The following is a 57,671-nucleotide window of genomic DNA, read 5'->3' on the forward strand; positions in this document are numbered from 1 at the left end:
CTAAATCCTCTCCAAAGGAGAGGACTTTACAAGGCTGGCGTTTTAGAACCCTCTCCTCTGGAGAGGGCAGGGTGAGGCTTCTTGGATTTGTGTTTTTATAAGCCTCACCTAAATTCTCTCCAAAGGAGAGGACTTTGAAAAAGAACTAATTAGAACCCTATCCTCTGGAGAGGTTAGGGTGAGGCTTCTAAAACGCTTCCCCCAATCCCACATAAAAACCGCTTTGCCTGCTTTCGCCGGGGCGTTTTTCGCCAACGCCGTAGTCCATGCGTACGCTGAGGCCTTTTTGTACGTCAAAGAAATAGCGCAGGCCGCCGCCATAGTTGGGTTTTAGCTGGCGGGTATCAAAGTCGGTATGGAAAACCTCGCCGGTACCGGCAAAGCCTACAATGCCAAAACGCTCGGTAAAGCGGTAACGCAGTTCAGTTTGCCCGGCCAGATAATTACGGTCGCGAAAACGGCCGTTATAATAACCACGCATCATTTCGTCGCTCCCCAGGGCGGGCAGCAAGTAAAAAGGCGAGGCGCTGCCCGTGAGGTTCTGGCTTTGTATGTTAAAACCTAATACCAGCTTTTTACCCAGGCTAAAGAACTGGGCCAGTTCCATGTTCAGCAGGCCGCCATGGTAGCCGCTGCTGTTGCCAACACCATTCATGTAATTATAGTAGCTGGTAAACAGTGTGCCTTTGGTGGTATAGGTGTTGTTATTACGGTTATCAAATATTAAGGTAGGGCCTACGTAGAGGATATTACCGCCGCTTTTGTCTTGTATGGCAGGGTCGGTGTCAAATATGCCGCCCGGTTCCTTATCTGTAAAGCGGTAGTAGTAGCCGCCGCCCACCAGGCCGGCGTAAATATGGCTGCCCAGTTTCTTTTCGGCGGTAAACGTGATCCGCAGGCGTTTCTGCCCTAGTCGGTCGGCATCGGCTTTGGCGGTGTTGTTGCCAATGCCATAAAAATCAAACGGAAAATTAATGTAATTAATAGCGCCGGTAAAATGGTAGCGGTTGCCGGGTGTCCAGTAGCTGCTGCTCAGGTTTAAGCGGCTTTGGCCTTTGGTAGTAATGGTAGCGTAGGCGAATATGTTAGATACGCGGGTGTACCGGCTGGCCGTATCGGTATAAAACGAGTAGAGGCCCGAGCCGCCTATTTCTAAACCGGTTTCGGGTGCCGAGCTTAGCACGGGCAGCAACACAAAACTGGGGCGGCGGGAGGTATCTCTCTCAAAATACATGCGCCTAATAAATTTGGGTAGCAGGTGGGTTTGAGCGAAGGCCGGGGCAAAAAATAATAGGAAGAGCGCTATAAGGGTAAGATGTTTTTTCATGTGGTATAATGCCAAAGGTAAATGTTAAGGCATTGTTTTACCCGAATTTGTAATTTAAAATTCTGGTGTGCGCAAAATAGCTACTTTTGCAAAATAATTTAGAGCAATAAAAATGAGTACATCAAAAGGCCCTATTTCTCAGTTTATTGAGAAAAACTACCTGCATTTTAACGCAGCAGCTTTGGTTGATGCAGCCAAAGGTTACGAAACCCACCTTACCGAAGGTGGCAAAATGATGGTGACACTTGCGGGTGCCATGAGCACTGCCGAGTTAGGTATTTCGCTTGCCGAAATGATACGCCAGGGCAAAATCGACATTATATCATGCACAGGAGCCAACCTCGAGGAAGATATCATGAACCTGGTGGCGCACTCGCACTACAAACGTGTTCCAAACTACCGCGATTTGAGTCCGCAGGATGAGTGGGATCTGTTAGAGAACCACTACAACCGCGTAACCGATACCTGTATACCCGAAGAAGAAGCTTTTCGCCGTTTGCAAAAGCATATCCATAAAATATGGAAAGATGCTGACGATGCAGGTGAGCGTTATTTCCCGCATGAGTATATGTATAAGATATTGTTGAGCGGCGAACTGGAGCAGTACTACGAGATAGACCCTAAAAACTCATGGATGCTGGCCGCTGCCGAGCGTAACCTGCCAATTGTGGTACCGGGATGGGAAGATTCAACCATGGGTAACATCTTCGCTTCATACGTGATCAAGGGCGAACTTAAAGCTTCGACCATGAAAAGCGGTATCGAATACATGGCATGGCTGGCTGATTGGTATGTGAAAAACTCGGAAGGGAAGGGGATAGGTTTCTTCCAGATAGGCGGTGGTATTGCCGGTGATTTCCCTATTTGCGTAGTACCAATGCTTTACCAGGATATGGAAATGGAGAACATCCCGTTCTGGAGCTATTTCTGCCAGATATCTGATTCAACTACATCTTATGGTTCTTATTCAGGCGCGGTGCCTAATGAGAAAATTACCTGGGGCAAGCTGGATATAGATACCCCTAAATTTATTGTAGAAAGTGATGCTACCATTGTAGCGCCATTGATATTCGCCTGGATATTGGGCCAATAATTAGAACGATTCGTATCTGATACAACAAAGCCCTTAAATTTTAAGGGCTTTGTTGTTTTAAGGCTATCCTATAGATAATATTCAGACGGCTTTTGCGGTGTTCCAAAAGCGTTCCGTTACAGTTTCCAAAAGCGTTCCGCACGGAACGCTTTTGACTTTTAGTTAAGGGCTTATTTATTAGGCGTTTACAGCAGCTACTTGTAGCCGGCCTTACGTTATATGCGCGTTTAGTTGTCTGTTAATTTATTAGTATTCAATATGTTCCGTTTGTCCCATTTTTCTATAGTACTTTAGTGGAACGCCGGTAAGTGCGGGGGATGAATTTGCCTTCGATCATCACAAAAGCTAAAACTAAACAAGGCTTATCAGGTTATTTACCGGGCTTTTGGGTATACCAACAAGGAGCGACCAAATCGCTTTACAGATATTAAAAGAATTATTTATTTAAAAAAATGCTTCTGACCATCATTTTTTTTGTTCTAAATCAATGGAATATCAAAAAAGCCATTTAAGCAAGTTTCAGGCGGTTTTCAGTTCAATTTAGAACGATTATAAATTAGATATTGGTGTCATTATATTGTCAGCGATAGTGTATAAAGTTATACTTTTGTGCCTGAAAAAGTGGCTAAAACATACATCAACACTACGGTTTAACACTTAAAATAAAAACTTATTTAGCATAAATACACTTTATGAGAAATATCTCATTGATTCTTAAACAGTTTTCAAGGTCGGTTTTACTGGTTGCCGGTTTGGCTGTTTGTGGGTTTAGCGCCCATGCACAGGCAGATGCCGCCAAAGGTGAAGCTTTATTCAAGGCCAAATGTACGGCATGTCATAAAATTGATGTGCGTATGACCGGCCCGGCCTTAGGTCCGCAGCTTACTCAGGAAACCGATGACGCTTATCTTACCAAGTGGATTCAGAATAACCAGGCGTTAATCGCTGCAAAAAATCCAAAAGCGTTAAAGATCTACAACGAGTTTAACCAGGCCGGCATGACCGTGTTCTCTGAGTTAAGCGATGCCGATGTAGGTAACATTATTACCTATGTACGCACCGAGTGGAAAAAAATGCAGGATGAGAAAGCGAAAGCTCCTGCCGGTGGTAGCGCAACTACAGAAGATCAGGGCCCAAGCTCGGTGATCATCTGGGGTTTACTGGGTGTTATCGTTATCGCTTTCATCGTTATCCTTGTTTTAAACAAAGTTATCGCAACTCTTGAGCGTTTATTGCTTAACAAAGGCGGTGTAGCTTTAATTGAAGAAAGCGAAGATGATGAAGCGGCTAAAGCAAAAGCTAACCGCGCGGAAGTATTCAAAAAGCTGATCAAGAATAAGAAACTGGTATTCTTTGTAGTGCTTTGCGGTACCATCGCTTTAGGTAGCTGGCAGTGGGTAACCATGTGGAATACCAACGTACACCAGGGTTATCAGCCGGTGCAGCCTATTAAATACTCTCACGAGTTGCACGCTGGTGCCATGAAGATCGAGTGCCAGTATTGCCACGTAGCGGCTTTCAAAGGTAAAAACGCTTCGATCCCGTCATTGAACATCTGTATGAACTGCCACAAATCAGTTAAAACAGAATCGCCTGAGATCCACAAGATCTATGACGCGCTGGGTTATGATCCTAATACAGCTAAATACGATAGCACTAAAGCTAAACCAATACAGTGGGTACGTATACACAACCTGCCGGACCTGGCTTACTTTAACCACTCACAACACGTTAAGGTTGGTGGTATCAAATGCCAAACCTGCCACGGCCAGGTACAGGAGATGAAAGAGGTTTACCAATACTCTCCGCTTACCATGAAGTGGTGTATACAGTGCCACAGACGTACCGAAGTTAACGGTAAAGGTAACGCTTACTATGACAGCATACTTGCCGCTCATGACAAGATCAAGAAAGGCGAAAAAGTTACCGCGGCCGTATTAGGTGGTATCGAGTGCGCTAAGTGCCATTATTAATTCATCAAGAACGTAGCATTACAGTTTATATAACGTAAATGGATAGCAATAAAAAATACTGGAAAGGTTTAGAAGAACTAAACAATACACCAGAATTTGTTGAGAAAAACAGACACGAATTTGCCGAGCCCATTCCTATCGAGGAAGTGCTGAGCGGTGGTGGCTTATCAGCCAAAACCCCTCGCCGCGATTTCCTGAAGGCATTAGGCTTTGGTGTGGGTGCGGTTACTTTAGCGGCTTGCCAAAAAGTACCTGTACACAAATCCATCCCATACTTAATTAAACCAGAAGAGGTAACTCCGGGTGTAGCCAACTACTATACCTCTACTTTTGAAGGTAACGCCATCCTGGTTAAAACACGTGAAGGTCGCCCTATTAAAGTAGAAGGTAACCCGAATGACCTGTTATCAAAAGGCGGTTTGAGCGCCCAGGCACAGGCTTCAGTACTTGACCTTTATGATAATACCCGTGTGCAGGACCCTATGATGGATGGTTCTACAACAGGTTGGGCACAGGTTGATGCTTTTGTAAAAAGCGAGCTTGCAGCTATTGCGGCTGCCGGTAAAACCATCAGCATTGTATCGGCTACCAAATCAAGCCCGTCTACACAGGCTGTTATTGCTGATTTCATTACCAAATACCCTACCGCTAAGCATGTAACTTATGACGCGGTATCTTACACTGGTATCATTAAAGCTAACCAAAACAGCTTTGGTAAAGCGGTATTGCCTCATTACAATTTTGATAAAGCTGACGTGATTGTAAGCTTCGGCGCTGATTTTCTGGGTACCTGGATCTCTGGCGAAGAGTTTACACGCCAATATGTATCTAACAGGAACGGCAAATCTCTTGAAGAGAAAAAAATGTCGCGCCACATACAATTTGAGAGCGGCATGAGCATGACCGGTACTAACGCCGATGCCCGTATCGCTATAAAACCTTCAGAAGAAGGCTTGGCACTGGTTAACCTGTACAACGCTATCAGCGGTACTACTTTACCAGGCTCTAAAAAATTAACTACTCCTAATGCCGATAAGGTAATTACACTTGTAGCAAAAGAATTGCTTGCTGCCAAAGGCCGCGCGTTAGTTGTTTGCGGTTCAAATGATGTAGCTACACAGGTGCTGGTAAATGCTATTAACTCACTGTTAGGCAGCTACGGTACTACTATTGACCTGGATAACCCATCTCGCCAGTACGCTGGTAACGATAGCGATATTGTTGACTTTATTGCTGCAGCAAAACGCGGCGATGTAGGTGCGGCAATATTCCTGGATGCTAACCCGGCTTATGACTACCATTCTGCAGATGCGGTTAAAGAGGCCTTAAAGAAAGTTCGTTTAAAAGTATCTTTCTCAGACCATGCTGATGAAACTGCAGCGCTTTGTAATGTAGTTGCGCCTAATCACCATTACCTGGAATCATGGGGTGATGATAGCGTAATTGAAGGATATTACACCGTAATGCAGCCGGCTATTAACCCGGTATACAATACCCGCCAGGCCGAAACCAGCTTATTGATCTGGAGCGACAACGCGGTTAAAGATTACTACACTTACGTTAGAAATAACTGGAATACTAAATTATTGGCTATCGGCGGCCTTTCTGGCCAGGCTGGTTGGGAAACACTTTTACAAACAGGTTTTGTAAAAGCTGCTCCTAAAACAGCTGGTACCTATAGCTTTAACCTTGACCTGAACGCGGTTGCTCAAACCATTTTGAGCCAAAGCGCTAAACTGGCCGAAGGTGTAAGTGTTGACGGTAAGAAATTTGAATTACAGGTTTACCAGAATAACGCTATGCGCGATGGTAAACGTGCCAATAACCCATGGTTACAGGAGCTTCCTGATCCGGTATCTAAAGTTACCTGGGATAACTTTGTGGCCATGTCTGCCACAGATGTTAAAAAATTAGGTTTGGATGAGTTTGGCGTAGTAAAAGTAACTGCTAATGGTTATACTGTTGAACTGCCTGTACTTTCACAACCGGGTCAGGCACAGGGTACTATATCTATAGCTGTAGGTTACGGCCGTACAGCAGCGGGTAAAGTAGGTAACAACGTAGGGAAAAACGCTTATCCGTTCTACAGCTTCCGTAATGGTACGTTCCAAACTACCGCGCAGGCTGCTTTAGAGGTAACCGGCGATGTGTTCCCGTTATCACAAACACAAACACACCACTCATACGAAGGCCGTAACGTTATCCGCGAAACTTCTTTCGCTGAATACAAAAAGAACCCTGCTTCGGGCAAACACGAAGAAGGCGAACACAAGAAATACGACCTTTGGGAAAATACCAATAACGACCGCATCCACGCGCGCCCTGTTTATGACTGGGTAATGGCTATTGACCTGAATGCTTGTACCGGTTGCGGTGCCTGCGTTGTAGCTTGTAGCGCCGAAAATAACGTGCCTGTTGTTGGTAAAGAAGAAGTAGGCCGCCGTCGTGAGATGCACTGGATACGTATTGACCGCTATTATAGCTTTAATAACGACAGTGTGCATGGTGGTGTAACTAAAGAGAAAGAAATTGACAAGCTGGACAACTATGATAACGTTACTGTTGTTCACCAGCCAATGCTTTGCCAGCACTGCGACCACGCACCTTGCGAAACGGTGTGCCCGGTATTAGCAACTGTACACTCATCAGAAGGCTTAAACCAAATGGCTTATAACCGTTGCGTAGGTACACGTTATTGCGCTAACAACTGCCCATATAAAGTACGCCGCTTTAACTGGTTTAACTACTGGAACGATTCTCGTTTTGATAACTACCTGAACAATGAGCATACTCAATTGGTGTTAAACCCTGATGTTACTACACGTTTCCGTGGGGTAATGGAAAAATGCTCAATGTGCGTACAACGTATACAGGCAGGTAAGCTGAAAGCTAAAATGGAGAAACGTCCGCTGCAGGATGGTGAAATTAAAATGGCTTGCCAGCAAACCTGCTCGGCTAATGCTATCATCTTCGGTAACAGGAATGACAAAAACTCTGAAGTGTACAAAGCACTGCAAAGCGAAAGAACATACTATGTACTTGAAGAGCTTAACGTACAACCGGGTATTGGTTACCAGGTAAAAGTTAGAAACACCGGAACTGAAACAACATTGGCTTAAATTTTACAACGAGATATATCATAACATATGGCTCATCATCATGAATCGATAATCAGGGAACCGTTAATGACAGGCAAGGACATGACCTATGCCCGTATCACTAACGAGATTTTGTTACCTGTAGAGAATAAACCAAACAAAGCCTGGTGGATCGGCTTCGTAGTATCTGCATTAGGCGCTTTGTTATGGGTAGTATCCATCAGCTTAACCTTTTGGTATGGTTTGGGCGAGTGGGGCTTAAACAAAACTGTAGGCTGGGCATGGGACATCACCGGTTTCGTATGGTGGGTAGGTATCGGTCACGCCGGTACGCTTATCTCGGCGGTGTTATTGATCTTCGGCCAAAACTGGCGTAACTCTATTAACCGTTCTGCCGAGGCGATGACCATCTTCGCGGTAATTTGCGCCGCCACATACATTGTAGCGCACATGGGCCGCCCCTGGTTAGCTTACTTTACCTTACCACTGCCAAACCAGTACGGTTCACTTTGGGTAAACTGGAACTCGGCGCTGATGATGGACGTGTTCGCGATCTCAACATACTTCTCCGTATCATTATTATTCTGGTATACTGGTTTGTTGCCTGATATCGCTTCTATCCGCGACCGCGCTAAAGGCTTACGTCGCCGTATATATTCTATACTGTCATTCGGCTGGACAGGTTCATTAAAAACCTGGCAGCGTTTCGAGACCGTGTCATTGATCCTGGCCGGTATCTCTACCCCATTGGTACTTTCGGTACACACCATCGTATCTTTCGACTTTGCTACATCACTGGAACCAGGATGGCACACTACCATCTTCCCTCCATACTTCGTTGCGGGTGCTATCTTCTCAGGTTTCGCTATGGTGCAAACCCTGTTACTGGTAACCCGTAAAGTATTAGGCCTGGAGAACTATATCACCATGTTCCACATCGAATCGATGAATAAGATCATCATGCTTACCGGTTCAATTGTGGGTGTGGCTTACATCACCGAGTTCTTTATTGCATGGTACTCACAGGTTGAGTACGAGCAATACGCTTTCATTAACCGTGCAACCGGTCCGTACTGGTGGGCGTACTGGAGCATGATGAGCTGTAACGTAATTTCTCCTCAGCTTTTCTGGTCAAGCAAGCTGCGCAGAAGCATTCCATTCTCATGGGCGCTTTCAATTGTGGTAAACATCGGTATGTGGTTTGAGCGTTTCGTAATTATCGTAACCTCACTACACCGCGACTATATCCCTTCAAGCTGGGCTATGTTCTATCCAACCTGGGTTGACGTAGGCGTATTCATTGGTTCAATAGGCGTGTTCTTCACCCTGTTCCTGTTGTTCATCCGCGTATTGCCTTCAGTAGCTATCGCCGAGGTGAAACTGTTGCTGAAAACTGCAAGTGAGCAGGCTAAAATGAAACAGATAAAAGAAGGTCACCTGGAACCTGCTGAAGTTCAGTATTACAAAGAGTCGTTAACCAAGTATGACAGCGTTGATATGGCTGACTACGAAAAAGTATAATCATGAGCAAGACTAAATTTATATTGGGCTGTTTTGATGATCCTGACAACATGATGCAGGGCATCACCAACTTACAAAAGAATAGCGTACCTATTTATGACGTTTACACCCCAATGCCTATACATGGTATTGAGGCTAAAATGGGCGTTAAGGATTCACGCTTGGGTTACGCTGCGTTTTGCTTTGGTTGCCTTGGTGCTACCGTAATATTCAGCATTGTGTATTATACCCTGGTGCACGATTGGCCACAAAATATTGGTGGTAAACCAAGCTTTGCCATGCCTGACTTTGTACCATTCACTTTTGAGTGGACCATATTATTCACCGCGTTTGGTATGACGATCACCTTTTTTGCAGCTACGCACCTTTTCCCCGGCCGTGCGCCGCGTGTGATGGACCTGCGTGCTACTGACGACCGCTTTATTATAGCAGTTGACGCGAAAGGTAACATCCCTCATGACGATATTACTAATTTATTAAAAGAAGCAGGAGCTGTAGAAGTTAAGCATAACGAAAGGAAATATGTTAGCTATGAATAAAATTAAAGTATTGGGCACAACAGCTTTTGTTATTGCTGCATCAATAATAATTACATCGTGCAAGGATAAGCGCAGCACAGGTTGGGAGTATGCTCCTAACATGTATGAGCACACCGCTTATGAGTACGACCAACCTAACAATAACTTTAAGGATGGCAAAACCGCGCAGGTGCCGCCTGCAGGTACCATTCCGGTAGGCTTTAAACGCTTTGATTATCCTAATACCAAAGACGGTTATGAACTTGCCGGTACGGAAGTGAAAAATCCGCTGGCCGCAACACAAGGTAACCTGGAAGACGGTAAAAAGCTGTTCACTACCTTTTGCTCGCCTTGCCATGGTATAAACGGCCAGGGTGATGGTTTAGTTGTACAGCACGGATATCCGCCACCGCCATCATACTCTAAGGGGCAATCATCACGCGGTGGTGCTATGAAAGATCTTACTGATGGTAAAATCTATCATACTATAACTTATGGTGTAAACGCAATGGGTTCATACGCATCTCAGGTTGCACCAGAAGAACGCTGGAAAATTGTGATGTATGTACACCATTTACAAACTTTATAAGATTATTGATTAATGAAGACTCATAATAATTTTGACGAACGTTTTGAATTTACAGGCACTGCCAAAACCATTAGTTTGGTGGGTATTGTACTTGGTGTTATTGGCATAGCGTTCGGTTTTATTTCAGGTGGCGACCACATACAGCGCGTTTATAGCAACTTATTGCTGATGGGCTACTTTTTTGTGTGCGTTTGCCTTGCCGGTATATTTTTCAGTGCTTATAATTATGTGGCACAGGCTGGCTGGTCGGCATCGTTAATTCGCATACCGCAGGCATTTGCAAAGGTGTTGCCTATCGCAAGCATCATCCTGATATTAATTATCACTGCTGGTTTACTGCATACACATACGGTTACCGAGAATGGCAAAACCGAAACAGTACCTTACCTGTATGCGCATTGGGCAGCTCACGGTATAACCACACCCGGAAGCGAAAACTTTGATGCCATTATCTATGGTAAAAAAGGTTTCTTAAATATTCCGTTTTTCTATGGTGTATTAATTGTGTTTTTGGGTGTTTACAGCTTTTTAGGTATAAAAATGGCTAAGTTCTCTGAAGCTGAAGACACAGAGGGCGGCATGGCTAACTATGATAAGATCTTCAAATACGCCTGTATATTCCTGGTAATATTTGGTTTCACCTTCCCGATATTCGCTTTTGGTGTGATCATGTCATTAGAAGCACACTGGTTCTCAACCATGTTTGGCTGGTACAATTTAGCTGCTATGCACGTAAGTGGTTTAGCCGTTATTGCCCTGGTGATCATCTACCTTCAAAAACGTGGTTATTTCACATGGTTAAACGAAAATCACCTGCATGATTTAGGTAAGCTGATCTTCGGTTTCTCTATTTTCTGGTGCTACGTTTGGTTCGCGCAGTTCTTCCTAACCTGGTATGCTAACATGCCTGAGGAATCTGTTTACTTCTACAAACGTTGGGAGCCTGAATACAAATGGTGGTTCTGGTTAAACATTGTACTTAACTTCCTTGCTCCGCTGTTGCTGTTAATGTCAAGAGATGCAAAACGTTTAAGCAACCGTGTAATGTGGACCTGTATAGTGCTTATTGCCGGCCACTGGTTAGATTATTACCTGATGATCATGCCGGGTACAGTTGGTGAACACAGGGGATTCTTTATTGAGGAAGTATTTACTTTTGCAGGCTTTGCAGGTTTATTCTTTTACCTGGTTATGGGCAAAATTGCTAAAGCGCCGTCATTGGTTCCTAAAAAGCACCCATTCCTGCAAGAGAGCTTACACCATCACAGATAATAATTGTTAAATTTGCTAACTGGATAAAGCATTTTCAAATAACCAATAAAATGGGATTCAAAAATCTATTTAATACTAAAAAAATACTTTCGCTTATAGCTGTATTTATGCTGTTAGGTACAAGCGTACTTTTCGCCCAGGATGCAGCATCAGCCGGAGCAAGCGCTTCGCCAGCTACTGACGCTGCCGCAAAGGATACCGGCCTGCCTACAGCAGGTTATTATATCCTGATGTTCCTGGTGGTATGCTTTTTCATTGGCATTATAGGTAAAGTATTTCGTGTTTACGACCTTACCCAGCAAATAAGAGGCAAAAAGCCGCTTAACTGGAATAATGTGATGGGTGTAATGTGCATCATATTCCTGGTAGCAGGTTTATACGGCGCATACTGGTCTTTCACGGTACAGGGCAGCATGATATTACCTGCAGCAGCATCTGAGCATGGTGGTATCCTGGATAAGATGTTCTGGACTACTACCGGCATCACCATGACGGTATTTTTCATCACACAGATATTATTGTTCACCTTCCTGTTCAGATACCGTTACAATGCTAAACGTCGCGCGCACTTCCTGCCGCACAACAACACCATTGAAAAGGTTTGGACAATTGCCCCGGCTATCGTATTAACCGTGTTGGTTATCTTCGGTTTCTTTACCTGGAAAAGTATTACCAACAGTGTTGATGCTAAAGGCGAGCCTGCTTCAATTAACATTGATATTACCGGCCACCAGTTTGCATGGGAGTTACGTTATCCTGGTAAAGATGGCCGTTTAGGTAAAACCAGCTATAAACTGGTTAATGGTTCTAATAAGTTGGGTATCAACTTTAAAGATAAATACAGCTACGATGACCTACAGGCTGATACCATGGTTATCCCTGTAAATAAATCTGTAAGGTTAAATATCCATGCGCAGGATGTAATCCATAGTGTGTATATCCCTGCATTCCGTGTGCAGTTGAACGCTGTTCCCGGCCTGCCAACCTTCTTTAAATTCAAGCCGATCATGACTACCGCGCAGATGCGTGCCAAATTGGATAAACCTACATTTGAGTATGAGGTATTATGCAACAAAATTTGCGGTGGTAGCCACTATAACATGAAAAAAGTTGTACGCGTAGTTACCGAGGCCGAATATCAGGCCTGGTTAGCTCAGCAAAAGCCATATCTTACAGATCAGCTTAAGAAAGATCTTAAGTTTGCAACTACTGAAGATAGCAAGCAGGTACAACAAAACAGGTTAGCGTTAAATAATTAATACAAAAAGATTAGCGAGTATGTCAACATTATCAGTTCACGATCATAGCGTAGCACACCACGAGGAAGATCACGGACATCACCACCATAAAGAAACGTTCATATCTAAATATATATTTAGTATGGACCATAAAATGATTGCCAAGCAATTCCTGATCACAGGTATTACTATGGCGGTTATTGCCATGATCTTGTCTATCCTGTTCAGGATCCAGCTGGCTTACCCTGATAAGGCGTTCCCTTTAATGGAAACATTGCTGGGCCGTTTTGCACCGGGTGGCCGTTTGGATTCTAACTTTTACCTGGCGCTGGTTACCATACATGGTACCATCATGGTATTCTTCGTGTTAACAGCCGGTTTGAGCGGTACTTTCAGTAACCTGCTTATTCCATTGCAGTTAGGTGCCCGCGATATGGCATCACCATTTATGAACATGCTTTCTTACTGGTTCTTCTTTTTAGCCAGCGTGATCATGTTATCATCATTTATGGTTCAAAAAGGCCCTGCAAGCGGTGGCTGGACGATCTACCCTCCATTATCTGCTTTACCAAAGGCTATGCCAGGCTCAGGTATGGGTATGACGCTTTGGCTTACCAGTATGGTATTGTTCATCGCTTCATCATTAATGGGTGGTATCAACTATGTAAGTACCGTATTAAACATGCGTACCAAAGGTATGGACCTTTGGAAAATGCCTTTAACTATCTGGGCATTCTTCTTAACCGCTATCCTGGGTATCTTATCATTCCCTGTATTAGTTGCAGGTGTAGTATTGTTAATATTTGACCGTAGTTTTGGTACAAGCTTCTATTTATCAGAAATTGTATTGAACGGTTCACAAGTACAACCTTTTGAAGGTGGTAGCCCAATCCTGTTCCAGCACTTGTTCTGGTTCCTGGGTCACCCTGAGGTATATATCGTAATTATGCCTGCGATGGGTATATCATCAGAGGTAATGTCGGTTAACTCTCGTAAACCTATCTTTGGTTACCATGCAATGGTTTACTCGCTTATCGGTATCACCGTATTATCATTCATTGTATGGGGGCACCACATGTTCGTTACAGGTATGAATCCGTTCCTGGGCGGTGTGTTCATGATCACCACATTGATCATCGCGGTACCTTCAGCGGTAAAAACGTTTAACTGGCTGGCTACCCTTTGGAGAGGTAATATCCGTTTCACAGCGGCCATGTTATTCGCTATCGGTATGGTGTCGTTCTTTATCTCTGGTGGTTTAACCGGTATCTTCCTGGGTAACGCCGCTTTGGATATCAACCTGCACGATACTTACTTCGTAGTAGCTCACTTCCACTTAGTAATGGGTTCGGCGGCTATATTTGGTATGCTTGCCGGTGTTTACCACTGGTTCCCTAAAATGTTCGGCCGCATGATGAACGAGCGTTTAGGTTACCTGCACTTCTGGTTAACATTTATTGGCGCTTACCTGGTATTCTTCCCAATGCACTTCATGGGCTTGGATGGCGTTCCACGTCGTTACTATGCTTTCACCGAGTTTGAGTCAATGAAACAGTGGTTGTCAGTTAATACCTTTATCACTTGGGCAGCTATTATGGCGGCAGTAGCGCAGTGCGCGTTCCTGTTCAACTTTGTTTACTCTATATTCTTCGGTAAAAAAGCCACACAAAACCCTTGGGAAGCTAATACCCTTGAGTGGACTGCTCCAGTTGAACATATCCACGGCAACTGGCCGGGAGAAATTCCGTCAGTATACCGTTGGCCATATGATTACAGCAAACCTGGCGCCGACGAAGACTTTATACAACAAACTGTTCCGCTTTCACAAACCATGAGCTCAAACCTTCCGCATGACTTTGAGGATAATCCTACAGGTCTTGAGGAGCATGCTAAATGGGCAAGTACTCAACAAAGCAACGAGCAGGTTAAGTAATAAAAATACTGATCTCTGATCTTTAGGGTATCTGTTTAAGTCCTAAGTCTTAAGTATAAGTCCTGAGTTGTTAAACAGACTTTCGACTTGAAGCTTTGAACTTTACGACTTTAAATAGATACCCTTGTTTTTTAGGAATAATCTAAATGGGCATAAAAGCATCCGGTAACAATATATTCATTAAGCTCAACCTGATTACTATCATACTCTTATTTGTATTGATATTGGCAGGAGGGGTGGTGCGCAGCACCGGCTCGGGTATGGGTTGCCCTGACTGGCCTAAATGTTTTGGCCGCTATATACCGCCAACCAGCCTCTCAGAATTACCTGCAAATTATAAAGATACCTATGTGCAAAAGCGTATGGACAAAAACCAGCGCTTCGCTAAAATGCTGGATATTTTTGGCTATAGCCAACTGGCTATGCGTATTCGTAATGATAAATCTATACTGGTACCTGAAGAATTTAACACTGCCCGTACCTGGACGGAGTATATCAACCGCTTGATCGGTGCTATATCCGGAGTATTCTTATTGTTATGTGCCGTTTATTCATTTAAATATCGCAAAACCAATAAGCTCATCATCTTTTTAAGCGTGTTCAATTTGTTTCTGGTAGGCTTTCAGGGGTGGTTAGGTTCTATTGTGGTGTCAACCAATTTGGTAGCCTGGATCGTTACGGTACACATGTTACTTGCATTGGCAATATTGGCTATTAGTATAGCTACTTATCATATGGCTAAAGTGCAGGGGCGTTATAAAGTTACCGTGAAGCCGCTGGTGCAGGTGCTTACTTTAATTGTATTAGCGATAAGCGTACTGCAAATAACATTTGGTACAGAAGTGCGTGAAAAAGTAGATGCTGTAGCTACACATTTGGAAGGCAGCTATCGCGATAGCTGGGTGAAGCGTGCCGGCGATATATTTACGCAACATCGCGACATAGCCCTGGTAGTACTGGCGCTTAACCTTATTTTATACGCGCTTATCCGCAAGCAATTTAACAGGCACGCCGTGCAGCAACAACTTATGAGCTTTACGTTTCTCATGATCATGCTGCAAATTATTACCGGCATATCCTTATCGTATTTCGCTTTGCCTCCTTTTGCGCAGGCATCGCACATTGTGCTGGCCAGTTTAATGTTTGGCGCCCAGTTTTATTTATTGTTGAACCTGTTTAAATCAGAAAACGTGCAGGGGGCGGGGCAATGAAAGGCAGCGATTTTTCAAAACTCATCAAGTCGCGTTTAACCTTTTTGGTTACGTTCTCGGCTTCCATATCATTTATTATTGCTGTAAAGGCAAATGGTGGCAATACCTGGGGTTCGCTCTACAGTACTACCATGTGGTTAAACTGGATCAAGCTGGTTATCGGCGGTTTCCTGGTAACTTCAGCAGCCAATTGTTTCAATGAGGTAATTGAGGTAAAGTATGATAAGCTGATGAAACGTACGATGGACAGGCCAATGCCTGCAGGGCGCATGACCACCGGTCAGGGGCTCGTTTTGGGTATGGGCATGGGTATCATTGGCACGTACTTATTAGGGTCGCTTAATCTGCTTACTGGGCTTTTGTCGGTGTTTTCTATACTGCTTTACGCCTTTGCTTACACACCGCTTAAACGTGTCAATGGCATGGCCGCGGTTTTTGTAGGAGCTATACCTGGTGCATTACCCGCGTTGATCGGATATGTTGCAGGGCAACCTCACGGGCGTATTGACGAGATTGCTATAATACTGTTCCTGATACAGTTTGTATGGCAGTTTGTGCATTTCTGGGCGATAGCCTGGGTGCTGGATGATGATTATAAGCTGGCTGGTTTCCGGTTATTGCCTACCGCGAAGCGCGACAAAACCAGCGCCCTTGTTACTTTTTTATTCGCAGTGATACTTGTACCGGTGAGTTTATTACCAACTATTTATGGTTATGGTGGTTACTATGTAGGCGGCGTATCATTGATAATGAGTTTGATATTTCTATATCAGGCGTTTAACCTATTACGCACGCTGGAAATAAAAGCTGCGCGTACACTAATGTTTGGATCTTTTTATTACCTGCCTGTAGTGCAGTTAATGTTTTTGTTTGATTTTATTGTAAAGTAAATGGCCCGGATACAACAAGAAGATAAGTTAAACCTGGCACCCAAAAAGTTCAATATGTGGATATTCATATTCACATCATTTATGTTTTTTGCGGCTTTAACCAGTGGTTTTATCGTTTATGCAGGTGGCGGCAAGCATGGCTTAAATTTTAAAATGCCGCCTATATTTTTATACAGCACCCTTATTATAGCGGTGAGCAGCATTAGTATGTTTCTGGCATCAAACGCGGCCAAGCGCCTGCAGTTTGCCAGGCAGCGCCTGTTCCTGTGGGTAACCATTGCACTTGGTATAGCATTTTTTGTTATACAGGTTTATGCGTGGTTAATACTGCTGCCATCAATGGGGGTATATTTCAGCAACCCCAATGCATCACAGTCATTCGTATACGTATTTATATGGATGCACTTATTACACATTTTAGCAGGCTTATTACTCTTAGTTAATACCCTTATCCGCAGCTACCGTAATGTAGCCCAGGTTAAAAATTTGTTTAGTATGCAGATGTCCTCAATATTTTGGCATTTTGTCGATATTATATGGATTTATCTGTATGTTTTTTTACTTTTGAACCAATATTAAAAACACAATGAGTGCACAAGTATCTTCTATTGATGAATTAAAAACAACGCCGTGGGCGGGTGGTAAATCACCTTTCAATGTTGAGTATGGCAAAATGATGATGTGGTTCTTCCTGTTATCAGATGCATTTACCTTCTCATCATTGCTCATCGCTTATGGCGCTTTACGCTTTAGCTCAAGCACCTGGCCTGCTGCCGACCTGATATTCCAGTCTGTTCCGGGCATGATTGACCACGGGGCACCCCTTGTGTTTGTAGGTTTAATGACCTTTATCCTTATCATGAGTTCTGTAACCATGGTACTGGCTGTTGAGGCAGGTCATCGTATGGCAAAAAAGGAAGTAGTAGGATGGATGATCGCTACCATTATTGGTGGTTTCATGTTCCTGGGTTGCCAGGCATTGGAGTGGACACACCTGCACCACGAAGGTTTTTGGTGGGGTAGCATTCCGCATGAGTTAGGCGAGTATTTCCGTAAAGATGAAGCGGTATCAGTAACCAGTACGCACCAGTTCGCTAACCTGTTCTTTACCATTACCGGTTTCCACGGTTTCCACGTATTCAGCGGTGTGGTGATCAATATCATTATCACTATTAACGTGCTTGCCGGTACTTACGAAAAACGCGGCAGCTACCTGATGGTTGAAAAAGTAGGCCTTTACTGGCACTTTGTAGACCTGGTATGGGTGTTTGTATTTACTTTCTTTTACTTAGTTTAAAAATTTAACCTGATATAACATCATGTCATCAGAAAACGCAGAATTAAACCACGACGAGCACGGCGAACACGAATCAATGTCGCGTGGTAAAATATGGAAGGTATTTGCCATATTATTAGGTATTACCGTAATTGAATTTATTATAGCGTTGTGGCTGGTACCAAAAGGACACATTCCTTTGCACTGGGCAAACCCTATTTACATAGTACTTACATTGTTCAAAGCATTTTACATTGTAGCTTACTTTATGCACTTAAAGTTTGAGCGCATTGGTTTAATGATCTCTATTATAGTACCTATACTCTTTATTATTGGTTTAATACTGGTACTAACAAACGAAAGCCATTACTGGACTGAACTAAGATAGAAATGCGTAAAGCTTCTATTGCCAAAAAAATAATGATCCTGGTAGCCATATTAGCGCTACCGGGATTTTTATATTATTTACTAACCGCAAAAGGGAAAAACCGCTATAAGCCACTTCCTTTTTACGGCCCTAAGCAGGTGGCTGCTACCGGGCATAAATTTCATGGTAAGTATATACCCGATACCATCTATCATAAATTAAGCGACTTTAAATTAACCGACCAGAACGGCAAAGAAGTATCGTTTAAAAACTTTGATAAAAAGATATTCATTGCTAACTTTTTTTATACCGGTTGTCCCACTGTTTGCAGCGCGGTAAATAAGAACGTGAGCGAACTGGTTTACGCTTACCGGAAAAACCCTATGGTATATTTCCTTACCATAACTGTTAACCCGGATAAGGATAAGCCCGCTGTGCTGAAACAATACGCGCGACAGTTTGAAGCTACCAATAAGTGGCTGTTTCTTACTGGCGATAACACAGCTATATATAACTTAGCCCGTAAAGGCTTTTTGGTTGATGCCCTGAAGGTACCGGGTAAGGATGAGTTTATTTACAGTGATAAACTGATACTAATAGACGCTGAAAAGCGCATACGCGGTTACTATGCAGGTGCCAGCAATGCCGACATTACCAAGCTTAACGACGAGATAAAGGTGCAGATCGCCGAAGAGCTGCGCAAGGTGGATAAAGCGCTATATTAGAGCCAAGATATTAGAATCAAGAGGCAAGACAAAGCTTCGATATTTATTATAGAATCTTGATTCTTGTATCTTGATTCTTGAATCTACAATAACATGACTGATAAATTCATATTCCGATTTGTTGCCGGCATAACCATATTTGTTATTGCCGTGGTAATTGTACTTAACCGTCATTTAATACCGGGCCCGGCCACGCCGCCAGCCTTTACGCCATATTTGCCCTTGCTCAATGCCATTTTAAATGGTACATGCAGTGTGCTGTTAATGGTATCGCTGTATTACATTAAGCAGGGAAATATTACTATGCACAAGCGCATTAATATTCTTACGTTCTGCTTGTCTTCGTTATTCCTGGTATCGTACATCCTGTTCCATTATTTAATGCGTAACGATACACTTTACGGAGATGCCAATGGCGATGGCGTATTGAACGAGGCTGAAAGGGCTATCGCAGGTACATCACGCAAGGTATACCTGGCAATATTGGTTCCGCACATTGTATTAGCGGCAGGTGTGTTGCCTTTAATATTGCTGAGTTTCTACCGCGGTTTACAAATGCAGGTAGAAAAACATAAGAAATTAGTTAGATGGACGTTTCCTTTATGGTTATTCGTCACAATATCTGGTGTCATCGTATATTTGATGATCAAACCGTATTACCACTTTTAACAGGTTGAAGAAAATGAAAAAGAGCCTTAGATTTTTATACCTGCTGTTAGCCTTCGGGTTAATGGTAACCTCAACTGTAAACGTAAAAGCCCAATGCGCGGCATGTACGGCAGCAGTAGAAACCAATGCCAAAAGTGGCGATGGCGCTACTCATGGTTTAAATAATGGCATTATGTATTTGCTTGCTGCACCGTATCTTGCTGTGGCTGTGCTGGGCGTGATCTGGTACAAAAAGTACCGCCGTAAAAATGTAGACCTTAATATGCGCGGCGAGAAGTTTAATTTAAATTAAGCAGTACACACATCATCTGCCATGCTACAATCACAAACACTCGCTTTTTTAAAAGACCTTGCTGACAATAACAACCGTGATTGGTTTCAGGCCAATAAGGACCGTTACGATCAGTCGCGTGAAGATGTGCTGGCATTTACTTCAAAAGTGATAGCCGGCCTACACAGTATTGACCCGGCCATCAGCCCGGACCTTGACCCTAAAAAGTGTGTGATGCGTATTTACCGCGATATACGTTTCAGCAAAAATAAACTGCCCTATAAAAATAACTTTGGCGTAAGCCTGCCTACCCAGGGCAACAAGAATGGCGGTGTGGAGTATTACCTGCATATACAGCCGGGCAAGTCGTTCATTGCCGGGGGCTACTGGATGCCTGAGGCAGACCACCTCAAGGCTATCCGCCAGGAGATCGACTATAACGCTGCAGACCTTAAGAAGATCATTGATGATAAAGAGTTTGTTAAGCTATTTGGTGATTTCAGGGGGCAGGAACAACTAAAAACCAATCCCAAGGGCTACGATGCCGATAACGAGAATATCGACTTACTGAAATTAAAAAGCTTTATAGCCTGGCATAACTTAACCGATAAAGAAATTACCGGGAAAAACGCTGTAAAAGAAATAACAGATGTTTGCAGTAAAATATATCCTTTAAATGTTTTCCTGCTTAACGCGCTGGCATAACACCTTAACTTTTAAACTATGAAATTCAGACATGTATTTTTCGCCGTTGTGCTTGTTGCCGCGGCACTGCAATCGTGCGTGGTAATGTCGCCCAAAAAGCATAAGGCCCTGCTGGCCGAGCGTGATTCACTATCAGCCCGTACAGCAACGCTGGAGAACCAGGTGGCAGGCCTTGTGGCTGATACCGCGCGTATACGCCGGGAATTGGCTCAGCTAAGATCTAACTACGCCTCGCTTAACAGTAATTACAATGCAAGCTCGTCAAAAGTAACTCAGCTATCCAGCGATCTGCAAAAGCGCGAAGCTCGTTTAAAGGAAGTGGAAGAAATACTGCGCAAACGTGATGAGGCCACTAACGCGCTAAAGGAAAAACTGCAGAAAGCGCTGCTGGGTTTCCAGCAAAGCGGTTTAACGGTTGATATTCGTAACGGCAAAGTATACGTTTCGCTTACGGATAAATTGCTTTTCCCATCAGGTAGTATTGTTATTGACGAAAAGGGTAAGCAGGCGCTTAAACAACTGGCAGCGGTCTTGAACAAAGAACCGGATATCAACATCGCGGTTGAAGGCCATACCGATAACAAGAAGATAAAAAATCTTGGGCAGATAAAAGATAACTGGGACCTGAGCGTGCTGCGCGCTACATCGGTTACCCGCTATCTTACCGAAACGGAAAATGTTGACCCTCACCGTTTAACCGCTACCGGTAAAGGCGAGTTCCAGCCGATTGATACTTCTGAAACTCCTGAAGCGCTATCTAAAAACAGGCGTATAGAGATTGTACTTTCCCCTCGATTGGATGAATTGTATAACCTCATTAGTAAATAACACAAAAAGTCCCTCCCAAAAAATGTGAGGGACTTTTTTGTTTGTAATACCTTTGCCCTTAGCTTAGCGCCAATCAATAAACTTAAATAGCTATGTTAAAGATCGACAGCCACCAGCACTTTTGGCTTTATGACGCGGGTAGGCACGCCTGGATAAATGACGATATGCAGGTATGCCGGCGTGATTTTTTACCTGCCGATCTGCAGCCACTGCTGGCTGAGAATAATATTGCAGGCTGTGTAGCTGTACAGGCCGACCAGACAATTACCGAGAATGATTTTTTGTTGGGGCTTGCGCAACATAACAGTTTCATCAAAGGCGTGGTAGGTTGGGTTGACCTTAAGGATCCCGTGGCCGAAGAAAGCTTACAACATTACCAGGAGATAAAGCTCATGAAAGGTTTTCGCCATGTTTTACAGGGGGAGCCTGATGACCGCTATATGCTTCACCCGGATTTTATGCGAGGGGTAGGTTTGCTTGAGCGATATGGCTTTACTTATGATATACTCATTTTTCCGAGGCACCTGACGTTTGCCGCCGAATTGGTAAAGGCTTTTCCGAACCAGCGTTTTGTGCTAGACCATTTGGCAAAGCCGTTTATTAAGGCAGAGGAGATAACGCAGTGGCAAACAGACATTATCCAACTGGCGCAATATGAAAATGTGAGCTGCAAAATATCCGGTATGGTTACCGAAGCCGACTGGAACCATTGGCAGCCTGCCGATTTTGATCCTTATATGGATATAGTTTTTAACGCCTTTGGTGCCGAAAGGGTAATGTATGGTTCCGACTGGCCGGTGTGTAATGTGGCCGGGGGCTATAACAAGGTTTTCGCCCTGGCGGATAATTATGTTAAAAAGCTAAGCCAGCACGAGCAGGAACGCTTCTGGGGTTTAAATGCTATTAACTTTTATCAACTGCAGGTGTAGGCTTGTAAGGCCATTCCTTTTTTAATTTTGCTTTGCAAAAGTAAACCACTATGCCAATAGATATTGCGCTTAAACCACCCGCTACCATATGCCAGCCGGTTGAAATGAGTATACCTATCCATATCAGTATCGCTAAAAATATGGGTATGGGGAACAGCGGCATCTTATAGGGAAAAACCGCATCGCTTTTTCTGCGGCGCAGCAGGTACAGGCCAAAGGCCTGGGCTATAAATTGCACTACAATGCGCATGGCCAATATAGCGCTGATTACATCGCCCAGCTTAAACAGCAGGCTAAATATAAAAGCGATACCTCCTAAAACCAGTAAAGAAACATAGGGGAAATGCTTGGTAGGATGCAGCCTGGCAAATATCCTGAAAAAAGCGCCGTCGGCAGCGGCGGCGTAAGGGATACGGCTATAACCCAATGTAGCCGAAAATACAGATGAGAACGCTACCAGCAAAACAAGGCAGGTCACAATTTTCGCCGCGGTATCTCCGGCCAGTCGCTCCATAAAGTCGCTTATCACAAACTGGCTGTCCTTAGCCTGGTGCCAGGGTATTACACTTACAACGCTTACATTCATCAGCATATACAAAATGGCTATGCCCGCAATGGACAGGAACATGCTTCGGGGAATGTTACGGCCGGGGTTAATAATTTCACCACCCAGGTGGCAAACATTATAGTAGCCCAGGTAGCTGTAAACGCTTTTTACGCTGGCAAAACCTATGGCTGCTACAAAGCCGTAATTCAATGTAAGCCCATCATTAATGTGTTTAATGGGCGAAAGGAAATTGCCATGCAGCAAGCCCCCGCCAATGATCCATAGCATGGTCACCAAAACGCCTATCCACAATATCATGCTTATTTTGCCGATTGATTCTATACGGCGGTAAAGCAGCGCGATAATACTAATGACCACACCGCCGCTAACCAGCTTAGATGCTATTGGCGACAATGGCAGCAAATAAGATAAGTACGACGCGAAGCCAATAGCCGCCGAAGCGATCACGAGGGGCGCCTGTATCATGGTTTGCCATACAAACAAAAAGCTCATGAGGCGGCCAAGCTTTTGTTTGCCATAGGTTTCTTTCAGGAAATTGTAGGAGCCACCCGCCATAGGGTACGCCGCGCCTAATTCGCTCCATACCATCGCGTCGATAAAAGAAAGCAGGGCACCAGCGAGCCAGGCATATAAGAACCACGGCCCGTTCATCATATGAATGACCATGGGTAACGTAATGAATGGGCCTATGCCCACCATATCGGTCATGTTTATTGCAGTGGCTTGTATTAGGCTAAGGCGCCGTGCCAGTGAGTTTTCAGCCATTGCTAAGGGTACCAGTTAATTTTACAAAAATACAGTTATGCGCTAAGTGCAGAAATTGATTAGGTCAGGCTTATGTAATCACTTGTCGGCGGTTTTCTACTCACATTACTGTGTTTTTGTAACATGCTGTTTACAAATATTTTAAATACTCTAATGTGTGTAACAAGTGTGTTGGTTTAACAATAATTAACACTTGTTTTTAGTGTTCATCAACTACCAACGCTGACATTTATCGGCGTAAAAACATAGCATTTGTATGAAACATATCATTACCCGTTTTAATTTATTACTCCTGGCCCTGGCAATTTGTTTTGCGGCATGCAATAAAGGTACCTCTGAGCAGCTGGTATTACCCCAGATAACCACCAATGACGTGATTGTTGATGCCTCGGGCACACAAGCCTGGACAGGCGGCCTGGTCACCAGCCAAAATGCGCTGGTTACGGAATTTGGCATTTGCTACAGCACGGCCAACCAGCAACCCACTACCGCCGATAACAAGGTAGTTGGAAACTTAAATTCGCACTCTTTTGTGGTAACCTTAAAAGGCCTTACACCAGGCACCACTTATTACGCCCGGGCTTATGCCAGTAACAGCAGTGGTGCCTCATACGGCAGTGTAATACAATTTAAAACAGGTACTGTCGCACCGGCATACGGCACGGTAACAACCTTTGCCGGTTCTATCGCCGGTTATGCTGATGGCAGCGGCCTATCAGCTTTGTTTAACAATCCGCTTGGTACAGTAGTAGATGCGGCTGGTAACCTGTATGTAAGCGATAGTTATAATTGCAGTATTCGTAAAATTACACCAGATGGCATGGTTACTACCATAGCGGGTTCGGGTAGTATTGGCGGCGCAAATGGCACCGAAACCGGGGCATCTTTTTACGCGCCTGCCGGTTTGGCGATAGATGCCGCGGGCAACCTGTATGTGGCCGATTTGGGTAACAACCTTATCCGTAAGGTAACACCCGCAGGCGTAGTTACTACCTTTGCTGGCAGCGGTAATGCCGGCTACACAGATGCTACAGGTACGGATGCAAGCTTTAGTGCCCCATCAGCATTAGCTATGGGCAGCGATGGTAGCCTGTATGTAGCCGATAGCGGTACCGGCCTTATCCGTAAAGTTACGCCCGGTGGTGTGGTAACCACCCTGGCGGGTAATCATACGCAGGGGTATACCAACGCTGTGGGTACCAGTGCTTCTTTTAACAGCCCGAGTGGTATAGCTATTGATGCCACAGGTAATATTTACGTGGCTGAACCTCAAAATCGTGCTATCCGTAAGATTGCCACAGATAACACTGTAACTACTTTTGCAGGTGGCCCCGATTCTACTGTAGCGGCTCCGATAGGAGTGCCACAGGCCATTGCGATAGATGCTGCCAATAATATGTTTATCACAGACGGCAACGGCCGAGTGCTGGAGATCAATAAAGATCATGTACTGTCAGTTGTGGCAGGCTCAAATGCTACAGGCACTACAGATGGCGTAGGCAGCAACGCTATGTTTAGTTCTCCTGCGGGTATAGTAGTGGGCACCAACGGTATTATTTATGTAGCCGATATGAATAATAACCGTATACGGAAGATTAAGCAACAATAGTAAAACCAAACAGGCTCCGTTTCAGCCGAGCCTGTTTGGTTTATAATAATTATTTATGCAGATGCTTACTGCGTAAATATTGAAGCAGTTCTTTTGGCCGGTCTGTTTGTATAACAGCCGCGCCGTGGTTTATAAGCCAGTCCCAGCTATCCTTGGTATTGCCGTCCTCAACTGCCAGGTCATCTTCGTGCCCGGCGTTTAAAGAAGCCCATAAAGCGTTTAGCCAAACACGGGCGCCTGTACGGTTAATAAATTTATTATCTTTTAATACCGATGAGGTGTCGCTTTTAAAGTTGAGTTCAAAAGCCCACGGTTTCATGTGCTGCAGATAATCATTGATGTTAGCCCGGGCATCAGCTTTATCCAGGTTAACAACGGGCATATAAGTAATGCTGTCAATTAAACTGCCATAGCGCTGATGCAACATGGGGTAGGTAACTTCGGCTTTAAAAACAGCCTGTTTTAGCGTACCCGTTTCTTTCAATACGGCATAAGCTTCGCGGTAAAAAGGATAGCTTTTGTCCAGGTTAACCATTACCGGTTTTCCCTTCAATGCCAGCATTACCTCCTTAAAGGTAGGGATAGGGTTGCGGGTAACCCTGCCAAGCCCGTTTTTTAAACCAAATTTACGCAGTTCGGCCAGAGTATAGTCAGACGGGCGGCCTTTACCATTGGTGGTTCGGTCAATGGTTTGGTCGTGCATAATAATGAGAACGCTGTCGCGGGTTTTGCCCAAGTCCAGCTCCACCATATCAACACCCATGGCGGCTGCGTTTTCAAATGCCCTCAACGAATTTTCGGGCGCGTTACGCCAGTCGCCGCGGTGAGCAGTAACCATAACAGTTTTTTGAGCAAATGCCTGCCCTGCACCTAAAAGCAATAAAATAAAAAAGGATCTGATTTTCATATATCGGTTATAAATAAAAAGGGGGATAAGAAAATCCCCCTTATGATAAATTTATTGATAGCCCGGGTTTTGATACATTTTTTCCGGGTTCAGTTTATATTCATCAAACGGAATAGGGAAGTACCTGTCTTTCGAGCTAAAATTAGCCAGTTTAGCTATACCAAAGTTCGACTGACTTTTGCCCTTGAAATAATTAACCAGTTCATCAGTAGTAAAGGTGCGTAGCAGATCAAACCAACGATGGTGCTCGAAAGCCAGTTCCACACGGCGTTCATGCAGGATAGCCATCCTGAGGTCGGTATACTTTGCAGCATAGGCCGGGTTGGTTAATGATACGGCATAAGTTGGCATACCCGCCCTGGTACGTACCATATCCAGGTAGCTGATAGCGCTACCTGTGTCGCCCAGGTAATTACTTACCTCGGCCAGCATCAGTATAACGTCGGCATAACGGATCAGTATCCAGTCGTTACCGCCGTAACCCAGGTTAGATGCCGTTGGGCTGGTATCGCGGTACTTGGTAATAAAGTAATCCTTAACAATTGGGTCATTGGCAAATTTTACTGAAAAAGCCATGCGCGGGTCGCCTTGTTCATACTCTACGATCAGGTCGCGGGTTACGTTGCCGCCAACGCCTGATGAGGTAACAAGTGAGTTAATAGTTTCGCCTTTAGCCTGGTTGTTAGCTGCTATGGATGAACTGTAAACCGGGTCACCCTGTTTGTTCACAATCTGCCAGATGATCTCCGGGCAGGTTGATTTTTTTGAAACATCAAACACATCGGTGTAAGGTATACTGCTTAACGCCCCAAACTTGCGTACGTTGTAGGCAGCAAGCAGGTAGGTTTTTGCATTGTTCAGGTTTTCGGTACGCTTGCTTTGGTCCTGCGTAGTAGCCATTGTTAAATACACCTGCCCCAGGGTAGCATTAATGGCGGCTTTTGAAGCACGGCCCAGCCCGGAACCTGACTGAAGATCGGGCAGCGTGCTGTTAAGCGCGTCTTTAAGATCGGCTACGATCTGCCCGTAAACAGTTGCCTGTTTTTCGCGGAAAGTATTGGCAGGCAGCTCTGTATAAGTAAGCTGCTTGGTTACCAAAGGAACATCGCCCCACATGCGCACCAGGTGAAAGTACATTACCGCGCGCAGGAATTTGGCCTCGGCAATATATTGTTGTTTCTGGTTGGCATCGGTAAAGGTTACGTTATCAATGTTTGATAATACCACATTGGCGCGGGCAATGGTGCCATATAACGATACCCAGTGGCTCTTTAGGTAAGTATTGCTTGGCAGTAACGAAAAATCGTTAAACTGGAAGGGTTCGCCGGCGTTGGATTGATTGTCGTTCCGCCCCGTATCGTCCGAGCGTTCATCTGTCCACAAACCGCTGTTTTCGCCAATGTTATTACTGTTGCGTAACGACTGGTAGATACCATTCACCGCGCTTAAAACATCTGATGGTGTTTTTAAGGCTTCGCTAAGAGCAATGGCGTTAGGGTTTTTCTGGTCCAGGAAATCTTTTTTACATGAGGGCATGGCTAAAGCAAGCAGCGCTGCACTCATGGATATGATTATATTTTTCTTCATCTCTTTAATCATTAAAAATTAGAATGTAGCTCTTATGCCCAGGTTGTATGAGCGTACCAGCGGGTACACGCCATAATCAATACCCGGTGCCAGGTTGGCCGGCTGCGTATTGTTTGATGCGCCGCTGCTAAAGTTGTAATCAACCTCGGGGTTATAGCCTTTGTATTTGGTAATAGTGAAGGCATTAACGACTGTACCGTAGATACGTAGGTTGCTCATGCCGATAGCACTTACAATAGTCTTGGGTAGGGTATAGCCCAAGGTAATGTTGTTACAACGCAGGAAAGAGCCATCCTGCAGGTAAAAGGTAGATAAGCGTGTGCTGTTACTTTGCGTACCTGCGCGTGATGCACGGTAAACTACCCCATTGCCCGGATTAGCCGCATCGCGATAGCGTTGTGCAACATCGGCATACTGGTTGCCCGAGCCTTCCATATTGTACAGGTAGTAATCCTGGCCATCCAATACCTGGTTGCCTTTAGAGCCGTTGAATGATGCACTAAGGTCAAACTTGCGGTAAGTAGCGTTAACGGCAAAACCGTAGGTAAAATCCGGGTAGGGGTTACCAATTACGGTTTTATCGGCATCGTTAACTATACCGTCATGGTTGGTATCCTGGAAATACAGGTCGCCAACGTGCAGCGGGTTCGATTGTGAGGCTGATGGCGCTACTTTGTTAATATTATCGGCAGTTACCATACCGGCTACCTTAAAGCCATAGAACATACCTACAGGCTGCCCCTGCTGGGTAATATTGGTAAGGTAAGAGCGCTCGGCACCATTAATTATAATGGTATTGTTACTGCTTAACTTGGTTACCATGTTGCGGTTAATAGAGATGTTACCGCTTAGGTTAAGCGTAAAATCCTTGGTGCTTACCGCGCGGCCATCCAACTGGAAGTCGAAGCCGCTGTTCCTGATCTCCGCGTTGCGCAGGTTGGTAAGAATAGTGGTTGCGCCTGATATAGCTGATATGGGCTGGTTATACAATAGATTGTATGATTTACCGATATAATAGTTAGCAATAAGCGCTAAACGACCTTTTAGTAAACCAAACTCGGCGCCAACATTGTATTGCGAAGTTGACTCCCAGCTCAGGTTAGGGTCTGTAAGTCCGTTAGGATAAGTAGCAGATGCAACAGCCCCCGGCGCGCCAAATACCACACCAGTAGGGTTGGAGAAGGTTTGCCGGTAACCATAATTAGGGATATTGTAATTACCACTTAAACCCCAGCTGGCACGAAGTTTAACGGTTGACTGATCGCCCAGCAAATTGTTATAAAAAGGCTCTTCTGAAAGCGTCCATCCGGCGGCTACTGATGGGAAGTAACCGTATTTATTATTGGTGCCGAAACGGGCTGAACCATCTGCACGGAACGAACCTGTTAAATAATATTTGTTAGCGTAGTTATAAGCTACACGGCTAAAGTAAGATAACAGGGTGTTTACTGTTTTACCGGTATTGCTGTTTAAGGAGAAGAAGGAAGCATCGGCACCTTTACCCGTAATTTCAGTTACGTTATCGTTCTGGAAGCCTTTAGCGGTTACACCCACGATATCACTTGACGTTTTTTGAACGGTGTAACCGGCAAGCGCGTCAATACGGTGTTTGCCAAACTGCTTGTTGTAGTTAAGGGTAAACTCGGCTAACTGGTCGTTAATGGTGGTGGTTTGCGCGACAGCAGTGGCGGCGGCAATAGCCTGCGGTGATCCCGGAGGGTTGGCACCGCTGCTCAGGGTGGTAGGCAGGTAATAATCGTATTTCTCATTGTAGGTGTTTGTACCTACGTTAGCTTTCAGGGTAAGCGCGTCAATTATTTTGTAAGACGCTACAGCGTTAATGCTGGTGCGGTACCCTTTCCTGCTAATTTTAGTTCGGGTGGCCAGGGCAACAGGGTTCTCTATGCTTTGGTAGCCGTAAGCGGATGATTGAGATGCAGCGGCATTGGTGGCCAGCGAGCCATCCGCGTTATATGCCGGGAAGAAAGGCATGTATATCAGCGCGCCAAGTATCGGGCCGTGGTCAAAGCGGCCTTCCTGCGTTTCGCGGTTATAGTTTTGGGTATAAGATACGTTAGCACCGACATGGAACTTCTTGCTGATGTCTGACTCTACATTGGAGCGGAAGTTATAACGTTCCTGACCAGATGATACGATGATACCCGGTTGGTTTTGGTAGGCACCACTAATGTAGTAGCGCGTGCCATTACTGCCACCCGAAAACGCAAGCGTATGTTTCTGGAAAAAGGTGTTACGGTAGAGTTCATCCTGCCAATCAGTGTTTACAGTTTGGTGAATGAGCGATTGGCTTGGGAAATCATATAAATATGTCGGAATCTGCACACTGCCGGCATTGCCCACATTAGCCACACGTGTAGCGTTAGGGTCGGAGTACATGGCGTCGTTCCAGGTGTGGCCGGTATTTATCCAAAGGTCTTTATAGGCATTGTTACGACCGTCTATCACCAGCTGTGCAAACTGGTCGGAGTTAAGTAATTTTACTTTTTTGGCCAGTTGGTCGCTGCCCACCTGTACATCATATTCAAATTTACCTTTGCCTTCTTTACCATGTTTGGTGGTGATAATAACCACACCGCCCGATGCCCTTGAACCATAAATAGCGGCCGAAGCAGCATCTTTTAATATATCAATTGATTCAACATCCTCAGGGTTAATGTAAACGTCATTATTGGCCGGGTAACCATCAATCACATACAGCGGGTCTGAACTGGCATTGAAAGAGCCAACTCCGCGCACACGTATCTTGGTGCTTTGATATGGCGCGCCTGAGGTTTGTGAAACCTGTACACCTGCTACCTTACCCACCAATGCCTGGCCTAAAGTAGGTGCAGCCAGGTTAAGCTCATTAGCTTTTACGCTTGATACAGCGCCGGTAACATCGCTTTTACGCATGGTTTGGTAACCAATGGCTACTACTTCATTAAGCATATTAGCCTGTGGTTTAAGTTTCACCTGTAGAGGTGTTCCCTGGTAAGCAGCTTCCTGGCTAATGTACCCTACAAAACTAAATACGAGTACGGAGCCTCTTTCAGCATTAATGCTAAAGTGGCCCTTTACATCGGTACTGGTGGCTATGGAAGTGTTTTTTACTTTTACGGTTACACCGGGCAGTGGCAGGTCGGTTTCATCAACCACGTTACCGGTTATGGTTTCAAATGCGGCTGTTTTAACCGCTGGTTTACCGGCATTTGCCGGCACAGCAAACATTAACAATATAATAAAGCCTATACCGTTAAATGTTCGCTTTAAAAGATTAGCAGTAATCTTTTTTTGCATACATTTAAGTGTTAATTGTTAAAGGACTCTGTAGTACAAGTAATTTGACAAGCGATAACTAAAACCGGACGATTGTTGGCGCAACTCCGGTTTTTGTGTTTTTACGCTTATAGAAAAGCGGGTGAGGACATATTGTTACATAGGCAACCAGTTTTAATTTTTATAAAAAGCCAGCTGCCTTTTTGTGTAAAAAGCAAGGTTCAGGTGGCAACTTTGCTATAATGGCAACAAAGCTACCGTCATTGTCTTAACGCAATGAGTTGTGCAGGTTAACTTTTTGTTAAAGACGGTTGCTACCAGTTGGTAAGAGTGTAGTTAACATTTTTGCTGCGCGATGAGGTAACGGCTATTCCTTTGCCGGCGTTGAGTAAAGTGAAACCCTCCAGTTCGTCCATACGCGTATTAATATCTACCTGCTTAATTACCTGCATGGTGCCCATCTTAACGGACTTTTTCAGGTCAACAAAAGTGAGCCGCCATCTGCGGCCTTCAACCTGGTTTTGTATAAGGATCAGTACTCCTTTGTCTGCTACCCAATGGAGGTTTTGTACCCATGGTGTACAGGTAAATTTCTTATAGAGCACACCCGGTTCTGACGTTTTGCTGCAATTTGCAAGTTTTTCGGGGTCGTATAATCTTACTTCGTTGCCTTTATCGCCGTAGTCGGCAGTGGCTACATACCATTTATCGCCATATTTTACGTACTCGGGCCGGGTACCTTGTATGCAGGCGTCATCATCAATGGTGCTAATGAGGTTACCATCCAGCGTGCCGGTTTTTTGTAGGCCGGGCCAGTTTACCTGGTAAATTACCGCTTTCCATTGCGTACCTTCTTTATTAAGGCGGATGGAGTTACCTATAAATACCTTATTGCTCCCGTTGAACGCGATACCGGTTGGGTGGCCTATCACATCCTGGTCGTTTACCGTAAGTCGGTATTCCTTGCCCAGGTAAACAAGGCTATCCTGCTGCCAGCGGTATTCGCGTATTATGCCCACTTCCCGGTCCCCGTATAAAAATATACGGTTACCCTGCCTGGAAACGCCCTGGCATGCGCCCAATGAATCTACCGTAGTTTCGCGGGTGATCAGCGTATCTATGTTATGCTGCGATACAAAGCCGGCGGTAAGTAAAACTGCGGTAAACAGAGCGAAGGCGATGGTGATATTTTTCATGTTATGGGTCAAGCGGTTCGTCGCCATCAATCTGCAAGGAGCTGATGAGCGGATAAAATTCCAGTTCGGTATCAGACAAGCGCCGGCCCAGTTTGTAAGGCACATAGTTAAGTTCGGCTACACAGCGTTTGTCCATTGTCATAATAAAATCGTTCTGGTATTTATCTGAAACGATCAAGGCTATCTTGTTAAAAGGCATGCCGTACCTGAAAACCAGCCGGGCATCATTACGGATATTAGTGGTAGTATGCCGTGCGTGTGGTTCAATAATTACCGCGCTGGCCGGCACATGCAGTGTATTGATCATATACCGGCGCATTTCAAGCGCTTCGTTGTATTTGGTTTTAAATGGATGTGCACACCCGCCGGATACCACAATAAAAGGAGCCTTGCCTGCAAAATAAGCTCTCGCCCCAGATCTGCAACGCAGCATTCCCTCGCCGCTAAGTGGCGTTGTGAGGTTGTCGGGCCCTGCGCCGGGTACAAGGATATGGCTGTAAGGAAACTTCGCCCATTTTGTTTTTTTAATAGCAGCTACAGCCGCTTTGTTGGCACCGGAGGCCATAGGCTCAAAGTCGGCAGCGTTGTTCCGCTCGTTAATTTCCAGGTAAGTAAGCGCCGCGTGCAGCGGTAAACTAAAAAAAAGCGATTTATCTTTTACCGAGGCTACTTCTTCTGCACAATCATACATCAGTGTGTAGTAACTCTTTTTATGGACATCAAAGCTAATGGAGTCTATTTGCGGATAGTTTGGTTTTTTCCCAAGCGCATATACACTAATGGTATAATTTATAGCAGCGGCATCCTGTTGCCAAGCTTTTACCAGCAAGTTAACGGGCGTCTCTGTTTGATAAAGCATATAACAACCCGATGAGATCAGCTGATCTTTCACCAGTTCGTCTAAAGCGTTGCCCGGTTTGTACAGGGCATTTAGCCTTTTACTCACCAGCTCAATTTCTTCGTTACTGAACTGCTGTACGGCGGGGAGGCAAAGAGCATCTTTACAATTGCCGATGGCAGCCTGTAAAGCTTCGGCTTTGTTCACTGAAAGCTTTTTCAATTCGGCGTCATTGCGGAGTAACGCCTGCACTGCGCTATCATTTTTAAAAAGTGTAAGCAGGTAATAATTTTTTGCCCCAACCCAGCTATCGACCGGCGTAATTTTATAGCCGGGAAGCGCGCCTGCATATTGCGCGTACAAAGGAAAATAAATGAGCAGCAGGGCGATAGCAAATAGTGCTTTTTTCATAAGCGACATTAGGCTTTGTAAATTAATTAAACCATTATTAAAGTGATATTACGGCAGGGTTATAATCATATTATCCTGGCCGGGCAATAAACAGCAGTTGATGGTATGGCAGGTTTTAAAACTTTAAGTTATATTGGCAATATATTATTTACCTAAGAAATTTTCGAAATGAGCCAGGCAAAAAGTTTAACTCCTGCCGCGCAGGATGAATTGTTGAGCACTTTAAAATTGCGTTTTGAAAAAAATACCAGCCGGCATCCGGATATAAAATGGGCTGCTGTGGAAGAAAAACTAAAAAGCAGTGCCGGAAAATTATGGTCATTAAACGAGATGGAGCGCACAGGTGGCGAACCTGATGTAGTTGAACTTGACCCGGCTACAGGCGAATATGTTTTTTACGATTGTTCGGCCGAAAGCCCGGCAGGGCGCAGGAGCCTTTGTTATGACCGCGAGGCTTTAAACGAGCGAAAAGAAAATAAGCCCGCCAACTCGGCTGTAAGTATGGCAGAGGAAATGGGAATTGAACTTTTAAGTGAAACGCAATACCGTGCATTGCAGCAATCAGGCAAGTTTGATCTTAAAACCTCCAGTTGGTTATTAACCCCTGCAAACATCAGGAAATTGGGTGGGTCTATCTTTGCCGATCGCCGTTATGATACGGTGTTTGTGTACCATAACGGCGCGCAATCTTATTATGCCGCACGCGGTTTCCGCGGATATTTAAAGGTTTAAAACCTGCTATTTTTCGGTGCTTTTTAATGCCCAGTAGATGAGTGCCGGCTGGAAGAAAAGACGGGTGAGCCTTCTTCCGTCCGTATCCAAACCAAAAGCGCTCCTTTTATGGGTATACTGCGATATGTTACCCGGAAATACCGCTGCGAAAAATGCTGCTGCAAATTTACCCACATTAGCCCGCTGCTTTTCTGGCGTAAGGATGAGCGCGCTTCCCAACGCTATTTCTGCAAAGCCGGAATAAACTACGGTATTATCAACATCAACCGGCACCCAATCCGGTACCTGCGCCCTGAAAGCTTTACGTGCAAAAGTAAGGTGCCCTATCCCGGCAACAATCAGGTTGGCGCCCAATATTATCCTGGCAGCAGTTTTAACGGTTTCCTTTTTCATTGTTTGCAATTTTAAAAGGTCTTGCAAAATCAATACCAGGAGAGCCTGCTGCAGATAATATTGTTATTCTTTCTTGGCTATGTCGATAATAAGGTGGTTCCTGTCGATCATTCTTTCGAGGTCTAATTGATCTTTAGACTTATTCTCTAAGGCTACAGCATCTTTGGTCATGGTGATAAATGCTTCTTTTTCTCTTAACGCCCTATCTGCTGTAAATTCTAAATCAGGAAATTTAAGTATGTCAAAAAAAGACAAACTGTTCGTTCGTAAAAATTCAGATGCTGAAAGGTGTAGTTCTTCTTTCACTTTAAGTATAGTAGCACTGTCTATCGAAATATCTTCAATTATGCATTGAAGTTTCAAGCGATTTTCGAAGCGGATAAATTGATCGTGGTTATTTTTATCTACCGCTGAATACGATATCCCATGATTTAGAATGTAGGTATTTCCTTCACCTTTACGCCAATTTGAATGAGTTGTATAGCTACGTTTCAATTCCGAATGGTTTTCAAAGAAATATGGATCGATAGAATAATGTACTATACATTCTTGTCTGTCTACAATCTTCATGGATGATGAGTTGAATTGACTAAATATAACGTATTCAATCACAGTATAATTATTAATAACCAATAAGTCATTGCAAAAAACCTAAGCTTATTCCAATTCATGGTTCAGGTACTTATGTTATCAGATTCTTGAAATGATGGAGTATGGAGATTTGCGCTCCTGTAATTTATTCCTTGCTTCGCTAAATCTTTAAAGGTATTTTTTGGGGGTGGATCTAAATATGTACTTATGTTTAACGGTCTAAAAATCTATTGGTGGTTTGAATAGCAAAGGATATATTTAACAATGTATTAACAACAAAAAAAGCTCTTACAACCTTCGTTATAAGAGCCTCATCTTCAAGTAGCGGGGAGCAGGATCGAACTGCCGACCTTAGGGTTATGAATTCATTCCTATTGTAGTAATATAATCTTAAATGCACTATTTTGTCGATTAAATGCACTTTTGATATTATATGATAGTATATGAAATGATATAAAATCGCAAATTGTTGTACCTATGTTGTACCATTTTCTTATATTTAAATGTTGATAATCAGCAATATTTAAATTTGATTTTATGGCATCCATAAAAGTAGTGCTTAGGAAAAAGAAAAATAAAGACGGTACGTATCCACTTGCAATTCGCGTTACTAAAGACCGAAAGACCTCATTTATCCATTTAGGTCACCACTTAAACGAAAACGAGTGGGATGTTAAAAACCAAAAAGTAAAGTCTTCTCACAAAAATTCAGCTAGACTTAATAGTCTTATTGCTACAAAGAAGAAAGAAGCTTACGACACATTACTGCAACTCGAAACGCACAAAGATGATCTTACGTCACAGGTTGTAACGGCGAGGATCAAGCCAAAAGTTGGTTCTTCTTTTAATGCGCAAGCTAAAGCATTTATTGCCAATCATAAGGGTAAATATAACCGTGTCAAAACAGATCAATCGCGGATTAAATATTTCCAAGAGTTCCTGAAAAACAGGGACATTACTTTCGCTGAAATTAATGTGCCATTACTTAAACGATTTACTGCATGGCTACGAACTGAGCGTAATGTAAGTGAACGCACAATTACTAATTACCTTATTCTTATTCGCGCCATTTACAACTATGCAATAGCTGCCGAGGTCGTCGACCAAAAGCATTACCCTTTCGGCAAGGGCAAAATTTCCATATCACTTCCCGAAAGTGAAAAGATTGGACTGAACGCTGATGATGTTCAAAAGATAGAGGCACTGGATTTAAGTGAACTGCCTGCATGGAACCATGCTCGTAACCTTTGGTTAATCTCGTTTTATTTTGCCGGAATGCGTGTTTCAGACGTACTACAAATGAAATGGTCTGACTTTCAGAATGGACGGTATTACTACCGTATGGGTAAAAACCAGAAAATTTGTAACCTGCAACCTCCAGCAAAGGTGTTCGATATCATAAACCAATACGTGAACGATGAACAGAAAAACGACCTGATTTTCCCGGAGCTGAAGAAGCTAAAAACTCTTGATGATGATTTTGCCATTGACCGGACGATTGCCTACAAAACTAAATTAATTGACAAGTACCTGCGCTATATCGCCAAACATGAAGACGTTAAATTAACAAAAAAATTCACAATGCATATTTCCCGGCACACCTTCGGCAATCTTGCTGGTAAAAATGTCTCTCTGCGTGTTTTACAGGAAGCTTTCCGGCATTCTAGTTTGACAACAACCGCCAATTACATGCGTGCTTTCGTCACAGATGATTTGGATAATGCACTAGATACAGTAGTGAATTTTAAACCTGTGACGGTATAGGATTTAAGTGGATATGAGGCTCCTAATCTTCTCACACATGTTTTATGATAATCAACTAATTGATTGCCTCTGAAATTATAAAAAATAGTACGTGAATAAAAAAGAAGGGAGAGGAACGTCCTGGCTATAGCCGCTTGGAAGCGTTGTATTTACTACATTGAAGCTCAGTAGATCACTTTAACTCTAAGTCTTGGTGACAATCAAAGAGTTTTTTTTCGACAAGGTTATTTAAAAGTAAACTTGCCTACTAATTTCGACGGAACCATTGCATCTGACCCTTTTCAAATCTTCATGTTCTTCTCTTTGATTGTAACTGCCTCAGCTATTTTCCAGTCATTCAATTCTCATCAAACATAACAACTTTTTACCTGACATAATCAGCTAATCAATCTAAGAATATGAATGGAGCTTAGTGGAGATTCTGATGAAAGTGACCATTCCATTCCGGGGCAAGCTGACCACCCATTCCGCGGCAAACTGACCAGGGTATTCCGGGCGAAAGTGACCACTATAATAGTGTAGCTGGTGCTGAAGAGCGAACCATCTTAAGGAGGCAGACATATACACCTCCTAAGCATGGCCAACTTAACAATCAGCATGAGTAAGATAAGAAAGATCTTAAAGTTGTACAGCCAGCAGCGGCCTCTAATGAGCATAGCTGCCCAGGTTGACGCATCCCGAAACACCGTAAAGAAGTACGTATCCGCCTTTAAGGCCAGCGGCTGCACGTTTGAAGAAGTCAATTCCCTGAACGATAAAGAGCTGGAAGACTTTTTTGGCAAGACCAGAGAGCAAGCTCCCAGCAGCCGTATGCAGTCCATGCTACGGTGCTTCCCCCACGTAGATAAAGAACTGAAGCGTACCGGCATGACCCGCTATATGCTTTGGGAAGCCTATATCAAAGAGTTTCCTGATGGCTACAGGTACAGCCAGTTCTGCTTTTATTACAACCAATGGAAGGCCAGGGTCAATCCGACCATGCATATGGATCACAAAGCCGGAGATAAGCTGTATGTGGATTTTGCTGGTGAAAAGATGAACCTTACTGATAAGGATACTGGTGAGATCATATCAGTAGAAGTCTTTGTGGCCATACTAGGTGCCAGTCAGCTTACTTATGCAGAGGCTGTTATGAGCCAGCAAAAAGAAGACTTTATTGCCGCCTGTGAAAATACCCTGCACTTTATCGGCGGCGTACCCGCCGCCATTGTGCCGGATAACCTCAAAGCCGCCGTAACCAAAAGCAGCCGTTATGAGCCTACCCTGAATGAGACCTTTGAGGACTTTGCCGAACATTACGGTACCACCATCTTACCTGCGCGGGCGTACCGCCCGCGTGATAAGGCGCTGGTAGAAGGTGCTGTTAAGATCCTTTACAGCAAGGTCTATGCACCTTTGAACAAACAAACCTATCATTCTCTTGCAGACCTCAATGCAGCGATATGGGAAGCCCTGGAGGTGCATAACACCCAGTTCCTCAAAGGACGTAACTACAGCCGCAGGCTTCAGTTCGAGGAAGTAGAGCGGCATACGCTTACCCCGCTTCCGGTCATGCGCTACCAGTTCAAACAGCACTTCTATGCCAAGGTGATCAAGAACGGTCACGTTAACCTGGGCCCTGATAAGCACTATTACAGCGTTCCTTACCGCTATATCGGTAAACGGGTAAAGCTTTTATACTCCCGCACAACCGTAGAGATCTTTTCTAACTATGAGCGGATCGCGCTGCACAAACGCAATAAGAACCCTTACGGCTATACAACCGATAAAGAGCACCTGGCCACCACACACCGCTTTAAGGCGGACTGGTCACCTGATATGTTTCTGGACTGGGCGGCCTCTATCCATGAGGATGTACGGCTCTATATCCTGAAGATCCTGGACCGCAAGCAGCACCCGGAACAGGCCTACAAGTCCTGCCTAGGGGTATTGGGCTTTGCCAAGAAAGCAGGTAACGAGCGCCTGATCGTCGCCTGCCAGCGTGCTTTAAGCTATGGCATTTACAACTATAAGACCATACAAACTATCCTGGAGAACAACATGGACAGCTATGAAGAAAGCCTGTTTGCAGACGAGCTGCCTATGCCCAGCCACAATAACATCAGAGGAGATTACAAATAAGCATTAATAACAAACAACTATAACAACTCATGAATCAAGACACCTTAGACAAACTGCGGAAGATGAAGTTCTTCGGCATGTTCCATGCTTTTAAAAGCAGCGTGGAAACCGGTAAAACGAATGATTATACGGCAGATGAACTACTAGGTCACCTGGTAGATGCCGAATGGGATGACCGCCAGAACAGGCGCATTGAGCGCACGATCCTATATGCCAAGTTCCGCTATAAAGCCGCTATAGAGGACGTCCATTACCATGCTGACCGAAGTATCGACCGCAACCAGATCATGCGCCTGGCCGAATGTACATTCATTGACCGCTTTGAAAACATCCTGGTCACTGGCAGCACCGGTATCGGCAAAAGCTATGTGGCTTCAGCTATTGGACATCAGGCCTGTATCCAGGGCTACCGGGTATTCTATGCCAGCACGCCCAAGCTGTTTGCCAAGCTGAAGATGGCTAAGGCTGATGGCTCGTATATCAAGGAGATCGCTAAACTGGAAAGGACACAACTGCTTATACTGGACGACTTTGGGATACAGCCTTTTGATGCCCAGAGCAGGGCCGCCCTGCTGGAGATTATCGAGGACCGGCACGGTAAGACCTCGCTGATCATTACCTCTCAGCTGCCGGTAAGCAAGTGGTTTGAAGTGATCGGTGAAAAGACAATTGCTGATGCTATCCTGGACCGGATCGTTCACGATGCACACCGGATAGAACTGAAAGGAGAATCGATGAGAAGAAAGCGTACACCCATAACGGCAAACAACCTTGACTAAAAATAACTTTTAAATACCTATTTTTGACAACGCTTCTTAAGCACCCGCTGCACATCTCACGTCAGCAAATTGCCTGGTCAGTTTGGCCCGGAACAGGGTGGTCAACTTCTCCATAACATACACTTAAAATCCTACCTGTTCAAAAGTCCGGCCCCTGGTTAAGAATTACCGATTTCGTATCGACTGGTCGATCAAATGCAATGGCATTCGTTATAGGGAGCAAAGTATATGTCAGCGGCGGCCAGAACCAGGCAGCATTAGGAACGGATTATTTTGGAGACTTGTGGGAGTTTGATACCGTAAACGGTATCTGGTTGAAAAAATCGGACTTTAGGGGAGGTGTTCGTTATGCGGGCGTCTCGTTCACGATAGGGAACACCGGTTATGTCGGTACAGGATTGGATCAAAGCGGCAACGTTAAAAACGACCTGTGGGCTTATGATGCATCAACGAATGCCTGGACGCAGAAAGCCGATCTTCCGGGAGAGGGCCGGGGCTATGCAGTTGGATTTACCGCTGACGGTAAAGGCTATGTCGGCACAGGCCTTAATTCCGGTAAAAAGCCTTTGAATGATTTTTACCGTTACGATCCATCAACCAATAGCTGGACGCAGACTGCCTCTATTTCTGGAGCACGGTCACAGGCTTTTGCGTTTGTCATCAATAATAAAGGCTATGTGGGAAATGGAACGGGTACAAGCAACCTTCAAATGTATGACCCATCAACAAATATCTGGATAGCTAAGGCGGGAATTCCATCTTACACCTCAATAGGTGGTGCTGCTTTCTCGATCAACGGAAAAGGTTATGCAGGCCTGGGCATGCAAAATACGACGCCTGACAAACGTGTTTATGAATACACGCCTTCATCTGATACCTGGACTGCCCTGCCTGATATGGGAGCGGTATCTGTCGGAGGAATTGGTTTTGCGGTTGGCAGTACAGGCTATTTTGGACTGGGGGGCGGCTACAATGGCACAGCGCCAGGTGTCGATGTATGGACTTACAAGCCTTGATGGATGAAAAAGTATTACAAGATATTATTAATACTGCCGTTGCTTGCTGTAGCATGTAACAGCAATTCAAGTAAACGTCTTCAACTTGGAAAATTCACGGTAAAGATTATAGACGTAGATGACCGTAAATATGGCTATGACATCTACAAAGATACGGCGTTGCTAATCCACCAGCCAGTGATACCAGCAGCATCAGGAAATTCCGGCTTTATGACTGAAAAAGATGCCGAAGCTGTTGCAAAACTTGTTGTCACCAAAATCAGCAGCAGACATGCTCCGTCAATTACTAAAGGTGAACTGGACAGTCTGAAGGTCGTACATCAATGACAACGAATTTTATAGCTTCTATTCCTAATATGATACTGTAAGTGCCTCGCATTTACATTGTGATAAGGTTTAGGTTAAGCCCCGGAACAGCGAGTGTAACGGGGTTTTGTTTACCTAAGTTTGGACGTTTAAAAAAGCTGATGAATAGCGAATTTTTACATTTCACGAAGATTAATATATTCGCTAGTTGTGTTGTAGATGTCCCGGCCAAAAATTACAGGCAATAGAACGATTGAATCTATTGCATACCTGTTCTCAAGAAGTGTGTTAAAAAAGAAAAAATACTTGCTTTTAAAAATTTATCTATATTAGCCTAACCTTTACTAAAATAACAACCATCACAATTCAATGACTACTTGCTGTTCCTTTCTGCTTTTGCAATTTAAAAATCCCTTGTTTGCCCATTTTTTAAAGTCTTCTGCGCCACTTCTGGCAACTCTCAGGCAATCAAACCACATTGGACGTAAATTTTCTGTTTGCCGTATTTTATCGGCCAAATAGCCTATTTGTTTTCCGAGGGCCTTAAGGCTGTGGCACTTTTCCTGCAACAATAAATTATAATTCAACTTTTATTCAGTTAATCAATCTGGAAACCTTATTAAAATGAAACATATATACCTTTTTGTGCTCATTGTTATTTTTAGCTCCAAAGTTCATGCACAGGGCTTCTTCTCTACTACCGCTTATAGTTCCAGCGTGCCCAGAGGCGTTGGTGCCAATAGCTTATTCGGCTGGGGTGAAAACAGCAGCACTACGATTGATGTCAGACCCAATCCCGGCAACGCGAATGGGACAATGATGATCAATTACCACACGGGGATCACTTTTTCCGCGAATTCTTATTACGGCGGTATCCGCTTTTACAATCAGGGATATCCTAATCCCTATGATAGTTCCACGGGTGCGACCATGGTGATGAGCATCACCAACAACAATGTAGGTATTGGTACGACAAACCCCGATCAAAAACTGACGGTGAATGGAATCATCCATGCCAGCAGTGTAAAAGTGGATACCAATATACCCGTTCCTGACTACGTTTTTCAAAGGGACTACAAGCTTACGGATCTTTCGAAACTGGCCGCTTACATCAATAAAAATCATCATTTGCCCGAAATTCCATCAGCTGCAGAACTGGAAAGCAAAGGAATGGATGTCGGTAAGATGAACCTTTTGCTGTTAAAAAAAGTAGAAGAGCTGACGCTTCACCTGATTAACACAGAAAAGAAGGTCAAGAGGCTGCAACAGGCAAATGCTTTAATCAACAAATCGCTTAAAAAGTCTAGGCATAAATAAATCAGAAATAGCCAATGTCGCTAAGTGATTTATCGCACGTCCGAAACTGCCTTTCATTCAATTTCACAATAGCGGAATAAAAAGCACTACCCAGTTCCTTATCATAATACTAATCCTTAAATGAAATACAATTACTTGCTGTGCCATGCGCTGTTGTGCATGGTCTTTGCCTCACTATTTCCCAAGGCAAGCCATGCGCAAAGCGCATCAGAAGGCCTGGAGTATAACAAGGTTTCTATCGCTTCCCCTACTGCAGGAGCTATTACTAAGTTCGTGGATATCCCTGTAAGCTTACATACCGGGATCCCGCAGATCAGTATACCCCTATATACCGTAAAGGACGGTAGTTTATCCGTCCCCATCTCGATGAGTTATCATGCGTCCGGTTTGAAGGTGGGTGAACCTGCCAGTTGGGTAGGTGCCGGCTGGTCGCTTAACGCGGGTGGTGTGATCACCCGTTCAGTAAGGGGAACACCGGATGAAAAAGGAACGGTAAATAATTTTCAGAAAACGGGGTATTACAGCAATTACGGTTATCGCAGCTATGCGTTTTTAAAAAACCAGCCGGACGGGCCGGACACAAGGCCGGATAGCTTCTTCGTTAGTCAATATGAACGTTTTTCCAGTGGGGAGTATGATTCGGAACCCGATATGTTCTTTTTCAATGTAGGTGGTTACAGTGGCAAGTTCTATTTCAATGATGACCGGACGCCGATGCTCTTACCGGAACAGGACATCAAAATAGAGGTTAACTACACCTACGGGTCTTCTGAAAGTATCCAGGGTTTTACGCTGACGACACCGGATGGTACGAGATATTATTTTGGAGCAACGCCATCTACTACGGACACTGACCCGGTTGAATATTCCAAAGTGATGACCGCCCAGAACGGCGTTGGCTGGGACAAAGTATTGTCCAGCTGGTACCTGAATAAGATCGTATCTTTCGATGGTAACAATACAATAACACTGAATTACCGGCCGGTAGCTTACAGCTATCATATGATTTCGACCAACTATACGGTCTCTTCAGGTAATCAGGCAGGATTTAAACTTATTCGCAACATCATCCATGGTGTTGAATTGTCGAGCATCACTTCGTCAAATGCGCAGGTTAATTTTGTTCAGGCAGCCCAGCCGAGACAAGACTTAACAGGAATTGTCACGCAAACCATGGAATTAGAAAGCGCTAATACGGGCGCTAATGCTGCTTATCCGCTCGGCCGTATTGATATCATGAAACCGGGAGCTGTGTTGTTAAAAAGTTATAAGTTTGATTACAGCTATTTTGACGATCCCAATGGTGTTACCGCTACCAACCTTGGGGGCCCGACTTCGGACAAAAAGCGCTTGAAATTATTGAGTATACTGGAACAGGGCGCTTCAGGAACGCTAAACCCGCCATACAAATTTGACTATTTTGATGAGCCCGTACCGCGTCGGCTGTCCCTGGGCCAGGATCATTGGGGATTCAGCAACGGCGTGACCACGAATGGTGATAAATTCATAGGCACTTTTTACAACACTTATAATACTTCCAGCCCTACAACAGTGGCCGGCGCTGACCGAGATCCGCATTGGCCTGCCATGCGCGGGGGTACGTTAAAGAAAATCACCTTTCCTACCGGTGGGTATAATCTGTATGATTTTGAACCCAACGATACCTACAATTCGCAGATTACCGCTAGTAACGGGGAAAGGACATTCTATGCTAGTAAATCGGCAGGTTACGATGGTTGTGATTGCACTAAAACCGCTACGTTAGACACTACTTTCGGAACTTACAATTACGTCATTCAATTGGTGAACAAGCATGAGGGCGGTATCGCGGAACTAGATGTATTTGACAGCAACTGGGCTCCTCTCGATCATTTAAGCGCGCTCAATGACGAGACTAAAGAGATCATTCGCAATTATGCCCCGGGTTTATATCATATACGAGTGACTAAGTATAAATCCTATGGCGGAAACGGAGCCGATGCGATTGTGTATAAGATGGCAGGAACCATCGTTAATACCAATGCGATGGTAGGCGGCCTCCGCATCAAGACCATTACGCAGAGCAGCGCGAACGGTAATCCGGATATGGTGACCTTTTATGACTATACCGACAGCAGTAGTGGCCAGCAATTATCTACAGGAGTGGTGTTCGGAAAGCCGACCATCGCGCAACCTGTCCGGAATCAGATCTACGCGGAATCATTCAGGCCTTTGACAAACAATGTCAACAATGATCCTATCTATCCCAATGGCTGCCCGGTGGTGCCAGGATCGGGGTTATCGTACCTGACGACCCCTGCCAGCATACGGCCAATGGGCAGTACCCAGGGATCGCATATTGGCTACCGGAAAGTTACCACACGTCAGCAGGGTAATGGCTATACCGTGTCAATGTTCAATATGGATGGTGACTACCTGATCGACCGGAAAGACATCGTCAACAGGACGATTATCACGTCCCCCAATACCTGTACTATGGACATTCCGAACTTTCCATCCGCGCCGGAGCCTAATTTCTTTAAGCGCGGGCAGTTGGAATACGAAGCCAAATACAGCGAGGCCGGTGTACTCCTCCAGGATATGTCTTACACTAATCAATACCAGGAAAACCTGTTGACGGCCCCCGCGATGGTTAACACGACAGTTACCGGTATCAATAACGGGACAGGTATGTTTACCTGGTACGATCAAAAGACCGGCAGAAAAGTGACGGAGGTAGTGCATCGCAGGTCTTATAACAGCAGCGGCGTAAATGATGTGATGGAACAGTCGTTCTATGATAATGCCTATCATCATCAACTTACCAGAAAAGTTACTGTGAATTCGATAGGCGAAACACTGGAGACGCGTTACCGCTACGTACCTGATTACACCATCACAGCGGTTGACGGCCTGGACACCAAAATACCGGCCCTGGCCACTGATCAGGATGCGCTGACCACGAACTATAAAGCAAATTGGCTTCAATGCGGCACTGATCACCGTTGCAGGCGAAATCTTTGGTTAGACTATGATCTGGCGCTGAGTCATAAACGCATGACCTTCATCGATTACCGCATCGCGAATTTTACAGGGCCGAACGCGACGTATAGAGTGAACCTGCAGAACGCCTTAACGAACGCTTCTACGGTGCTAAAACCGTTGATCGACATGCGGATACAAAACAACTTTGCCCTGGTGGAAACGGTGAACTTGAAAAACGGCAACGTGATGTCAGCTGTTTACAATACCTATGACTACAAACTGGCCTCACAAAACAAGATCTATCTGTCAAAAGTTAGTAAGACGGATTACCTCGTGCCGCCATCCAGCTTTACTTACACGCAAACCGGAACGGATAATACCTCGCTTGTGAAAGATGCCGCGTATAATGAAAAAGCAGCATTCGAATATAACGCAGGTAACATTTCGCAGGTCAAATTGACGGATAACGTGCCGTCCGCTTACCGGTGGGGATACAGCAATCAATATCCTGTATTGGCTGCAAAAAATGCGGCTGCGAGCGACATCTTTTTTGAAGGATTTGAAGAAGGCGCAGGTAACGGCACATTGAATGATTGTAAGACCGGTCACTACAGTTACACGGGTACCTATACCAAGGCATTATCCGGCCTATCCAACGGTGCCTATGTGTTAAGCTATTACCAAAAAATCAGTGGTGCCTGGACATGGATGACACAGAGTGCGACGGTAAGCACAGGAAGTTACACGATCAACCTGAACGCACAGGTGGATGATGTTCGTTTTGCGCCGGCTGGCGCTATGCTAACCAGTTATACGTACGATCCGGAAATTGGTATGACCAGTACGATGGATGTCAATGGGCTGGCTAGTTACTATGATTACGACGAGTTTCAGCGGTTGAATACCATTCGGGACAATAACAAAAACTTACTGAAGAAATATTATTATAACTATAGCAATGGCACGGCAAATGATGCGCCGCCTCTGCCGTATGCTTTGATCGAGCAAATATCATTTACCAGTGGCGGGGGTAATCAGAACTATGCGGAATACCGCATCTCCCTGTATACGGACAATACGTACAGTACACCATTTACGGCAACTACCGACGTGACCGTAAATTACAAGATCACCACAATCACCAAAGTAAACACCAGTGTAACCACATCTGTAGCGCTGACCTCAGCCGTAGTTGCGAAAGGCAGCAGCTATATCTATCTCGGGTCGTTTGAAAGTGGTTGCGGTAATGCGGCGGTTGCGGTTGTCGCGGCAAGATCCAGCACATCCACGGATCAGGAGACCGCGAAAAGCAGTACGGCGACCACCCAACAGGTACAGCCTCCGGGCGGGGATACCACCTGCGTTGAAAAGCAATTTTTATTACGGACAGGAACAGGTTACCAGGGAGGTAATTAATATCCAGCTAAGCCATCAAAACAATGAAGAAGATATTTGACCTTACTTATCGTTTATGCGTTCTTTTTAGTCTGCTCCTGGTGCAGAAAGCTAACAGCCAGGTGCAGCTCAGCGCTGCTAATACATCCGGTAATTACACGGCACCGGTCAGCATTATGCTGTTGCCTGGCTTTTCTACGGCTGCCGGACAGACTTTCAGCGCCCTGATCGTTCCGGGGCTGAATTGTAACCCGTTGACGGTACAACCGAGTGCGAACCGCAACTTTGTGATGGAATATACGGCCAGGGATAGCAATATTACCAACCCGGACGCGACCACGCTAACCAACTGCGCGATGCTGCGTACCGTGCAATACTTTGACGGTTTGGGAAGACCGCTGCAAACGGTACAGATACGCGGAAGCAAGAATGGTGATCAGGATGTGGTACAACCCATGCTGTATGACCAGTATGGGCGGCAACCCTTACAATACCTGCCTTATGTAACCGCATCATCCGCTGCGGGTGCATTTCACATGGAAGCACTGAACCCGCAAGGGAACTACAACACCAGCGGCCAGAAGCAGTTCTATCTTCCGGTATCCGGGCAGAATTACAAGGATATGGCCACGCCGTATGCGGCGAGCGTATATGAAGCATCTCCCCTTAACCGGCTTACACAACAGGGCGCTCCGGGGGATGCCTGGCAGCCGGGTAGCCGGACAGCGACCAGTGGCCGCACGGTGATATCGGAATGGGACGTCAATAATACCGATCCAATAACCACTATTGCCACAACGCGCTATGCCGCCCTTTGGAAAGCGACGGTGACCTCCACGCAGGCGATCAATTTGAGCAGGGCCGCAGGTACGGGAGGTGTGTATGATGCCGGACAATTAACGGTAAGTATCATCAAGGATGAAAACTGGACTTCTGGTCGATTAAATTCAGTAGAAGAATTCAAGGACAAGGAAGGACGTGTGGTTCTTAAAAGAACTTTTGTGGATAACGCAGGCACCACGAAAGCACTATCAACCTACTACGTATATGATGACAGGGGATTGCTGGCCTATGTACTGCCACCGAAGGCCGATGCGGATAATGCAGCCAGCCTCAGCCAAACGCAACTGGATGAATGGTGTTACCAGTACCGTTATGACGAAAGGGGCAGGATGACGCAGAAAAAATTGCCGGGAAAGGGGTGGGAATATATGGTTTATAACAAATTAAACCAAATTGTGCTTTACCAGGACGCCTATCTTAGAGCAAACAACCAGTGGACTGTAACCAAATACGATGCTTTAGGGCGAATAACCGTCACCGGCATATGGAACGCCGGAAGCAACATCGCGCTAAGTACCTTGCAAAGTAATATCTATGCTTCTTCACAATACGATACACCGGACGGATCGGCTGTTACAGGTTATACGAATGTTTGTTATCCGACCAATCCTTTAACCATTCTAACCGTCAATTTTTACGATAGCTATACCTTTAGAGGGAGTAATCCTTATCCCTTAGCAACTGCAAGCGCGGTGACTAAGGGAAAGCAAACAGGCGCTTTAGTAAATGTCATAGGTACGTCTGCCATGTTGCAAACGGTGATCTACTATGATGATATGGGTCGGGTGACCAATACCTATAGCCAGCATTATTATAACGGAACCGCCAGCGTGAACAATTACGACGAAATGCGTTTCAGTCATGCTTTCTCGGGTGATATTCAAAAGACGGTTCGGACGCATTACATTAACGGAGCAGGTAACGTAAAGCAAACAGGGGTGGTAGTGACCAATACCTATACCTATGATCATCTTGGACGTAAATTGGATATCAAACAACGAACAGGCACCGCAACCTCGCCCGAAGTATTGATCGCTCGAAACGAGTACAACGATATCGGACAGTTGTACAAAAAGTACGTGCATTCGGAAAACGATGGAAGTACATTTTTGCAAACCACCGCATATGCTTACAACGAGCGGGGCTGGCTGAAGAAGATCAATGACCCGGCAAGTGCTCCGCCCTCTGATAACAGCAAGCTGTTCAGCATGGAGTTGAAATACAACGATGGCAACAATGCGCAGTTTAACGGAAATATTGCTAATCAGGTATTTGTCAACACGGGAACAAGCACCGAAGCTACGCAGACCTTCAGTTACCAGTATGACGCGCTCAACAGGCTGACTAGCGGCATTTCTACAGGGGCTGCCGTAGCGGCCAATAATATGTCGGAAAACAATATCACTTATGACGAACTCGGCAATATCAGGACATTGACACGAGATGGCAATGCATACGGCTACAGTTATGTGATGAATGGTACGGTGGAAAGCAGCAGGCTGAAATCGGTTAGCGGCTTAACCGCCGGAGATTACCAGTATGATGTAAACGGTAACATGACAACCGACGCGCGGAATGGCACCACCTTACAATATAACTTGCTTAACTTACCAACAAGCGTCACCAAAACGGGCGTTAACCTGAACTATGTATACAACGCCGGCGGACAAAAGATCAGGAAAGTGAGCAATGTAACGGGTACCACGGATTATATTGGGGGGATAGTTTACAACTCGATCAGTAATGTTTACCGGATCGATTATATTCAAACCGAAGAAGGCCGTGCGGTCAAAAACAACGACGGCACTTACCGATACCAATATGATCTGAAAGATCAGCTGGGAAACGTACGTTTGACCTTACAGAAAAACAGCACGACAGGTAAAGCGGACAGGGTGCAGTCGGATAATTATTATGCCTTCGGTTTAAGAAAATCGATCAGCCCTATACCTTCATCGCCAAATAAGTATCTTTATAATGGGAAAGAGTTACAGGAGGAAACTGGTGACTATGATTATGGCGCAAGGCACTATGACCCGGTAATCGCAAGGTGGACAGCTATTGATCCGATGGCGGAGACGTATCGCAGGTGGGCACCTTATAACTACGTAATGAATAACCCCATAAGATTTATAGATCCGGATGGAATGGATGTATACTCAGATAGTCAAAACTATGACAAGGAGAATCACGAGAAATGGAATCAGCAGATTCAAGATATGAATGGTGTATGGCATACAATAAGTGAGGATGATTTGATAGCAACTGATTTTAGTTTCTCAAAAAGTGATAATCAAGATACAGAAGAAGCCAATGAGAATGATTGCTGTCCTGCTCAAGGTCGTGAAACGACCAAAAGAGATAATGTGAGAACTTCAGTCAATCTAAACTTGAACATAAGACTTCAATCAGGGGACTCTAAACTAAAAGATAGAGTCGTGAATTTACTAAACGGCACTGGAACAGCATATGGAGTTTTGAATGAAATTAATCCAAAAAGGTTTAAATTTGGAACTACAATTGAAATCTCTCAACTGCTAGTTAATCTCGCTGCTGCGAACAGTAAAGAAGATCGATTAAATATTATAAAAGACTACATAGTTGAAAAGGGAATTACTTCTTACGTAGGAGGCACACCTTGGGCAATTGCAAATATAGTTTATGGCTATTATAATAATACATCCTCTGGATTGCTTGAAATGACGAGAGCATATTACTATGAAAGTAACAGAGCTTCAACATTATCCGATAATTATGAGTATGGTTCTTTCATGTATGAAAATTATCATCGACAGGCAAAGCACTATAGTGATTTGTATCATACTTATTTAGTACGTTATCTGCAATCTATTAGACAATGAAAAAAATAAAAGTATATATTCTATACATCCTTACAGCTACCAGTATTATTTCGTGCACCCAGGATCGAAGTAAGTCATTAATTGCCTACAAAAATCAGGATTTATCAAATAAAATTGACCATTTGCTGAAGGAAGGGAAAAGTGAAGTTGCTATGAAACTCATAAATGATAGTCTGAAAAAAGAGCCATCGGGATATTTACTATTTCAAAAAGGAACTATATTTTTATACGATATGAGGTTATCCGAAGCAAAAGCATCTTTTGAAAAGGCCTATGAAGCCGGATTTGACACTAATAATTCAAAAAAAATGATAAGTTTTTGTGATACTTTAATAAGCGATGGTAAAAGATATAAATAGAGGATTGTGTTATTTATTGTTTTTTAATGCTATCAGTTTTTACATTGTTCAAAAGTTACCTTGGAAGTCAACTCTAATTACTGAACATGGAACCGTAACCATAAGTTTTAGCATAATACTTTTAGTCTACTGGACTTTTTTAGATTTCTGTGAGAGGTTTTTGGGCCTGCCAAGTATTGTAAACATGTACGCCCTACCGTTATTACTGTGTTTTCACCTTTTTCTTGAAATAATTCTTCATAAGAAAATAATATTTCTCGCGGCAAACTGCGAGAAATATTATGGTAAGATGGCATATCCAACAGCCGCAATTCTATCTATTATAAGCCTCATGTATGTGTTTCTCCAATAATTCTCTCCACTAGCCTCAGTTTGTTACTGCGTCCTATAATATCGCTGACGCGTTGTATGTACCGGCCAATGGCGATTTTGTAAGTTTCATGGCAACTGATTATGTGTCCGATCAGTCAGTCGCAGATAAACTACAGCAGGCAATGGACGAAGGAGGAAGTCTTCGAGCACAAATCTTGGGTGTCAGCTACGACGCGGCACGGACGTTGGCAGACGTACTGCTCTTCAGTGATGAAAATTATCTTGCCGCGTACCCAGGAGAGTAATTGTCGAAAGCTAGGATAGTCCTATAAATCTCAGAATTTAAAAGCCCTGTTACACAATTGTCTCAGGGCTTTTAATTTGATGAAAATTGTGAAGTCGATGTGTGGTGGTATTAGCTATGACGGGTGAACGTATAACTTATACCCATCTTTGCAGTGCTCAACTTTTGCATGTACGTGAAGCCGCGATTTACCGGCAGCGCTTTCAGTTGTGACTGTCCAAGCGCCGGATTGAGTCTGACACGCTCAGATACTAATGCTCGATCCAAGTAATCAGCGTATTCTTGCATCATCACCTTCCTGTCGTCCAAATATTCTGCTCGATCATAAGCGCGATCTACAGAATCTTTAGGCACGTGCGCTAATTGGCGATCAGCAATATCATGTGTGTATTTAAGTTTTTCCTTTAGGACACCTAACGCCAGTGCCCGAAAGCCGTGGCCTGTCATAAGACCGCAGTAGCCAAGACGTTTTACCGCTACTAGAACGGTGCCTTTTGCCATTGGTGAACGAGGCTTGTAAACGCCAGCAAAAACGTGTTCCCTTTTACCTGTTACCGTGTGAAGCTCCTTTAGTATCTCGATGGCTTGCCGCGAGAGGGGAACCATGTGTTCCTGTTTCATCTTCATACGCTCTGCAGGAATAATCCACATGGCCTCCTCAAAATTGATTTCCAACCATTTAGCATCGATCATTTCTGAAGTACGGACGAACGTGAGCATCATAAATTTGAGCGCCAGGTAGGTTTGCCTGTGGAGCTTCGCTTTATTCTCATAGATGTCGAACAGGAACTTAGGCAGCACTTCGAGTTTAATGGACTTAAAGCGGCCTTTCTTGTATTTTCTGAGAGCGTGTTTTAAATCGGCTGTTACATCCTCTTTGGCGCGTTTGGTCGTCTTAGCGTAAAGGAAAATGTGGCTAATGATCTGCTTAATGCGCCTTGCCATCTCGGGGGCGGTTACTTCGATTTCTTTAAGGCAATTTAAAACCTTTATTGAGCAGATCTCGCTGATAGGGTAGTAGCCCAAATGCGGGAAAATATATTTTTCAATGCGGTGTAGGATGGTTGCAGCATAGCGGGGCTGCCATTGCGCTTTATTCACCTCGTACCATTCCAGAGCGATTTCCTTAAAGGTTGTATTCGCCTTGATACGGGCTGCAATCTTTTCGTCTTTGCGCTGGATGATAGGGTCGATGCCGGACTTAACGAGGCGGCTGATACGGCTTCTTTCCTCACGGGCAAAGGCGAGGGTGGTTTCCGGATATTCGCCAAGGGTCATGAGTTTCTCTTTCCCGTGGATTCGAAAGCGCAGCCGCCAGTACTTACAGCCGGATGGCAGGACTTCCAGGAAAAGGCCTTTGCTATCGAGCAGTTTAAAGCGGGTGTTGTGGGGTTTGGCAGTACGGCAGAGCATATCATTGAGCATCTTTTTAAGTTCCTCTTAAAAAAGAAGTTTTTAAGGATATGCGGAACATGAATATGGCAAGCAAGAAATGTTCCGCATTTGTTCCCGAAAATTCGCTTAATGTGGGATAATCACAGATAATCAGTGAGGGGCTTTAGATACACAAAAACCCAACGTTTCGTTGGGTTTTTATTGTCGTATCAATAACAAATAAGCTTTATTATGATGCCAAAATCACTGCATTGGCTCCTCGAGCAGGTGCTCATTTTGCTTATTTAAGTTCTTGATATTTCTTTAGAACCCTCATGGCTATCGCGATTTTGTTCCGCAATTAATACAGGGTAATGCATTAATGTACATTAAACTCAATCGGTTAGCACATTTTATCAACACATGCTTTAAATTGCAAGGAAAACCTCGTTTCGCTAGCAATCATCTTGGTTTCGCAACAGTACCCGCCTTAGTCAGGTGTTAATCAGAAGCAATGCCAATCGTCAGATAAGTATATGAGTCAAATCGAAGAGAACTCTTCTTTAATTGAGAACCATCGACGATATTTTAAAATACATATTATCTTTTCGATTTCAGAACTTTAACGGCACTGTCAATTTTGTCGAGTTGCCGCATACATCTATAATGAGCAATAGACATCAGCAGTCTATAAAATATAACAAAAATAAATAGTCGACTAAAGTGCATAAGGTAGGGCGAAACGACAATAAATAATGATATACCTAAGTTCATCTCAATAGAAGGGACGTGATCATACGACCACCCTTTGTAAAAAATAAGACTTAAAACTATGGCAGAAATTAGAAATAAAATGGATGGGTAGGCTGGATGGATTGGCTTATCGCTAGCCTTGGTAAAACCCCTAATGAAGACTACTAAATTATATATAAAGCCAAAATTAAGAACCCAGATCGCCGTGTTAAACGTACGGATGTCAACTGACGATTGGTAGCCGCTGAGAACTAACAGTATCAAGCTAAAGTAAAACGAATTAAGAAAAATCGAACGATAGCCCAATGTGAAATTGAAAGCATTTTGTGATCGGGCTCGAATCTGTTCGATGTTATTTAAAAGTGCTTGGTAATGTTGATTGTAAATATTGCTAAAATCATATTTTCCCTCAATCTTCAAAACAAATTCTGAACTTTTAATTAAACCAATTTTTCTTGTAATTACCGGCCTAACATTTACTTCTAGTTTAGAAATTTCATTATCAATGATTGACCGGAATTCCCGCGATCCCGCATAAGCAAAATTGAAAGCCGAGAATAAACTAATTAGGCTGCTTAAATTTGTAAGTTCCAATTCGTATTGTAGGTTTAGGTTGTTGTGGTTCTAAGCGTGCTCCGGGAGCGGATAAGGTCTGCAATCATCAAAACTGCGATCAAAGGCATTGTTTAGCTTTTTCCAAGGATCCGGGTTGTGGAAACTGCAAATCGCTACGCGACTTTCGGTTAACTTCTCGGTGGTTTCCATTCTCAGAGCCTTTTTATCATTCAATGCAAAAAAGATATCATTTTCAAAGACGTCTCTTATGTTTTGTCGAAACTGACTATTAGCTAAACGAATCTGTATTAGATGAGAATATTGATCGTTGAGAAGTTCAAATAGCGGAATTAGATTATTATTTTCTTTCCGCAACACCATTTTTAGCTGGCCGTCACGTCTAAAAAAATTTATAATTTCAGCTGGCAAGCTCGGATGCTTGTTAATTATATCACCATTTAGAGAGTCATCGTAAATTTTGACTTCATTATTTGCATATTTAAAAATCCGCGATATCACGATGGCTGCATTTTCGGGTTTTGAATTTTCAAATGTCAATGGGCTTCGGTTTGCTGCTAACGTTTCTACGGCAGTTAAATAGTCATTTATAACAATTTCGTCGGTCATATCTTTATCCTCATATTAAAGTTACCCAAATTGTAACACGATGTAACGTTTGTGGAAAACTTTTTGACGTCTATTTATTAAGAAGTTTAATTCTAATAATCAGTATTTTACGTTGCAGCTATTTAAAAGTTTCAAATTAAATAAAAATTCCTTGACCAAAACACTTTGTAGTAAATCGTTCCTGCGAACTTCAATGACCCTGCGCTTATAAAATGAATGTTATTGCTACCCGTTAGCTAGCCAATATTTTAAGATTCCAATGACGAACTAAGACACATATACGCTTTTTTACTTTTGTTTTTTAAAGTCGCACGTTTTCCGTCTTCACTGTAATCAATATAATCTATGTCACTTATTAATACAGATCGATCACCTATGTCTAATGACAAACCTAGAAACAGTTCCGTATTACGGTTAACGACTGGAATAGCTAACGTGTAAGGAGGTGAAGGCAATTGCAGTCCACCAAATTGCTCGTTGTTGCCCCTAAATACCTCCAGTCCGTTTGGTATATCAACAACATTCTTTTTTCCCTCAATTAAATTAACGATTTGTGTCGCTTTTTGCTGATTAACTGGGGAATCATCTGCTTGTGCGCCAGCGAAGGAAACGTTAAAGTATCTTTCAATTATTTGCAGATGTTTATAATATTCCAGCATAGATGCTAAATACGTATCATTCTCCAAAATTGGGTTAGTAATGATAGAATTGCCACCATCCACATGCAGGACGGTTTTTTTTCCACTCAAATATGCCTGGATAGAACGTATTAATCGAATACATTGGGCTATTGGCGGATACTTTTTTGGGAAACCAATGCTAAAGGTTATATTGATTCCGTTTTTTTCTACAGATAAATTTATAGTTAAATCGAATCCAAAAACATTAATCTTAGCCTCAAACCGATCTTTAGCAATTGGATAAATTTGTACCTGTTGCTCTTCAATAGACAAATCATCTTCAGGAAAATCAACACTCACGATTTTATTTAGAGGCTGCCGAACTATATGAAGCGATTCAATGTTATCAAGATTAAGAGGCATCCGAAATTCATCAATAAAATGCTCAAGTTTAGTTAGATGCTTTTTATCAATTTTAATAGAGCGACTTCCACCTTTTTCAAACTTAAAAAATTCTTTGGCTGCGGTTTGAGTTACCGTAAAATTGATCTGATTAAGTACTGATTGATCGGGTTTATAAAGGGATGTTAACTTAGGGCTTCCATTTGCATATTTGATCAAAGAATCATACTTATAAAAACTCACATAGCGGTTAAATGTGTCCTGGCTAACGTCATTATTCTCTAAATCAGATGCAATGTTCAGTTTCAATTCCGAGTGAAGTTCATTTAAGAACTCCTCTATGGTAACGTTTACATAGGTAACATGACGCTGTTGTAACTTACGAACTTTAAGGTCACTCCAATTTGGGGCGATTAAGAACCGCTCTTTTCGGTTTTGTCCGACCACCTTATCAATTTCATCTAACCATGACCATAAATTCTCATCTTCAAATCCGTATCCCATGAATAGTAGAGTTTGATTAGCAAGCACGTTTCGAATTGAAGTCCAAAATGGTGTCCGGTCATCAAGACGGATAAAAGAAGAATAGTCATTTGATGTTAGGATGACTTTGTTCACGGAAATTAAATCACCATGAACTTTGAAAATGTTAGGTAAGTTTCTCGTCGCACACATTAAGTCATCATCATTACGAAGAATGTTGCACCGACCAGCATAGCTATTTTCTATTAGTGAATCGTAATTCGTGGTCAGAATATTCTTAATGTGCGGAACGCGGCTAAGCAGATCATGATTATCGGTCGCTGACGCCGGCCTTGTAAACTCTCTAAGTAGTATTTTATTCAATTCATTTCTTGAACCATTTCTGAAAGCTACAAAATCATCTGCAACCGCTCGTAAAGAATTTCCTTGTGACAATTGCTGCCTTTCTTTAGTTGACAGTTCGTTCTTCAATATATCACACAGTTGCATTCCACTTGGGTAGCCTGCGTAAAGCGACATGCCTGCACCTGCCCAAACGGCTACTTCTTCTTTCCTGATAAGCTTAAATATATGGGAAGTAGTCATTCACCTAATATCATAAATAATCAATAAAATTAAAATGTTAAAACTGATTGTTGGTAATTATACAAACACAAACAAACACAACACCAGACCCCCTACAGCGTCTTTCGTAACATACTAATTTATTTAGTAATTAAATAATTTTCGTTTATATTGGATTATGTGTACTAAAGCAGTTTCCATCAACATTCGGAGCATGTCTGAACGCTTAAAGTTCTGTTTGTTACGCCGACATCTACGCCTATCATAAATAAGATTGACGGAGCTAAGGACTCATTGCTGACCGACTATTAGACAATCGTCTTAGCCAAATTACGTTTGCAAGCACCGTGTAAATGTTTTTAAGCAGCGCCGGACGCTGCAATCCATTGACCGAAACAATTGTTCAGATGCTTTTGGCTCGAGTTTAAGAAGCCTTCAATTACCCTTTGACAACGCAAATTTATACCGCTTCGGCAGCCAAGGCCGTGCAAAGTGCCGCTTAAAAAATCTCCACACCTGCGGGTAGTATTTTTTGCGTCAGCCTTGTCAGCCAGCCCCACGCGCAAATTTTATAGCGCCTGTCAAAGGGCAAATGAGGCTTCCTCAAATGACTTTGATCAAAATCATTTTTTAAACAATTAAATAA

At 43.9% G+C, this 57,671-nt stretch carries 43 protein-coding genes; 31 read left to right on the forward strand and 12 right to left on the reverse strand.

Features of this window, described 5'->3' with window-relative positions; translation table 11 throughout:
* Window positions 1–187 precede the first annotated feature (187 nt).
* Window positions 188–1,327 (reverse strand): polymerase, encoded by a 1,140-nt coding sequence (locus CKK33_RS06235; RefSeq protein ID WP_095703277.1) that lies wholly within the window; start codon window positions 1,325–1,327, stop codon window positions 188–190.
* A 112-nt stretch (window positions 1,328–1,439) separates the two neighbouring features.
* On the opposite strand from CKK33_RS06235, the gene CKK33_RS06240 reads away from it, so the two are divergent.
* The 20 genes from CKK33_RS06240 to CKK33_RS06335 all read left to right on the forward strand — a co-directional run bounded on the left by CKK33_RS06240 (window position 1,440) and on the right by CKK33_RS06335 (window position 22,433).
* Window positions 1,440–2,420, forward strand: coding sequence for a deoxyhypusine synthase family protein (locus tag CKK33_RS06240; RefSeq protein ID WP_095703278.1), 981 nt, complete (start codon window positions 1,440–1,442; stop codon window positions 2,418–2,420).
* Between the two features lie 692 nt (window positions 2,421–3,112).
* Window positions 3,113–4,393: a cytochrome c3 family protein gene (locus tag CKK33_RS06245; protein WP_095703279.1), complete on the forward strand. Its 1,281-nt coding sequence runs from the start codon at window positions 3,113–3,115 to the stop codon at window positions 4,391–4,393.
* A gap of 38 nt (window positions 4,394–4,431) precedes the next feature.
* Window positions 4,432–7,512 (forward strand): TAT-variant-translocated molybdopterin oxidoreductase, encoded by a 3,081-nt coding sequence (locus CKK33_RS06250; protein WP_095703280.1) that lies wholly within the window; start codon window positions 4,432–4,434, stop codon window positions 7,510–7,512.
* A gap of 27 nt (window positions 7,513–7,539) precedes the next feature.
* Window positions 7,540–9,012, forward strand: a complete 1,473-nt coding sequence (gene nrfD, locus CKK33_RS06255) for an NrfD/PsrC family molybdoenzyme membrane anchor subunit (protein ID WP_095703281.1) — start codon at window positions 7,540–7,542, stop codon at window positions 9,010–9,012.
* A 2-nt stretch (window positions 9,013–9,014) separates the two neighbouring features.
* A complete protein-coding gene (locus tag CKK33_RS06260; RefSeq protein WP_095703282.1) occupies window positions 9,015–9,551 on the forward strand; it encodes a DUF3341 domain-containing protein in 537 nt (178 codons plus the stop codon).
* Window positions 9,544–10,119, forward strand: a complete 576-nt coding sequence (locus CKK33_RS06265; protein ID WP_369803538.1) for a cytochrome c — start codon at window positions 9,544–9,546, stop codon at window positions 10,117–10,119. The genes CKK33_RS06260 and CKK33_RS06265 overlap by 8 nt, the downstream gene beginning before the upstream one ends.
* 12 nt (window positions 10,120–10,131) lie before the next feature.
* Window positions 10,132–11,391: a quinol:cytochrome C oxidoreductase gene (locus CKK33_RS06270; RefSeq protein ID WP_095703284.1), complete on the forward strand. Its 1,260-nt coding sequence runs from the start codon at window positions 10,132–10,134 to the stop codon at window positions 11,389–11,391.
* A 50-nt stretch (window positions 11,392–11,441) separates the two neighbouring features.
* Entirely contained in the window at window positions 11,442–12,650 is a 1,209-nt protein-coding gene (locus CKK33_RS06275; RefSeq protein ID WP_095703285.1) for a cytochrome c oxidase subunit II, read from the forward strand.
* Between the two features lie 121 nt (window positions 12,651–12,771).
* Entirely contained in the window at window positions 12,772–14,562 is a 1,791-nt protein-coding gene (locus tag CKK33_RS06280) for a cbb3-type cytochrome c oxidase subunit I (RefSeq protein WP_369803588.1), read from the forward strand.
* 146 nt (window positions 14,563–14,708) lie between these two features.
* Window positions 14,709–15,773, forward strand: a complete 1,065-nt coding sequence (locus CKK33_RS06285; protein ID WP_095703287.1) for a heme A synthase — start codon at window positions 14,709–14,711, stop codon at window positions 15,771–15,773.
* A complete protein-coding gene (locus CKK33_RS06290; RefSeq protein ID WP_095703288.1) occupies window positions 15,770–16,663 on the forward strand; it encodes a protoheme IX farnesyltransferase in 894 nt (297 codons plus the stop codon). Before CKK33_RS06285 ends, CKK33_RS06290 begins: the two co-directional genes overlap by 4 nt.
* Complete coding sequence (locus tag CKK33_RS06295; RefSeq protein ID WP_095703289.1) at window positions 16,664–17,242, forward strand: cytochrome c oxidase subunit 3; 579 nt, start codon at window positions 16,664–16,666, stop codon at window positions 17,240–17,242.
* A 7-nt stretch (window positions 17,243–17,249) separates the two neighbouring features.
* On the forward strand, window positions 17,250–17,960 hold the full coding sequence (locus CKK33_RS06300; RefSeq protein WP_095703290.1) for a cytochrome c oxidase subunit 3: 711 nt from the start codon (window positions 17,250–17,252) through the stop codon (window positions 17,958–17,960).
* A gap of 22 nt (window positions 17,961–17,982) precedes the next feature.
* The gene (locus tag CKK33_RS06305; protein ID WP_095703291.1) at window positions 17,983–18,327 is read left to right on the forward strand and encodes a cytochrome C oxidase subunit IV family protein; all 345 of its coding nucleotides are present in this window, start codon (window positions 17,983–17,985) and stop codon (window positions 18,325–18,327) included.
* A 2-nt stretch (window positions 18,328–18,329) separates the two neighbouring features.
* Window positions 18,330–19,031 carry an SCO family protein gene (locus CKK33_RS06310; RefSeq protein ID WP_095703292.1) on the forward strand — a complete coding sequence of 234 codons (702 nt, stop codon included), beginning with the start codon at window positions 18,330–18,332 and terminating at the stop codon, window positions 19,029–19,031.
* A 93-nt stretch (window positions 19,032–19,124) separates the two neighbouring features.
* A complete protein-coding gene (locus CKK33_RS06315; protein ID WP_095703293.1) occupies window positions 19,125–19,700 on the forward strand; it encodes a DUF420 domain-containing protein in 576 nt (191 codons plus the stop codon).
* 13 nt (window positions 19,701–19,713) lie between these two features.
* The gene (locus CKK33_RS06320; protein ID WP_095703294.1) at window positions 19,714–19,992 is read left to right on the forward strand and encodes a hypothetical protein; all 279 of its coding nucleotides are present in this window, start codon (window positions 19,714–19,716) and stop codon (window positions 19,990–19,992) included.
* A gap of 21 nt (window positions 19,993–20,013) precedes the next feature.
* Window positions 20,014–20,676, forward strand: a complete 663-nt coding sequence (locus CKK33_RS06325) for a DUF2461 domain-containing protein (RefSeq protein ID WP_095703295.1) — start codon at window positions 20,014–20,016, stop codon at window positions 20,674–20,676.
* Between the two features lie 18 nt (window positions 20,677–20,694).
* Window positions 20,695–21,504 carry an OmpA family protein gene (locus CKK33_RS06330; protein ID WP_095703296.1) on the forward strand — a complete coding sequence of 270 codons (810 nt, stop codon included), beginning with the start codon at window positions 20,695–20,697 and terminating at the stop codon, window positions 21,502–21,504.
* A 92-nt stretch (window positions 21,505–21,596) separates the two neighbouring features.
* A complete protein-coding gene (locus tag CKK33_RS06335) occupies window positions 21,597–22,433 on the forward strand; it encodes an amidohydrolase (protein ID WP_095703297.1) in 837 nt (278 codons plus the stop codon).
* Here the strand turns inward: CKK33_RS06335 and CKK33_RS06340 are convergent.
* Entirely contained in the window at window positions 22,408–23,766 is a 1,359-nt protein-coding gene (locus tag CKK33_RS06340; protein ID WP_095703298.1) for an APC family permease, read from the reverse strand. The two genes, CKK33_RS06335 and CKK33_RS06340, sit on opposite strands and share 26 nt — an antisense overlap.
* Before the next feature lie 256 nt (window positions 23,767–24,022).
* Between CKK33_RS06340 and CKK33_RS06345 the strand changes: the two genes are divergently transcribed.
* Entirely contained in the window at window positions 24,023–25,375 is a 1,353-nt protein-coding gene (locus tag CKK33_RS06345; protein ID WP_095703299.1) for a hypothetical protein, read from the forward strand.
* Between the two features lie 49 nt (window positions 25,376–25,424).
* On the opposite strand, the gene CKK33_RS06350 is transcribed toward CKK33_RS06345, so the two are convergent.
* The 5 genes from CKK33_RS06350 to CKK33_RS06370 all read right to left on the reverse strand — a co-directional run bounded on the left by CKK33_RS06350 (window position 25,425) and on the right by CKK33_RS06370 (window position 33,590).
* A complete protein-coding gene (locus CKK33_RS06350) occupies window positions 25,425–26,282 on the reverse strand; it encodes a glycerophosphodiester phosphodiesterase family protein (RefSeq protein ID WP_095703300.1) in 858 nt (285 codons plus the stop codon).
* A 51-nt stretch (window positions 26,283–26,333) separates the two neighbouring features.
* Window positions 26,334–27,869, reverse strand: coding sequence for a RagB/SusD family nutrient uptake outer membrane protein (locus CKK33_RS06355; protein WP_095703301.1), 1,536 nt, complete (start codon window positions 27,867–27,869; stop codon window positions 26,334–26,336).
* An 18-nt stretch (window positions 27,870–27,887) separates the two neighbouring features.
* Window positions 27,888–31,166 (reverse strand): TonB-dependent receptor, encoded by a 3,279-nt coding sequence (locus CKK33_RS06360; RefSeq protein WP_095703302.1) that lies wholly within the window; start codon window positions 31,164–31,166, stop codon window positions 27,888–27,890.
* Between the two features lie 293 nt (window positions 31,167–31,459).
* On the reverse strand, window positions 31,460–32,341 hold the full coding sequence (locus tag CKK33_RS06365; protein WP_095703303.1) for a hypothetical protein: 882 nt from the start codon (window positions 32,339–32,341) through the stop codon (window positions 31,460–31,462).
* Between the two features lies 1 nt (window position 32,342).
* The gene (locus tag CKK33_RS06370) at window positions 32,343–33,590 is read right to left on the reverse strand and encodes a YdcF family protein (RefSeq protein ID WP_095703304.1); all 1,248 of its coding nucleotides are present in this window, start codon (window positions 33,588–33,590) and stop codon (window positions 32,343–32,345) included.
* Window positions 33,591–33,758: 168 nt separating this feature from the next.
* On the opposite strand from CKK33_RS06370, the gene CKK33_RS06375 reads away from it, so the two are divergent.
* The gene (locus tag CKK33_RS06375; protein ID WP_095703305.1) at window positions 33,759–34,322 is read left to right on the forward strand and encodes a DUF4256 domain-containing protein; all 564 of its coding nucleotides are present in this window, start codon (window positions 33,759–33,761) and stop codon (window positions 34,320–34,322) included.
* A 6-nt stretch (window positions 34,323–34,328) separates the two neighbouring features.
* Here CKK33_RS06375 and CKK33_RS06380 read toward each other — a convergent pair whose 3' ends face one another.
* Together CKK33_RS06380 and CKK33_RS06385 are read right to left on the reverse strand one after the other, a co-directional pair.
* Complete coding sequence (locus tag CKK33_RS06380) at window positions 34,329–34,715, reverse strand: hypothetical protein (RefSeq protein WP_095703306.1); 387 nt, start codon at window positions 34,713–34,715, stop codon at window positions 34,329–34,331.
* A gap of 63 nt (window positions 34,716–34,778) precedes the next feature.
* Entirely contained in the window at window positions 34,779–35,285 is a 507-nt protein-coding gene (locus CKK33_RS06385) for a hypothetical protein (protein WP_095703307.1), read from the reverse strand.
* Window positions 35,286–35,843: 558 nt separating this feature from the next.
* On the opposite strand from CKK33_RS06385, the gene CKK33_RS06390 reads away from it, so the two are divergent.
* The 9 genes from CKK33_RS06390 to CKK33_RS06435 all read left to right on the forward strand — a co-directional run bounded on the left by CKK33_RS06390 (window position 35,844) and on the right by CKK33_RS06435 (window position 51,031).
* Complete coding sequence (locus CKK33_RS06390) at window positions 35,844–37,070, forward strand: site-specific integrase (protein WP_095703308.1); 1,227 nt, start codon at window positions 35,844–35,846, stop codon at window positions 37,068–37,070.
* 597 nt (window positions 37,071–37,667) lie between these two features.
* Complete coding sequence (gene istA / locus CKK33_RS06395) at window positions 37,668–39,191, forward strand: IS21 family transposase (RefSeq protein ID WP_095705773.1); 1,524 nt, start codon at window positions 37,668–37,670, stop codon at window positions 39,189–39,191.
* Window positions 39,192–39,220: 29 nt separating this feature from the next.
* Entirely contained in the window at window positions 39,221–39,970 is a 750-nt protein-coding gene (gene istB, locus CKK33_RS06400) for an IS21-like element helper ATPase IstB (RefSeq protein WP_095703309.1), read from the forward strand.
* Between the two features lie 200 nt (window positions 39,971–40,170).
* Window positions 40,171–40,986 carry a kelch repeat-containing protein gene (locus CKK33_RS06405; RefSeq protein WP_095703310.1) on the forward strand — a complete coding sequence of 272 codons (816 nt, stop codon included), beginning with the start codon at window positions 40,171–40,173 and terminating at the stop codon, window positions 40,984–40,986.
* A 3-nt stretch (window positions 40,987–40,989) separates the two neighbouring features.
* A complete protein-coding gene (locus CKK33_RS06410; protein WP_095703311.1) occupies window positions 40,990–41,313 on the forward strand; it encodes a DUF4907 domain-containing protein in 324 nt (107 codons plus the stop codon).
* A 603-nt stretch (window positions 41,314–41,916) separates the two neighbouring features.
* Entirely contained in the window at window positions 41,917–42,609 is a 693-nt protein-coding gene (locus CKK33_RS06420) for a hypothetical protein (protein ID WP_095703313.1), read from the forward strand.
* A 120-nt stretch (window positions 42,610–42,729) separates the two neighbouring features.
* Window positions 42,730–46,989, forward strand: coding sequence for a hypothetical protein (locus CKK33_RS06425; RefSeq protein ID WP_143822908.1), 4,260 nt, complete (start codon window positions 42,730–42,732; stop codon window positions 46,987–46,989).
* Window positions 46,990–47,012: 23 nt separating this feature from the next.
* A complete protein-coding gene (locus CKK33_RS06430) occupies window positions 47,013–50,672 on the forward strand; it encodes a DUF6443 domain-containing protein (protein WP_095703315.1) in 3,660 nt (1,219 codons plus the stop codon).
* Window positions 50,669–51,031 carry a hypothetical protein gene (locus CKK33_RS06435; RefSeq protein WP_095703316.1) on the forward strand — a complete coding sequence of 121 codons (363 nt, stop codon included), beginning with the start codon at window positions 50,669–50,671 and terminating at the stop codon, window positions 51,029–51,031. The genes CKK33_RS06430 and CKK33_RS06435 overlap by 4 nt, the downstream gene beginning before the upstream one ends.
* Window positions 51,032–51,758: 727 nt before the next feature.
* Here CKK33_RS06435 and CKK33_RS06445 read toward each other — a convergent pair.
* The 3 genes from CKK33_RS06445 to CKK33_RS06460 all read right to left on the reverse strand — a co-directional run bounded on the left by CKK33_RS06445 (window position 51,759) and on the right by CKK33_RS06460 (window position 57,046).
* Entirely contained in the window at window positions 51,759–53,072 is a 1,314-nt protein-coding gene (locus tag CKK33_RS06445; RefSeq protein WP_095703318.1) for an integrase arm-type DNA-binding domain-containing protein, read from the reverse strand.
* A gap of 1,326 nt (window positions 53,073–54,398) precedes the next feature.
* Window positions 54,399–54,956, reverse strand: coding sequence for a hypothetical protein (locus CKK33_RS06455; RefSeq protein ID WP_095703320.1), 558 nt, complete (start codon window positions 54,954–54,956; stop codon window positions 54,399–54,401).
* A 248-nt stretch (window positions 54,957–55,204) separates the two neighbouring features.
* Complete coding sequence (locus CKK33_RS06460; RefSeq protein WP_095703321.1) at window positions 55,205–57,046, reverse strand: SIR2 family protein; 1,842 nt, start codon at window positions 57,044–57,046, stop codon at window positions 55,205–55,207.
* Between the last annotated feature and the right edge of the window lie 625 nt (window positions 57,047–57,671).

Source organism: Mucilaginibacter sp. MD40 (assembly GCF_002288635.1).
GTDB lineage: Bacteria > Bacteroidota > Bacteroidia > Sphingobacteriales > Sphingobacteriaceae > Mucilaginibacter.

Coding starts and splice junctions, on each gene's coding strand:
- CKK33_RS06345 (WP_095703299.1), top strand. CDS start 24,023: ATGAAACATATCATTACCCGTTTTAATTTATTACTCCTGGCCCTGGCA.
- CKK33_RS06385 (WP_095703307.1), bottom strand. CDS start 35,285: ATGAAGATTGTAGACAGACAAGAATGTATAGTACATTATTCTATCGAT.
- istB (WP_095703309.1), top strand. CDS start 39,221: ATGAATCAAGACACCTTAGACAAACTGCGGAAGATGAAGTTCTTCGGC.
- CKK33_RS06235 (WP_095703277.1), bottom strand. CDS start 1,327: ATGAAAAAACATCTTACCCTTATAGCGCTCTTCCTATTATTTTTTGCC.
- CKK33_RS06360 (WP_095703302.1), bottom strand. CDS start 31,166: ATGCAAAAAAAGATTACTGCTAATCTTTTAAAGCGAACATTTAACGGT.
- CKK33_RS06285 (WP_095703287.1), top strand. CDS start 14,709: ATGGGCATAAAAGCATCCGGTAACAATATATTCATTAAGCTCAACCTG.
- CKK33_RS06365 (WP_095703303.1), bottom strand. CDS start 32,341: ATGAAAAATATCACCATCGCCTTCGCTCTGTTTACCGCAGTTTTACTT.
- CKK33_RS06370 (WP_095703304.1), bottom strand. CDS start 33,590: ATGAAAAAAGCACTATTTGCTATCGCCCTGCTGCTCATTTATTTTCCT.
- CKK33_RS06300 (WP_095703290.1), top strand. CDS start 17,250: ATGAGTGCACAAGTATCTTCTATTGATGAATTAAAAACAACGCCGTGG.
- CKK33_RS06460 (WP_095703321.1), bottom strand. CDS start 57,046: ATGACTACTTCCCATATATTTAAGCTTATCAGGAAAGAAGAAGTAGCC.
- CKK33_RS06380 (WP_095703306.1), bottom strand. CDS start 34,715: ATGAAAAAGGAAACCGTTAAAACTGCTGCCAGGATAATATTGGGCGCC.
- CKK33_RS06260 (WP_095703282.1), top strand. CDS start 9,015: ATGAGCAAGACTAAATTTATATTGGGCTGTTTTGATGATCCTGACAAC.
- CKK33_RS06250 (WP_095703280.1), top strand. CDS start 4,432: ATGGATAGCAATAAAAAATACTGGAAAGGTTTAGAAGAACTAAACAAT.
- CKK33_RS06420 (WP_095703313.1), top strand. CDS start 41,917: ATGAAACATATATACCTTTTTGTGCTCATTGTTATTTTTAGCTCCAAA.
- CKK33_RS06430 (WP_095703315.1), top strand. CDS start 47,013: ATGAAGAAGATATTTGACCTTACTTATCGTTTATGCGTTCTTTTTAGT.
- CKK33_RS06435 (WP_095703316.1), top strand. CDS start 50,669: ATGAAAAAAATAAAAGTATATATTCTATACATCCTTACAGCTACCAGT.
- CKK33_RS06280 (WP_369803588.1), top strand. CDS start 12,772: ATGGACCATAAAATGATTGCCAAGCAATTCCTGATCACAGGTATTACT.
- CKK33_RS06355 (WP_095703301.1), bottom strand. CDS start 27,869: ATGAAGAAAAATATAATCATATCCATGAGTGCAGCGCTGCTTGCTTTA.
- CKK33_RS06310 (WP_095703292.1), top strand. CDS start 18,330: ATGCGTAAAGCTTCTATTGCCAAAAAAATAATGATCCTGGTAGCCATA.
- CKK33_RS06390 (WP_095703308.1), top strand. CDS start 35,844: ATGGCATCCATAAAAGTAGTGCTTAGGAAAAAGAAAAATAAAGACGGT.
- CKK33_RS06265 (WP_369803538.1), top strand. CDS start 9,544: ATGAATAAAATTAAAGTATTGGGCACAACAGCTTTTGTTATTGCTGCA.
- CKK33_RS06445 (WP_095703318.1), bottom strand. CDS start 53,072: ATGCTCAATGATATGCTCTGCCGTACTGCCAAACCCCACAACACCCGC.
- CKK33_RS06335 (WP_095703297.1), top strand. CDS start 21,597: ATGTTAAAGATCGACAGCCACCAGCACTTTTGGCTTTATGACGCGGGT.
- CKK33_RS06455 (WP_095703320.1), bottom strand. CDS start 54,956: ATGACCGACGAAATTGTTATAAATGACTATTTAACTGCCGTAGAAACG.
- CKK33_RS06290 (WP_095703288.1), top strand. CDS start 15,770: ATGAAAGGCAGCGATTTTTCAAAACTCATCAAGTCGCGTTTAACCTTT.
- CKK33_RS06240 (WP_095703278.1), top strand. CDS start 1,440: ATGAGTACATCAAAAGGCCCTATTTCTCAGTTTATTGAGAAAAACTAC.
- nrfD (WP_095703281.1), top strand. CDS start 7,540: ATGGCTCATCATCATGAATCGATAATCAGGGAACCGTTAATGACAGGC.
- CKK33_RS06270 (WP_095703284.1), top strand. CDS start 10,132: ATGAAGACTCATAATAATTTTGACGAACGTTTTGAATTTACAGGCACT.
- CKK33_RS06340 (WP_095703298.1), bottom strand. CDS start 23,766: ATGGCTGAAAACTCACTGGCACGGCGCCTTAGCCTAATACAAGCCACT.
- CKK33_RS06405 (WP_095703310.1), top strand. CDS start 40,171: ATGGCATTCGTTATAGGGAGCAAAGTATATGTCAGCGGCGGCCAGAAC.
- CKK33_RS06315 (WP_095703293.1), top strand. CDS start 19,125: ATGACTGATAAATTCATATTCCGATTTGTTGCCGGCATAACCATATTT.
- istA (WP_095705773.1), top strand. CDS start 37,668: ATGAGTAAGATAAGAAAGATCTTAAAGTTGTACAGCCAGCAGCGGCCT.
- CKK33_RS06295 (WP_095703289.1), top strand. CDS start 16,664: ATGGCCCGGATACAACAAGAAGATAAGTTAAACCTGGCACCCAAAAAG.
- CKK33_RS06375 (WP_095703305.1), top strand. CDS start 33,759: ATGAGCCAGGCAAAAAGTTTAACTCCTGCCGCGCAGGATGAATTGTTG.
- CKK33_RS06275 (WP_095703285.1), top strand. CDS start 11,442: ATGGGATTCAAAAATCTATTTAATACTAAAAAAATACTTTCGCTTATA.
- CKK33_RS06425 (WP_143822908.1), top strand. CDS start 42,730: ATGAAATACAATTACTTGCTGTGCCATGCGCTGTTGTGCATGGTCTTT.
- CKK33_RS06350 (WP_095703300.1), bottom strand. CDS start 26,282: ATGAAAATCAGATCCTTTTTTATTTTATTGCTTTTAGGTGCAGGGCAG.
- CKK33_RS06325 (WP_095703295.1), top strand. CDS start 20,014: ATGCTACAATCACAAACACTCGCTTTTTTAAAAGACCTTGCTGACAAT.
- CKK33_RS06330 (WP_095703296.1), top strand. CDS start 20,695: ATGAAATTCAGACATGTATTTTTCGCCGTTGTGCTTGTTGCCGCGGCA.
- CKK33_RS06245 (WP_095703279.1), top strand. CDS start 3,113: ATGAGAAATATCTCATTGATTCTTAAACAGTTTTCAAGGTCGGTTTTA.
- CKK33_RS06305 (WP_095703291.1), top strand. CDS start 17,983: ATGTCATCAGAAAACGCAGAATTAAACCACGACGAGCACGGCGAACAC.
- CKK33_RS06410 (WP_095703311.1), top strand. CDS start 40,990: ATGAAAAAGTATTACAAGATATTATTAATACTGCCGTTGCTTGCTGTA.
- CKK33_RS06320 (WP_095703294.1), top strand. CDS start 19,714: ATGAAAAAGAGCCTTAGATTTTTATACCTGCTGTTAGCCTTCGGGTTA.